This window comes from Betaproteobacteria bacterium, from assembly GCA_016194905.1.
GTDB lineage: Bacteria > Pseudomonadota > Gammaproteobacteria > Burkholderiales > JACQAP01 > JACQAP01.
In genome coordinates, this window is sequence record JACQAP010000009.1 from 57,672 (window position 1) to 115,342 (window position 57,671).

52 protein-coding genes (2 of these 52 cut by a window edge) are annotated in these 57,671 nt (G+C 60.4%); 29 read left to right on the top strand and 23 right to left on the bottom strand.

Translation table 11 applies throughout. The features are described 5' to 3' along the window. A protein-coding gene (gene metG / locus HY067_05645) for a methionine--tRNA ligase (GenBank protein ID MBI3527436.1) crosses the window boundary here: on the top strand, window positions 1–1,182 show its 3' portion. 912 nt of this gene lie to the left of the window's left edge; 1,182 of the gene's 2,094 nt are visible here — the last part of the coding sequence; the start codon falls outside the window, past its left edge; the stop codon is at window positions 1,180–1,182. Between the two features lie 145 nt (window positions 1,183–1,327). Continuing rightward, window positions 1,328–1,609, top strand: a complete 282-nt coding sequence (locus HY067_05650; GenBank protein MBI3527437.1) for an acylphosphatase — start codon at window positions 1,328–1,330, stop codon at window positions 1,607–1,609. 181 nt (window positions 1,610–1,790) lie between these two features. Here HY067_05650 and HY067_05655 read toward each other — a convergent pair whose 3' ends face one another. From HY067_05655 to dnaE, 3 genes are read right to left on the bottom strand one after another with little or no spacing between them, the layout of a single operon-like run. Next, entirely contained in the window at window positions 1,791–6,131 is a 4,341-nt protein-coding gene (locus HY067_05655) for a DEAD/DEAH box helicase (GenBank protein ID MBI3527438.1), read from the bottom strand. 33 nt (window positions 6,132–6,164) lie between these two features. Further along, window positions 6,165–6,692, bottom strand: coding sequence for a WbuC family cupin fold metalloprotein (locus HY067_05660; GenBank protein ID MBI3527439.1), 528 nt, complete (start codon window positions 6,690–6,692; stop codon window positions 6,165–6,167). Continuing rightward, complete coding sequence (gene dnaE / locus HY067_05665; GenBank protein ID MBI3527440.1) at window positions 6,653–10,108, bottom strand: DNA polymerase III subunit alpha; 3,456 nt, start codon at window positions 10,106–10,108, stop codon at window positions 6,653–6,655. Before dnaE ends, HY067_05660 begins: the two co-directional genes overlap by 40 nt. 124 nt (window positions 10,109–10,232) lie before the next feature. Here dnaE and HY067_05670 point away from each other — a divergent pair, with 124 nt between their 5' ends. From HY067_05670 to HY067_05715, 10 genes are all read left to right on the top strand, one after another. Next, on the top strand, window positions 10,233–10,961 hold the full coding sequence (locus HY067_05670) for a sulfurtransferase (GenBank protein MBI3527441.1): 729 nt from the start codon (window positions 10,233–10,235) through the stop codon (window positions 10,959–10,961). Next, on the top strand, window positions 10,958–11,869 hold the full coding sequence (locus tag HY067_05675) for an EamA family transporter (protein MBI3527442.1): 912 nt from the start codon (window positions 10,958–10,960) through the stop codon (window positions 11,867–11,869). The genes HY067_05670 and HY067_05675 overlap by 4 nt, the downstream gene beginning before the upstream one ends. A 68-nt stretch (window positions 11,870–11,937) precedes the next feature. Beyond that, entirely contained in the window at window positions 11,938–12,315 is a 378-nt protein-coding gene (locus HY067_05680) for a GxxExxY protein (GenBank protein MBI3527443.1), read from the top strand. Between the two features lie 92 nt (window positions 12,316–12,407). Next, window positions 12,408–13,271: an alpha/beta hydrolase gene (locus HY067_05685; GenBank protein ID MBI3527444.1), complete on the top strand. Its 864-nt coding sequence runs from the start codon at window positions 12,408–12,410 to the stop codon at window positions 13,269–13,271. A 162-nt stretch (window positions 13,272–13,433) separates the two neighbouring features. Next, entirely contained in the window at window positions 13,434–13,706 is a 273-nt protein-coding gene (locus HY067_05690) for a HigA family addiction module antidote protein (protein MBI3527445.1), read from the top strand. A gap of 160 nt (window positions 13,707–13,866) precedes the next feature. Then, a complete protein-coding gene (locus tag HY067_05695; GenBank protein ID MBI3527446.1) occupies window positions 13,867–14,442 on the top strand; it encodes an ATP-binding protein in 576 nt (191 codons plus the stop codon). A gap of 21 nt (window positions 14,443–14,463) precedes the next feature. Beyond that, window positions 14,464–15,174: a hypothetical protein gene (locus HY067_05700; GenBank protein ID MBI3527447.1), complete on the top strand. Its 711-nt coding sequence runs from the start codon at window positions 14,464–14,466 to the stop codon at window positions 15,172–15,174. 315 nt (window positions 15,175–15,489) lie between these two features. Beyond that, complete coding sequence (locus tag HY067_05705; GenBank protein MBI3527448.1) at window positions 15,490–17,043, top strand: site-specific DNA-methyltransferase; 1,554 nt, start codon at window positions 15,490–15,492, stop codon at window positions 17,041–17,043. Then, complete coding sequence (locus tag HY067_05710) at window positions 17,043–19,709, top strand: DEAD/DEAH box helicase family protein (GenBank protein MBI3527449.1); 2,667 nt, start codon at window positions 17,043–17,045, stop codon at window positions 19,707–19,709. Before HY067_05705 ends, HY067_05710 begins: the two co-directional genes overlap by 1 nt. A 104-nt stretch (window positions 19,710–19,813) precedes the next feature. Then, a complete protein-coding gene (locus HY067_05715) occupies window positions 19,814–20,260 on the top strand; it encodes a nuclear transport factor 2 family protein (GenBank protein MBI3527450.1) in 447 nt (148 codons plus the stop codon). Here HY067_05715 and HY067_05720 read toward each other — a convergent pair. From HY067_05720 to HY067_05745, 6 genes are all read right to left on the bottom strand, one after another. Next, a complete protein-coding gene (locus HY067_05720) occupies window positions 20,250–21,425 on the bottom strand; it encodes an MFS transporter (GenBank protein ID MBI3527451.1) in 1,176 nt (391 codons plus the stop codon). The two genes, HY067_05715 and HY067_05720, sit on opposite strands and share 11 nt — an antisense overlap. Before the next feature lie 290 nt (window positions 21,426–21,715). Beyond that, complete coding sequence (locus tag HY067_05725) at window positions 21,716–23,002, bottom strand: O-acetylhomoserine aminocarboxypropyltransferase/cysteine synthase (GenBank protein ID MBI3527452.1); 1,287 nt, start codon at window positions 23,000–23,002, stop codon at window positions 21,716–21,718. A gap of 111 nt (window positions 23,003–23,113) precedes the next feature. Next, entirely contained in the window at window positions 23,114–23,593 is a 480-nt protein-coding gene (locus HY067_05730) for a CoA-binding protein (protein ID MBI3527453.1), read from the bottom strand. A 66-nt stretch (window positions 23,594–23,659) separates the two neighbouring features. Then, window positions 23,660–24,694 carry an aminopeptidase gene (locus HY067_05735; protein ID MBI3527454.1) on the bottom strand — a complete coding sequence of 345 codons (1,035 nt, stop codon included), beginning with the start codon at window positions 24,692–24,694 and terminating at the stop codon, window positions 23,660–23,662. After that, window positions 24,691–25,323, bottom strand: coding sequence for an alpha/beta fold hydrolase (locus tag HY067_05740; protein ID MBI3527455.1), 633 nt, complete (start codon window positions 25,321–25,323; stop codon window positions 24,691–24,693). The genes HY067_05735 and HY067_05740 overlap by 4 nt, the downstream gene beginning before the upstream one ends. Then, window positions 25,310–26,191, bottom strand: coding sequence for a 3-hydroxyacyl-CoA dehydrogenase (locus HY067_05745; protein MBI3527456.1), 882 nt, complete (start codon window positions 26,189–26,191; stop codon window positions 25,310–25,312). Before HY067_05745 ends, HY067_05740 begins: the two co-directional genes overlap by 14 nt. A 127-nt stretch (window positions 26,192–26,318) precedes the next feature. Between HY067_05745 and HY067_05750 the strand changes: the two genes are divergently transcribed. Then, entirely contained in the window at window positions 26,319–27,056 is a 738-nt protein-coding gene (locus HY067_05750; GenBank protein MBI3527457.1) for a sulfite exporter TauE/SafE family protein, read from the top strand. Between the two features lie 17 nt (window positions 27,057–27,073). Here HY067_05750 and HY067_05755 read toward each other — a convergent pair whose 3' ends face one another. The 3 genes from HY067_05755 to HY067_05765 all read right to left on the bottom strand — a co-directional run bounded on the left by HY067_05755 (window position 27,074) and on the right by HY067_05765 (window position 31,133). Continuing rightward, on the bottom strand, window positions 27,074–27,271 hold the full coding sequence (locus tag HY067_05755; GenBank protein ID MBI3527458.1) for a hypothetical protein: 198 nt from the start codon (window positions 27,269–27,271) through the stop codon (window positions 27,074–27,076). 31 nt (window positions 27,272–27,302) lie between these two features. After that, complete coding sequence (locus tag HY067_05760) at window positions 27,303–27,785, bottom strand: hypothetical protein (GenBank protein ID MBI3527459.1); 483 nt, start codon at window positions 27,783–27,785, stop codon at window positions 27,303–27,305. Between the two features lie 192 nt (window positions 27,786–27,977). Continuing rightward, the gene (locus tag HY067_05765; protein ID MBI3527460.1) at window positions 27,978–31,133 is read right to left on the bottom strand and encodes a hypothetical protein; all 3,156 of its coding nucleotides are present in this window, start codon (window positions 31,131–31,133) and stop codon (window positions 27,978–27,980) included. 109 nt (window positions 31,134–31,242) lie between these two features. Between HY067_05765 and HY067_05770 the strand changes: the two genes are divergently transcribed. Beyond that, entirely contained in the window at window positions 31,243–31,446 is a 204-nt protein-coding gene (locus HY067_05770) for a hypothetical protein (GenBank protein MBI3527461.1), read from the top strand. Further along, a complete protein-coding gene (locus HY067_05775) occupies window positions 31,427–31,975 on the top strand; it encodes a nucleotidyltransferase (GenBank protein ID MBI3527462.1) in 549 nt (182 codons plus the stop codon). The genes HY067_05770 and HY067_05775 overlap by 20 nt, the downstream gene beginning before the upstream one ends. A gap of 186 nt (window positions 31,976–32,161) precedes the next feature. Here the strand turns inward: HY067_05775 and HY067_05780 are convergent, their stop codons facing one another. Next, a complete protein-coding gene (locus tag HY067_05780) occupies window positions 32,162–33,400 on the bottom strand; it encodes a branched-chain amino acid ABC transporter substrate-binding protein (GenBank protein MBI3527463.1) in 1,239 nt (412 codons plus the stop codon). A 190-nt stretch (window positions 33,401–33,590) separates the two neighbouring features. After that, window positions 33,591–34,832 carry a branched-chain amino acid ABC transporter substrate-binding protein gene (locus tag HY067_05785; protein ID MBI3527464.1) on the bottom strand — a complete coding sequence of 414 codons (1,242 nt, stop codon included), beginning with the start codon at window positions 34,830–34,832 and terminating at the stop codon, window positions 33,591–33,593. A 228-nt stretch (window positions 34,833–35,060) separates the two neighbouring features. On the opposite strand from HY067_05785, the gene HY067_05790 reads away from it, so the two are divergent. Further along, window positions 35,061–35,528, top strand: a complete 468-nt coding sequence (locus tag HY067_05790) for a hypothetical protein (GenBank protein MBI3527465.1) — start codon at window positions 35,061–35,063, stop codon at window positions 35,526–35,528. A 132-nt stretch (window positions 35,529–35,660) separates the two neighbouring features. Here the strand turns inward: HY067_05790 and HY067_05795 are convergent, their stop codons facing one another. The 9 genes from HY067_05795 to HY067_05835 form a co-directional block, all read right to left on the bottom strand. After that, on the bottom strand, window positions 35,661–36,155 hold the full coding sequence (locus HY067_05795) for a hypothetical protein (protein ID MBI3527466.1): 495 nt from the start codon (window positions 36,153–36,155) through the stop codon (window positions 35,661–35,663). Window positions 36,156–36,428: 273 nt separating this feature from the next. After that, window positions 36,429–39,608: a hypothetical protein gene (locus HY067_05800; protein MBI3527467.1), complete on the bottom strand. Its 3,180-nt coding sequence runs from the start codon at window positions 39,606–39,608 to the stop codon at window positions 36,429–36,431. A 182-nt stretch (window positions 39,609–39,790) separates the two neighbouring features. Next, window positions 39,791–40,147: a hypothetical protein gene (locus tag HY067_05805; GenBank protein ID MBI3527468.1), complete on the bottom strand. Its 357-nt coding sequence runs from the start codon at window positions 40,145–40,147 to the stop codon at window positions 39,791–39,793. A gap of 341 nt (window positions 40,148–40,488) precedes the next feature. After that, the gene (locus HY067_05810) at window positions 40,489–43,680 is read right to left on the bottom strand and encodes a hypothetical protein (GenBank protein MBI3527469.1); all 3,192 of its coding nucleotides are present in this window, start codon (window positions 43,678–43,680) and stop codon (window positions 40,489–40,491) included. Between the two features lie 272 nt (window positions 43,681–43,952). After that, a complete protein-coding gene (locus HY067_05815) occupies window positions 43,953–45,107 on the bottom strand; it encodes an epoxide hydrolase (GenBank protein ID MBI3527470.1) in 1,155 nt (384 codons plus the stop codon). A gap of 304 nt (window positions 45,108–45,411) precedes the next feature. Then, window positions 45,412–46,026 carry a hypothetical protein gene (locus HY067_05820; GenBank protein MBI3527471.1) on the bottom strand — a complete coding sequence of 205 codons (615 nt, stop codon included), beginning with the start codon at window positions 46,024–46,026 and terminating at the stop codon, window positions 45,412–45,414. After that, window positions 46,023–46,889: a sel1 repeat family protein gene (locus HY067_05825; protein MBI3527472.1), complete on the bottom strand. Its 867-nt coding sequence runs from the start codon at window positions 46,887–46,889 to the stop codon at window positions 46,023–46,025. Before HY067_05825 ends, HY067_05820 begins: the two co-directional genes overlap by 4 nt. 86 nt (window positions 46,890–46,975) lie before the next feature. Beyond that, complete coding sequence (locus HY067_05830) at window positions 46,976–47,833, bottom strand: alpha/beta hydrolase (protein ID MBI3527473.1); 858 nt, start codon at window positions 47,831–47,833, stop codon at window positions 46,976–46,978. A 218-nt stretch (window positions 47,834–48,051) separates the two neighbouring features. Then, entirely contained in the window at window positions 48,052–49,245 is a 1,194-nt protein-coding gene (locus HY067_05835) for a pyridoxal phosphate-dependent aminotransferase (GenBank protein ID MBI3527474.1), read from the bottom strand. A gap of 167 nt (window positions 49,246–49,412) precedes the next feature. Between HY067_05835 and HY067_05840 the strand changes: the two genes are divergently transcribed. The 13 genes from HY067_05840 to HY067_05900 form a co-directional block, all read left to right on the top strand. Then, window positions 49,413–50,348 (top strand): 2-dehydropantoate 2-reductase, encoded by a 936-nt coding sequence (locus tag HY067_05840; protein MBI3527475.1) that lies wholly within the window; start codon window positions 49,413–49,415, stop codon window positions 50,346–50,348. A gap of 206 nt (window positions 50,349–50,554) precedes the next feature. Then, window positions 50,555–51,652 (top strand): mandelate racemase, encoded by a 1,098-nt coding sequence (locus HY067_05845; GenBank protein ID MBI3527476.1) that lies wholly within the window; start codon window positions 50,555–50,557, stop codon window positions 51,650–51,652. A gap of 250 nt (window positions 51,653–51,902) precedes the next feature. Continuing rightward, window positions 51,903–53,288: an FAD-binding protein gene (locus tag HY067_05850; GenBank protein ID MBI3527477.1), complete on the top strand. Its 1,386-nt coding sequence runs from the start codon at window positions 51,903–51,905 to the stop codon at window positions 53,286–53,288. A gap of 175 nt (window positions 53,289–53,463) precedes the next feature. Then, on the top strand, window positions 53,464–53,775 hold the full coding sequence (locus tag HY067_05855) for an arsenate reductase (protein MBI3527478.1): 312 nt from the start codon (window positions 53,464–53,466) through the stop codon (window positions 53,773–53,775). Between the two features lie 137 nt (window positions 53,776–53,912). Then, window positions 53,913–54,215, top strand: coding sequence for a hypothetical protein (locus HY067_05860; GenBank protein ID MBI3527479.1), 303 nt, complete (start codon window positions 53,913–53,915; stop codon window positions 54,213–54,215). Between the two features lie 133 nt (window positions 54,216–54,348). Further along, a complete protein-coding gene (locus tag HY067_05865; GenBank protein MBI3527480.1) occupies window positions 54,349–54,789 on the top strand; it encodes a helix-turn-helix transcriptional regulator in 441 nt (146 codons plus the stop codon). Continuing rightward, complete coding sequence (locus tag HY067_05870) at window positions 54,687–55,139, top strand: SRPBCC domain-containing protein (protein ID MBI3527481.1); 453 nt, start codon at window positions 54,687–54,689, stop codon at window positions 55,137–55,139. Before HY067_05865 ends, HY067_05870 begins: the two co-directional genes overlap by 103 nt. A 33-nt stretch (window positions 55,140–55,172) precedes the next feature. After that, window positions 55,173–55,550, top strand: a complete 378-nt coding sequence (locus HY067_05875; protein ID MBI3527482.1) for a VOC family protein — start codon at window positions 55,173–55,175, stop codon at window positions 55,548–55,550. Between the two features lie 85 nt (window positions 55,551–55,635). Beyond that, window positions 55,636–56,004: a VOC family protein gene (locus tag HY067_05880; GenBank protein ID MBI3527483.1), complete on the top strand. Its 369-nt coding sequence runs from the start codon at window positions 55,636–55,638 to the stop codon at window positions 56,002–56,004. Window positions 56,005–56,199: 195 nt separating this feature from the next. Then, window positions 56,200–56,562: a winged helix-turn-helix transcriptional regulator gene (locus tag HY067_05885; protein ID MBI3527484.1), complete on the top strand. Its 363-nt coding sequence runs from the start codon at window positions 56,200–56,202 to the stop codon at window positions 56,560–56,562. Then, the gene (locus tag HY067_05890) at window positions 56,543–57,028 is read left to right on the top strand and encodes an SRPBCC domain-containing protein (GenBank protein MBI3527485.1); all 486 of its coding nucleotides are present in this window, start codon (window positions 56,543–56,545) and stop codon (window positions 57,026–57,028) included. Before HY067_05885 ends, HY067_05890 begins: the two co-directional genes overlap by 20 nt. Window positions 57,029–57,136: 108 nt before the next feature. Then, window positions 57,137–57,565: a YciI family protein gene (locus HY067_05895; protein MBI3527486.1), complete on the top strand. Its 429-nt coding sequence runs from the start codon at window positions 57,137–57,139 to the stop codon at window positions 57,563–57,565. A 38-nt stretch (window positions 57,566–57,603) separates the two neighbouring features. Next, a protein-coding gene (locus HY067_05900) for a VOC family protein (protein ID MBI3527487.1) crosses the window boundary here: on the top strand, window positions 57,604–57,671 show its start. 346 nt of this gene lie beyond the right edge of the window; only the first 68 of its 414 coding nucleotides appear in the window; it begins with the start codon at window positions 57,604–57,606; the stop codon falls past the right edge of the window.

The window sequence follows — 57,671 nt, forward strand, 5'->3', positions numbered from 1 at the left end:
CTCTACTTCCACGCCCTGTTCTGGCCGGCGATGCTGCAGTTCGCCGGCTATCGTGTGCCGACGAAAGTCTTTGCGCACGGATTTCTGACGGTGGACGGACAGAAGATGTCCAAGTCGCGCGGGACCTTCATCACGGCCGAAAGCTATCTCCAGCAAGGCCTGAACCCGGAGTGGCTGCGCTACTACTACGCGGCGAAGTTGAATTCGACGATGGAGGACATCGATCTTAACCTCGAAGATTTCGTCGCGCGGGTGAACAGCGATTTGGTCGGCAAGTACGTCAATATAGCCAGTCGATGTGCGGCCATTCTCTCAAAACAGTTCAACGGACAACTCGCACAGGAAGTCCTCGAGGGTAACAAAACCAACCGGCCCTATACGATCACTGCCTATGGCGCAGAGGAGGAAATCCGCGCCGCTTTCGAAGAGCGAGAGTTTGGAAAAGCCATCCGGGCGATCATGGGTGTTTGTGACATGATCAATAAACGGATCGATCAGGACAAGCCTTGGGAATTAGCAAAAGATGCTAGCCGCCGCGATTATCTTCACGACGTCGTATCAGACTGCATCAATGCGTTCAGAATCGTAACGTACTATCTTGCTCCCGTATTGCCGAATACCGCGGAGAATGCGGCGAAGTTTCTTGGCTTGCCGCTGCCCCTTAGTTGGAAAGATCTGTCATCCGGGCTCAACAAGATTGAGCCATACCAGCACCTGATGACCCGCATTGATCAGAAACAGATTGCGGCATTGCTCGAAGCCAACAAGGAAAGCCTGCAATCGGCGCCGCAGTCGCATTCGCCGCAGCGCCATGCCCAGCACCAGGAGAAAGCCGTGGAAGCCGTTACTGCCCCGAGTTTCATCACGATCGACGACTTCAACAAGGTCGAGCTTCGAGTGGCGCGCATCGTCAGCGCGGAGCACGTCGAAGGCGCGGAAAAGCTGCTCAAGCTGCAGCTCGACATCGGCACCGAGACCCGCCAGGTGTTCGCCGGCATCAAGTCGGCCTACGATCCGGCGAAGCTCGTGGGCCGGTTGACGGTCATGGTCGCGAACCTGCAACCACGCAAAATGCGCTTCGGCGAATCGCAAGGCATGGTGCTGGCCGCGAGCGGCGAAGGCCCGGGCATTTTCCTGCTGTCGCCCGACGACGGCGCCCAGCCAGGAATGAAAGTGAAGTGAAGCCGGAAGGGCCGCAGAAACCCGTGAATGTCGTGAATATCGCAAAGGCACGTCTGATCTGCGATCTTCGAATCTACGGCATTCACGACATTCACGATATTCACGTCATTTATGGGCGTAGCCCGGTATCCCGGGGACACGGCCCTTGAAGATCACCCGGCGCCTTCGAATCTTTGGTCGAGTACAAGGTGTGTACTTTCGCGAATCAATGCGAGAGCGTGCGGAGCAGCTCGAAGTGACCGGCTGGGTACGTAATTGCGCAGATGGAACCGTCGAAGCCATTGCGCAGGGAGATGCCTTCGCGGTCGGCCGACTGATCGAGTGGGCGCAACGCGGGCCGGATGCTGCACAGGTGGACAAGGTCGAAGTCGAATCCATGGAAGAAGACGTTCACTACGCGATCTTCGACAAGAAACCGAGTGCCTGAAAAAGCCAGACATTCACCACGGAGAACAGGGAGAGCACGGAGAAAACCGCAAAAACAGACAGAAGCTCGAAAAAACACGAGGGGATTGGTACGGGAGTTGGACGCCATAGTGGTACTTCTATTACGCTGTTTTTTGTTCTTCCTCCGTGTTCTCCGTGGTGAAAGATTTTCTGAGGTGCAGTTACATTAGCGCAGCCAATTCGGCCGGCGCCGGCGTGCGCAGCAGGATGTTCTTCATCTCCCAGGCCTTCTCCTGATCGACGTTCTCGAAGTACTGCACTTCTCCCGCGATCAGTGCCGCGACCGCGACACCATCGCGATACATCACGCGGTTGCTGTAGATGGCCGGCACGCGCGGGCCGGGCAGCACGATGCCCGCAAGATTGAGCGGATCGGCACCGCTCACCGTGACCAGCCGGCCGGACTTGTCGGCGTTACGTACTCCGCGTAGCACGCCCACTGCTTCGGGCAACGCGAACTGTTCGCCTGAAAAGCCGGCGACAAAGCGGCCGCCACGGATTTCGCCGCGGGTTTCCAGCCGGCGGCAGGCCATCAGCAACTCGCGCCAGGGCGGCAGCCAGTCAGCCTCCCGCGCCAGCATTCTCCAGAAAATCACGCCGTAACGTTTCAGCAACGTGCGCGCGATCTGTTCAGCGGTTTCCCGCTCAAGTGCAATGGCACTCCCGCCGCTCGCCGGCTTGCGCCGGATCAAAGCCCAGCGGCCCGCATCTTCGACGCCGAACACCGCAGTGCGCCGCCGGCGCCCGCCGCCGATCGGCTTGCGGCGATCAGCGGGCAGCAACAACGCCCGCAGGCCGCTGAAGCCGTCCGAGTTGATCAGCCCGGCCGCCGTCAGTTCGCGTAATGCGTCTTCAATGAAGGTGCGCGGCTGATCCAGGCCTTCGGCGATGTCGTCGAAGAAGGAAGCGCCGTGCTGCGCCAGATAATCGGCGACGGCCTGCGCCCGCGTGCTGATGCGCACCGACTGCGTATCGGTTGCTTTCGCGAGCGCCGTCCACACCGGAAGATTCTTCCGCGTCAGCAATGTGATCGGCGTGCTGCGCACCGGGCTCGCCCCCTGTGTGCGCTGCGCATCCATCTTTGGAGCTTCCAGCCGCGTCCATACCACCCGGCCCGCACGGCACAGATCGTCGAGCCAGTGCGGCTCGTAACCCGCAACCCGCGCCGGGATCAACTCGGTTTCCCACGAACCGGCGGCGGCTTCGAAACCCTCGAGCTGGGAAACCACCGCCGCAACCGCATCCGGACCCTCCATGCGCTCGCCGACGTGCTGCCAGTCGAACAGGAATTGCATGAAATCCGCCGCGGAAACCGGTTCGATCTCCTGCCGCAAGCGTTTGACGGTGTAACGGGTGATGCGCGCCAGCAGCCTGCGTTCGCACCATTCGGTGCCAGCTTCCGGCGTGAAGCTGCCGCGCATGACGAAACCTTCGCCTTCGAGAGCCAGCAATGCGATGTCGATATCGCCCGTCGGTACCGCAATCGACTCTGCAAGGCCCGCCGCGGTAATGGGGCCGAGACCTTCGAGACGACCTCGCACGATCTCCACCAACGCTTCCTCTCGTGTCCAGGTCTTCGCAAATTCCGCGGGGACAACTAGCGACGGCACGACGCGCGCATCGGGATGCACGGCATTGAACTCGGGCAGGCGCTCCGCGGCGACAACTAAGCCGGCGCTATCCGCCTCACCTGCGGGGATGACACGCGTGACACGCTTGTCGCGGACCAGTTCGTCAAGCAGCAGCGTCCATGCCGGTTGCCGCAGAATTTCCCGCGAGGTGAGCAAACCCAGCCAGCCAAGCGTATCGTGCAGTTCGTCCGCCGATTCAGCCTGCGGCCAGGCCTCTTCCCTGACGCGGGCAATCGCCTCCGGATCGAGCCGTCCGATATCCGCCGCGCTTTCCGGATCGAGCCAGCGGCGGCTGACCACCGCCTGCGTGCGCCGCTCTTCCAGCGGCGCATCGTCGAGGTAGGCGTAGGGGCGGGCCGACAGGATTTCGAGCGCCAGCGGCGAAGGCTCGACCAGATCGCGCGTTTCAATTTCCACTTCGCCCTGCTCGATCGCGCGCAGCACACTCTCGAAGCCCTCGATATCCATCGCTTCGAACAGGCAATCGTCGATGGTCTGCTTCACCAACGGGTGATCGGGGATCTCGCGATCGCCGACGATGTTTTCCTGGCAGGCAAGCTGGTCGGGAAACACCGCCGCAACCAGATCCTCCGCTTCCATGCGCTGCAGTTGCGGCGGCACCTTGTTGCCGCCGCGGAAGCGCGGCAGCGCCAGGGCGATCGAAGCGTCCCAACGCCAGCGCGTCAGGAACATCGGCGCATCGAGCAAGGCCTGAATCAACACCTGGCGCACGCTGTTGGAATGCAGGTAGCGCGCTGCTTCTTCCAGCGGAAAACTATGCGTGGCGGTCAGCGAAAGGATGATCGCATCCTCCGTCGCCGCGGCTTGAAGCTCGAAATTGAACTTGCGACAGAAGCGCTTGCGCAAGGCCAGGCCCCAGGCGCGATTGATGCGATTGCCGTAGGGCGAATGAATGACGAGTTGGGTACCGCCGCTTTCGTCGAAGAAACGCTCCATGACCAGCCGTTTCTGCGTCGGCAGCAGGCCGAGCACCGCTTTCGCGCTCCCGAGGTAGTCGACCACCTGCGTGGCGGCATCCACAGCGACGCCCACTTCTTCGACCAGATAGTCCAGCGTGGCCTGTGCGTTCGGCAGCCGTGCGTCGACATCGGCGCGCAATCTCGATACCGCGTAAGACACTTCGTCGCTGCGCGCCGGCGCCTCGCCGAGCCAGAAAGGAATCGAGGGCGGCATGCCTTCGGCGTCCTCGACGCGCACCCGGCCAGCCTCGACGCGCAGAATGCGATACGACGTATTGCCAAGCTGGAACACGTCGCCCGCCAGACTTTCGACGGCGAAATCTTCGTTGACCGTGCCGACCATGATGTCCTGCGGCGACAGCACGACGGCGTAATCAGCGGTGTCGGGAATCGTGCCGCCGGAGGTCACGGCCGTCAGCCGCAGGCCGTCGCGCGGCCTTAATTTGCGGTTGACTGCGTCGCGGTGGATCAGTGCGCGCTTGCGGCCGCGGCGCGTCGAGAAGCCTTCCGCCAGCATCTGCAGAACTTCGCCGTATTCCTCCCGCGTAAGCTCACGGTAAGGCCACGCCCGCCGCATCAGGTCGTAGAGCTCTTCCTCGTCCCATTCACCGGAGGCCACTTCGGCGGCAATCTGTTGCGCCAGCACGTCCAGAGGTTTCTTCGGTATCACTACCCTATCCAGTTCCTCGCGCCGCACTGCATCCAGCAATGCCGTGCATTCGACGAGGTCGTCGCGCGACACCGGGAACAACCTTCCTTTCGGCAATCCGCCGACCGCGTGTCCCGACCGGCCGACCCGTTGCAGCAGCGCGGAGATCCTGCGCGGCGTGGACAGTTGGCAGACAAGATCCACATGCCCGATATCGATGCCCAGTTCGAGGGACGCGGTGGCGATCAGCGCCTTGAGTTCGCCGCGCTTCAATCTTTGCTCCGCGTTCAGCCGCTGCTCGCGCGCCATGCTGCCGTGGTGGGAAGTAACCTGATCTTCGACCAGGCGCTCGGAAAGCGCGCGCGCAGCGCGTTCCGCGAGACGCCGCGTATTGACGAACACCAGGGTCGAGCGGTGCTCGCGAATCAACTCCGCGAGCCGGTCGTAGACCTGGGTCCAGACTTCGATCGACATGACGGCTTCGAGCGGCGATTCCGGCACTTCGAGGGCGAGATCGCGCTTGCGGACGTGGCCGGTGTCGACGATGGTGCAGGCGTTCGAATCGAACAGTCCGCCGGACTGGCCACCGCCCACCAGGAAGCGCGCGACCTCTTCGATCGGCTTTTGCGTCGCCGACAGGCCAACGCGGGTCAACTGTCCGCCGGCCAGATGCTGCAGACGCTCGAGGGAAAGCGACAGATGTGCGCCGCGCTTGTTCGGTGCCATGGCGTGGATTTCGTCGACGATGACGGTGCGTGTGCTCGACAGCATCTTGCGGCCGGACGCGCTGGTCAGCAGGATGTAAAGCGATTCCGGTGTAGTCACCAGGATGTGGGGCGGCTTGCGGCGCATGCGGCTGCGCTCCGACTGCGGCGTATCGCCGGTGCGCACGACGGTGCGGATGTCCACGTCCGGCAGACCGGCAGCGACCAACTCCTTGCGGATCCCGGCCAGCGGCTCGTCGAGGTTCTTCTGGATATCGTTCGACAACGCCTTCAGCGGCGAGACGTAGACGACATGGGTCTCGTCGCGCAGGTCGCCGCGCACGCCCAGCCGGATCAGCGCATCGATGGTCGCGAGAAAGGCCGCCAGCGTCTTGCCCGATCCCGTCGGCGCCGCGATCAGCGCGTTGTTTCCTGAGCTGATCGCCGGCCAGGCCCGGATCTGCGGCTCGGTCGGCGCCACGTAGGTACGGCGAAACCAGTTCGCTACTGCAGGATGAAATGAGTCGAGGACACTCACGGTTCCAGATGCTGTAGTGGATATTTTGCCCTGCTAGTCCGCCAGTTCCATGTGGAACAGGCTGATCAATCTTTCCAGGTAGACAACAGCCGCCGGATCGTCCTCCGCCGGCGCCCAAGAGGCCTTCTCTTCGCGGCCAAGTGGGATGTAGGGTCCGGCCTTGGCCTCGAATATGACCGATCCCGGCTCGAGCGCAACAAAGGTGTGCCAGGTCGCGTGCGGTATATCGACGCCTATCGCGCCGCTCCCCGCCCGTAATACGGTGTGCTGAAAAATCCCGCCGGCCTCATCGAAAACCACCAGGCCCACGGCACCACGCAGCACGACCAGCGTTTCGTCCTTGGCTGGATCGAGGTGCCGGTGCGGCTGGACATAGGAATCCGGCTCGATCGCGTTCAGCAGCCGGTTGGCGGGCGCCGATTCGTGCGGATGAAAGTTGAAATTCTTGCGGCGACGCGGGTTGGCGGCCGCCTGTGCGGAAAGAGAGTCGATCAAACGCGTATCGATGATTGTGGGCGGTTTCACTGATACACGACCTGAACGTTCTTTGGTTCCAGCCATTTGCCGAGTTCGGAGATGAGTGTGTCATCCGGCCTGATTTTCCAGTCCTCGCCCAAGTCGAATTCCGCCGCGGCATTTTCGTTGGTGTACGCGATCGTCACGCGCAGGCTGCCGTTGCGATAAGGTTCGAGCACTTTTTTCAGCTTCTTTGCGTCCGCTGCGCCGTTCATCGACACTCTGAGGTTTCGGCCGAAGCGGGCGCGCACACTCGCAAGGTCATGGATTTTCTCCGCTGCGATGCGCATAACCACGTTGTCTTCCCCGTCCTCGCCGCCGCGGCGGAATGAACGCACCTTCGCCTCGACGAGCACGACCGCATCTTCGCGCACCAGGTTGCGATGCCTGTCCAGGATTTCGTCGTATACCACCACTTCCACGCGCGCGGTGCCATCGGACAGCATCATGACCATCATCCGGCCGCCGGCGGTTTTCTGCATGCGGACGGATTCGATGACGCCGGCAATGTGCTGTTGCCGTGCCCCTTCTTCCGGCGCCGGCGGCAGCAGCTTGGAGAGCCGGGTGCGGACCACCGATGACAACTCATCCTCGTAAAACCGGAACGGATGCCCACTGTAGTAGAAACCAAGCGCGAGCTTCTCGTTCTGCAGGCGCTCGCTTTCGTCCCAGCGCGGCACCTCCAGCAGCTTCGGTCCTTCGACCGTTGCCGAAAATTCACCGAACAGGCTGACTTGCGAAGCCGAACGGCTTTCCTGCTCCGCCGCTTCCATCGCGATGCCGACCGAAGCGAGCAGGCTGGCGCGATGATCGTTGATCGAATCGAAAGCCCCGGCACGCACCAGCGATTCGATGACCCGGCGGTTGACGATGCGCCGGTCCACTCGACGGCAGAAATCGAACAAGTCCTTGAACGGACCTGCAGTGCGCGCTTCGATGATGTGTTCGATAGCCGACGCGCCGGTGCCCTTCACTCCCCCGAGGCCGTAGCGGATGCGCTTCTCGTCCACCGGCACGAACCGGTATTCGCTTGCATGAATATCCGGCGGCAGCATTTCCACCTTGTTGGCGATCGCGTCTTCGTGGAACTGCTGCACCTTGTCGGTATCGTCCATGATCGCCGATAGGTTGGCCGCCATAAAAGCGGCGGTGTGATGCGCTTTGAAGTACGCCGTCTGGAAGGCGACCAGCGCGTAAGCGGCGGCGTGCGATTTGTTGAAGCCGTAACCGGCGAACTTCTCCATCAGATCGAAGATCTCTTCCGCCTTGGCCGGGGTCAGGCCGTTCCTGCCCGCGCCTTCGCGGAAAATGCTGCGATGCTGCGCCATCTCCTCGGGTTTTTTCTTGCCCATCGCCCGGCGCAGCAGGTCGGCGCCACCGAGGCTGTAGCCGCCGATGATCTGCGCCATCTGCATGACCTGTTCCTGATACACCATGATGCCGTAGGTTTCGGCAAGAATCGTCTCGACGCGCGGGTCGGGATAGCCGAACTTCTTGCCATGCTTGCGCTGGGTGAAATCGGGGATCAGCTCCATCGGACCGGGACGATACAAAGCAACCAACGCGATGATGTCCTCGAAGCGGTCGGGGCGCGCCTGCTTGAGCAGGTCGCGCATGCCGCGCGATTCGAACTGGAACACAGCGGTCGTATTGGCGCTGGCGAAAATCTTGTAAGACGCCGCGTCGTCCAGCGGCAACTGCTCCAGCACGATCCTCGCGTCCGGATCGAGGCGCTTGATGAAACGCAGCGTCCAGTCGAGGATGGTCAGCGTCGTCAGTCCCAGAAAGTCGAATTTCACCAGGCCGATCGCCTCGACATCGTCCTTGTCGAGTTGGGATACCGCGCTATCGGACCCCGACGCGGTATACAGCGGGCAGAAATCGCTGAGCTTGCCGGGTGCGATCAGCACACCGCCGGCATGCATGCCGACGTTCCGGCTCAATCCTTCGAGTTGTCCGGCCAGCGCCAGCAGCTCGCGGGTTTCTTCCTCGGACTCTTCGCGCTCCTTGAGCCGCGGCTCCATTTCGCGTGCCATCTGCAGCGTGATCAGCTTGCCTGGCTGGAACGGAATCAGTTTCGCCAGTTCGTCGGTGCGGCTGTAGTTCCATTCCATGACGCGGCCGACATCGCGCACCACGGCCTTGGCTGCCATGGTGCCGAAGGTCACGATCTGCGACACCGAGTCGTCGCCGTACTTCTGGCGAACATAATCGATCACCCGATCGCGGCCGTCCTGGCAGAAGTCCACGTCGAAGTCCGGCATGGATACGCGCTCCGGATTCAGGAAGCGTTCGAACAGCAGGCCGTAGCGCAGTGGATCGAGATCGGTGATGCCGAGCGAGTAGGCCACCAGCGAGCCCGCGCCGGAACCGCGACCGGGACCGACCGGCACGCCGTTGGTCTTGGCCCAGTTGATGAAGTCGGCGACGATCAGGAAGTAACCGGGGAATCCCATCTGCACGATGGTGTTGATCTCGAACTCGAGACGCTCGCGGTAGCGCGGCATGTGTTCGGTGCGCGCAGCCGCACCCGGAAAAAGCGCCAGCATGCGTTCTTCGAGGCCTGCGACCGCCCGTTGGTGCAGGAAGGCTTCGAGCGTCATGCCGTCGGGCGTCGGGAACAACGGCAGCCGCGATTTGCCGAGTTCGAGCGCGAAGTTGCAGCGGCGCGCGATCTCGACCGCGTTTTCCAGCGCTTGCGGCAGATCGGCAAACAGCTCGGCCATCTCCGCCTGGCTCTTGAGGGTTTGCTCCTCGGTGAAATGGCGCGGCCGGCGCTGGTCGGACAGCACGTAACCCTCCGCGATGCAGACCCTGGCCTCGTGAGCGACAAAGTCCTCGCGCTTCAGGAATTGCACCGGGTGCGTGGCCACGACCGGCAGTTTCAGCGCGGATGCCAGGCGCACGGCACGCTTGACGTAATGCTCCGCGTTCGGCTGGCCGGGACGCTGCAACTCGATGTAGAAGCGCTGCGGAAACAACTCTGCCCAGAACTGAGAGTGCTTCTTTGCCTGCTCGGCGTTATCGGCCAGCAGGGCATGCCCGATGTCGCCGAGGTGGGCGCCGGACAAAGCGATCAGGCCGTCCGTGCCGTTTTCTCGCAGCCATTCCTTCCGGATCTCGGCTCGGCCGCGATGCTGGTTGGAGCGGTAGGCGCGCGTGAGCCAATCGCAGAGCCTGAGGTAGCCGGCGGGAGAAGCGCACAGGAACAGGGCGCGGTGGGGTTTGTCGCGATCGGTCTCGTTGCTGATCCAGACGTCACAGCCGATCACCGGCTTCAATCCCTTGCCACGCGCAGCCTGGTAGAACTTCACCATACCGAAGAGGTTGGACAGATCGGTCAGTGCGAGCGCCGGCATGCCGTCCGCCGCCGCGGCGGCGACCGCGTCGTCGATACGGGCAATGCCGTCGACGATCGAGTATTCGCTGTGCAGGCGCAGGTGGACGAACTTCGGTTGCATGAAAGTTATTTTACGCTGACGTTCCGGACCGCGAAGTTCTCTTTGAAGATTTGTACCGCGACAACCGCTTGCCGCGAAGCCGGCTTGGTAGAATGGCGTCTCCTCCAGGCAACACCGCGATCTCATGTGTGTCATCAATCTCGCCGGCTACAAATTCGTTTCGCTGGACGGACTGGACGACCTGAAAGCCCGGCTCGACCGGCGTTGCCACGAGCTGGAGCTCAAGGGCACCATCCTGCTGAGTTTCGAAGGCATCAACGTTGTCGTTGCCGGCAGCGAGGAAGCTGTCGTAAATTTCCAGGCTTCGATACACGCCGACCCCCGGCTGGCCGGCCTGCGCTTCAAACGCAGCGTATCCGCGTATCAGCCTTTCGACCGCATGCTGGTCAAGATCAAGAAGGAAATTATCACGATGCGCGTGCCGGGCGTTGACCCGGCGAAGGAGCGGGCGCCCGCTATCGCGCCGGCGGAACTCAAGCGCTGGCTGGACGAGGGCCGCGACATCGTGCTGCTCGATACGCGCAACGCCTTCGAGGTGGATGCGGGAACCTTCGACAAGGCCTTGGACTTGCGGCTCAGCTCCTTCGGCCAGTTCGCACAGGCTGTCGACGCACTTGATTCGTCGCTGAAGGACAAGACTGTCGTCACGTTCTGCACCGGTGGTATCCGTTGTGAAAAAGCGGCGCCGGTCCTGATCAGGAATGGCTTTCGCAGCGTTTTCCAGCTCGATGGAGGTATCCTGCAATACTTCGAGAAATGCGGCGATGCCCATTTCACCGGACGTTGCTTCGTCTTCGACCAGCGCGTCGCGCTCGACGGCAATCTGGAGCCCGAGGTCGCCAATACACAATGAGCGACGCCCGCGAAACACGACGGGCGGTGATCGTCATGATCCTCCTGGTGGTCCTGTGGGGTTACAGCTGGATCACCTCGAAGATCGGCCTGAATTACGCCAGCCCGATGGACGTCGTCGCGCTCCGTCTCGAGCTCGGCATCCTGACGCTGTTTGTCGGCTTGTTGTGGACGCGCCGGCCGCTCAAGCCGCAACACTGGCAGGCCTTGCTCATGATCGGCCTGATTCAGACTGGCGCGTTTCTGCTGCTCAATACCTGGGCCCTTTCTGAAGGCGGGCCCGGCAAGACTTCGGTGCTGGTGTTCACCATGCCCTTCTGGGTTCTGGTGTTTGCCTGGCCCCTGCTGCACGAACGCATCCACGGGCTGCAGTGGGTTTCGGTCCTACTGGCGATAGTCGGCCTGTTGTTCGTGCTCGAGCTGTGGCAGATGCATACGTCGCTGTTCAGCAAGACGCTGGCCGTCATGGCAGGCATGTGCTGGGCCATCGGCGTGGTCTATGCGAAGCGCCTGCACAACCAGGCGAAAGTCGAACCCTTGTCGTTCACGTTCTGGCAGATGATCGTCGGCCTGATCCCGGTACTGATTTGCCAGGCGCTTTTCGATCGCCAGCCGATCGTCTGGTCGAACACCTTCGTCGTCGTCACGCTGTTCAACGGCGTGATGGCCACCGGCGTCGGCTGGCTGGCATGGCTTTACGTACTGCACCGGCTTCCCGCCGGCACCACCAGCCTGGCGTCGCTCGGCATCCCGGTGATCGCGATCATTTCGTCGTGGATACAACTGGGCGAACAACCCGGCCGCTCGGAATTGCTGGGCATGCTCTTGATCGGCGTCGCGCTCGCGCTGCTTTCCTACCTGAGCATCCGCCGGCACGAGGAACCCGAACCCATGACCGGCCAGGAATGACGCCCTTTAAAGCTTGAGGCTCAAATCCTGAACCACGGAGAACACGGAGAGCACGGAGGAATGATGAAATGGAAGACAATGAACTCGGGACGAACCTGATCGGTTGTGCGATTCAGGTTCACCGTGCGCTGGGGCCCGGTCTGCTCGAAAGCGTGTATGAGACATGCTTGCATCATGAATTGAGCAAGGTAGGAATTGATTCAAAGAGACAGGTCTTTCTCCCATTCGAATATGACGGACTGCAATTCGACAATGCATTCCGGGCTGATTTAATCGTTGGGGACAGATTGATCGTGGAGATAAAAGCCGTGGAAAAGATCTTGCCGATTCACTCATCGCAACTAATGACCTACCTTAAGCTCTCGCGCCGACGGATCGGTTACATATTGAACTTCAATGTCACTCAATTGCGGCAAGGCGGAATCAAGCGCCTAGTGAATGGATAGCCATTCGCCGAATGCAATCGTGTGTGGCTCAACAATATTTTCCCGTATCTCGATATTGTTTCTCAGTGTTCTCCGTGCTTCAAGGTTGAGTCGTGAAACAAAGTCAGTCTGAATATCTGGACGTCCGTGGCCTGCGCTACCACGTGCGCACCTGGGGCGACGCATCCGCGCCGAATATTTTCCTGCTGCACGGCTGGATGGACGTATCGGCGTCGTTCCAGTTCGTCGTCGACGAGCTGAGGCACAACTGGCATGTCATCGCGCCGGACTGGCGCGGCTTCGGGCTGTCGGAGTGGACGCACGAGGGCTACTGGTTCCCGGACTACATCGCCGACCTCGATGCGCTGCTGGAGTATTTTCAGCCCGAGTCGCCGGCCCATGTCGTCGGCCACAGCATGGGTGGCAATGTCGCCAATCTCTATGCCGGCATTCGCCCGGAACGCATCGGCAAGCTGGTGCTGGCGGAAGGTTTCGGCCTGCCGCCGACGAAAGCGGACAAGGCGCCGGAGCGCTACGCGAAGTGGCTGGAAGAAAATCGCGATCCGCCGACGTTGCGTTCGTACGCGACGTTCGACGAGGTGGCCGAACGGCTCAAGAAAAACAATCCCCGCATCAGCGACGAACGCGCGCGATTCCTGGCGCCGCACTGGGCCGAGCAGAAGGCCGACGGCAGCATCCACCTGCGCGCCGATCCGCTGCACAAGTTGGTGAACCCCGCGCTCTACCGCGTAGAGGAAGCGATGGCCTGCTGGCGGCGCATCGTCGCGCCGGTGCTCTGGCTCTGGGGCGACGGTGCATGGATGATGAAATGGATGAAAGGCGACAAGGCTCTGCTCGACAGCTACCGCGCCAGCTATCGATCATTGCACGAGGAAACCATCGCGGACGCCGGGCACATGATGCATCACGACCAGCCGAAGGAATTCGGCAGGGCGATCGAGTCGTTTTTATATTAGGCCTTGAACCACGGAGGACACGGAGAGCACGGAGAAGATCCGGAAGCAAAGTCGATCAAGAAATCGACTATGGAACCGACCCTATGCGATCGGAATCCCGGATCGATAGCAAGAATTCGGCTCTCGACTACAATTAGACGGTACCCAGACCGAGCAGAGACCATGAAACAACCCAAGAATCCCTTTCATCCAGGCGAAATTCTGCTCGAAGAATTTCTGGAGCCCGCCGGAATCACGCAAACAGAGTTTGCCGGGAAACTCGGCTGGACGCGGGCGCGGTTGAATCGGTTAGTCAAAGGGAAGCGCGGAATCACGGCCGAAGCGGCGCTTGACCTCGCCGAGGCACTGGGTACTTCCGCGAGGTTATGGATGAATTCTCAGACAACCTATGATCTCGATAGAGCGCTAGCTCGGAGGCAGTCAGACGGTCACTAGCAAAAGTGCATCGCACTATCGATTTTCGATGAATCGTGTGCGAGTGCAAAAAGTCCTCTAGCAGGGCCTCCGGGCATGGCCCCGATGACCGTGAAACGCTTACTACACTTGAAACCGGAATGCCCAGCAACCACGATACTTTTCAGGGACTTGCTGCTTCATGAATGCGACGAAGCCATGGATAGATCGCGCCCTCGGTCTACTCTGGCAAAGCCTCGCCCCGTTGGCGACCGAACCCAACGAGCTTGACTGGAAAAGTGGACTGTCGCCCAACAAAGAGCGGTTGGTCGAGCACCTGTCGGCTTTTTCAAATTATCCGGGTGGGGGCTTTTTGATTTTCGGTATCGACAACGCAAACAGTCGATCCATCGGTGTAACGCAGGAGCAAGTCGGGAAAATCGTTGGTCAATTGTCGAATCTGGGACGAGAAGGAGTGGAGCCACCCATAGTTCTCGATCATGCTGTTGTCCCTTGGGAAACTGTCTCATTGCTGCTGGTACTGATACCGGAGCAGTCAATCAAGCCAGTGCATAAGCGCGGCAAGTCGATTGAACATGCGTGGGTCCGGTCTGGCGGCACGACAAGAACAGCGTCTCGTCAGGAAGTGGGCGCCCTGATGATGAACAGCCGCACTCCACGTTGGGAAGATCTGCGCGCGTCATCCCGGCTGTCCACTACAGAGATAGTCGCCCAGATAGACTCTACTGCCATAAGTAAACTTTTGGAGCGCCCATAGCCGGTAGAATTAGCTGACATATTGCGCTGGCTTGTTGAAGAAAAAATGGTCGAGCCCGCAGGTGACGGTGGCTATCTGACTAACTTTGGCGCAATCGCCGCCGCCCGTGATCTTCGGGTCTTTGACACTCTTCAGAGGAAACGCATACGTGTAATCCGCTATCGCGGACTCAACAAGGTCGAGACCATTGACGAAAATATCGGACAGAAGGGGTACGCCATTGGCTTCGAAGGTCTCATTGGCTATTTGAAACGCGTTCTTCCGCATAGCGAGGTTATTCGCGAGGCACTGCGCGCCGAAGTTTCTGTTTACCCTGAGATCGCGTTGCGCGAGTTAATCGCAAACGCCCTTATCCATCAGGATTTCACGATTTCTGGTGTCAGCCCGATGATCGAAATCTTCGACGATCGCATCGAATTCTCGAATCCAGGCGGATTGCTACCTGGAAAAACCGTTGATCGATTGATCGGTGCCACTCCCCAATCTCGCAACGAAACTCTGGCGGCTGCGTTCCGACGCTTTCGAATTTGCGAGGAGAGGGCACTGGATTCCAGAAAACAGTTACGTCTGTCGAACTGTTCGGCTTGCCGCCGTTGGCGTTTGCTCAAGCCGAGAATGTGTTCAAGGTTATTCTCTCTGCGCCCCGCAAATTCGCGGAAATGGCACAGGCAGAACGCATTGAGGCGTGCTACCAGCACGCCGTACTCAAATTCCTTTCAAGTGGAGCCATGACGAACACCAGTTTGCGTGAGCGCCTGAAGATGCATGAAAAACAGCGTACCCAGGTATCCAATTTAATTCGAGACGCAGTGAATGCGGGGCGCATCAAGCGGAAGGATCCAGACTCGGCATCATCCAAATTTGCCGAATACATCCCGTATTGGGCATGAATGCTCGTATTTTCTTTACTTCACTCGAAAACGGAAAGTCTAATATTAGTATTATAAATAAATTGTTTACTTCGTCTCCTTATGAGGAATCAAAGGGGAATCTGTACTCGCATCGTCCGCGCGCCCGCGCCGCTCAATCCGTCGCAGATGTAACTCCATGCCTCAACTGACCTGGCTCGGCGATCACGAAGCTAAGCGCACCGCGCGCAAAGTGCCTTACCGGCTTCTCGATCCCGTCGAACAGGTGGGCGATCCCTCTTCAAGCAATCTTCTGATCCAGGGTGACAACCTGGAAGCCCTCAAGGCACTGCTTCCCTTCTACGCCGGACGGGTGAAGTGCATCTACATCGACCCACCGTACAACACCAGAAGCGCGTTCGAGCACTACGATGACAACCTCCAGCATAGTCAATGGCTCTCGATGATGTATCCGAGGCTCGAGCTTTTGCGCGACCTGCTCGCGGAGGATGGCAGTATTTGGGTAAGCATTGATGACAACGAGGGGCAATATCTCAAGGTTCTGATGGACGAAGTCTTCGGCCGACTCAACTTCGCGACCACATTCGTGTGGCAGAAAGTCGATAGCCCCAACGACAATAAAGTTCCCATCACCCCTGACCATGAGTTTATTTTTTGTTACGAGCGTTCGAAGGATAGAGCTGGCTTCCACAAGAAAGGCGATCTTTCCCTGTTGGAGGCCTATGGAGGTCGTGACGATCAAGGAAGGCTTTATAGAGATCGACTGCTGAAGAAGAACGGAAAGAACAGTCTTCGTGAAGATCGTCCGACAATGTTTTATCCGATGGTTGCTCCTGATGGGAGCAATGTTCTCCCGATTCATGATGATGGTAGAGAGGCGAATTGGGCGCTGAGCAAGAATGGGGTGGCGAAAGCCGAAGCTGAGAGGCGTTTGATATGGAAGCAACGTGACAAAAACGGTGAGAACGTATGGGTACCCTACGTTCGTGAGTACGCATCAGAGAATCCTGAGCGGCCACATCCTACGATCCTGCTAGACGTGAAGACGAGCCGTCAGGCCAAAGCTCATCAACGCGACCTTCTACCAAATGCAGAGCTATTTGATACCGTGAAGCCGGAGCAACTGATTGAGCGCGTCCTCGAAATATCGACTTCCCCGGGCGATGTTGTGCTGGATTCCTTTCTCGGCTCAGGCACCACGGCCGCAGTCGCCCAGAAGATGGGTCGCCGTTGGATCGGCATCGAGATGGGCGAACACGCGGAAACGCACTGCCTGCCGCGGTTGCAGAAAGTGATCGAAGGCGAGCAGGGCGGCATATCCGAGTCGGTCGGCTGGCAGGGCGGCGGCGGTTTCCGTTACCTCAAGCTCGGCGAGCCAGCGTTTCTCGAAGACGGACGCATCAATCCGGCGATCCGCTTTGCGACGCTGGCCGCGTATCTCTGGTTCCTGGAAATCGGCGCGCCGCATCCCACGAGCCGCTTCGATTCGCCGCTGCTTGGCACGCATAACAACACTGCATACATCCTGTTGTACAACGACATCCTCGGCGACAGGAGACCGGAGGGCGGCAACGTGCTCACACAGCAGGTATGGCGGGCGATCCTCGATGTACTGCCGCCGCATCGCGGCCCGCGCGTAATCTATGGCGAGGCTTGTCGGCTGTCCGCCGCACGGCTCAAGCAACTCAACGTGAGATTCAGGCAGATTCCCTACGACATCCGGATGCGCTGATGGGACTTCCGCTCAAGGACTATCAGAAAAAAGCCCTCGGCGCATTGGAGGCGTTCTTCACCGCTGCGCGCGGCGCGGCCACCGACGCACAGGTCGGGATTGCCTTCGACTCTGCGCGGCGCGAGGCGCTGGGTGAAGCTGCGCCGCCATTACCTTATCGGCCGAAGGCGCACGAGAACTTCCTCTTGCCCGAGGTCTGCATCCGCATCCCCACCGGGGGCGGCAAGACACTGCTCGCCGCCCACGCAATCGAGCGGGCAGCACGCCTGTACGTGGGCTCGCGTACACCGCTGGCATTGTGGCTGGTGCCCTCTGAGGCGATTCGCTCGCAGACACTGGAAGCACTGAAGACCCCTGGACACCCGTACCGCGAGGCATTGCTGGATTATTACCCGGCCGACCGCCTGACGGTGCTCGACATCGCCGAGTGCGAGCAATTGCGGGCGCAGGATTTCGGCAGCCGTGCCATCGTCGCAGTCGGCACCATCCAGACACTTCGCGTCGAGCGCACCGCGAGCCGTGACGTGTACGCCTACAAGGAAGTGTTCGAGCCGCATTTCGCCAACCTGCCTGACGCAGAGTGGATGGAGCGCATCCGCGATGACGATCTCGCCGCGCAGCCTTACCTTTCGCGCAGCGATCTTGGCAAGGTGAAGCGCTCGTTCGCGAACCTGCTGGCGTACTGGCGGCCTGTGGTGATCCTCGACGAAGCTCACAACGCCCGCACCGATCTTTCCTTCGAGGTTTTCCGGCGCATCCGCCCCGCATGCGTGATCGAGTGGACAGCCACGCCAGCGCGCAATCAGAACGTCCTCTATCACGTTTCAGCGCAGGAACTGAAGGTCGAGCATATGGTGAAGCTGCCGATCGTGCTCTCACCGCACCCGAACTGGCAGGAGGCGGTGCGTGACGCCTTGCTCGCGCGCGAGCGCCTTGCAGTCGAAGCGGCGGGTGAGGCGGACTACGTGCGACCGATCGTGTTGTTCCAGGCGGACGCTATCAACGGCGAGGTGCCCGTCGAGAAGCTGAAGGCATGGCTCATGGAGAGCGGCCACATCCAGGAACGCCGCATCGCGGTGGCGACCGGCGCGCAGCGCGAACTGACGGGCGTGAACCTGTTCGATCGTAGTTGCCTGATCGATTTCATCATCACCGTGGAAGCGCTCAAAGAAGGTTGGGACTGCTCTTTCGCTTACGTCTTCTGCACGGTGCAGAACATCCGTTCGGCCAAAGATATGGAGCAATTGCTCGGGCGAGTTCTGCGCCTGCCCTACGCGCTTGCGCGCAAGAGCGAGGTACTCAACCGCGCCTACGCCCAAGTGTGCTCGCCTGACACCGCAGCTGTAGCCAACCAGCTTGCAGACCGACTGGTGGCGATGGGCTTCGAGGAAATGGAGGCGGCGCAGTTCGTCCAGCCGCAGCTCGGTGGCGATCTCTTCGGCGAACAGCCGCGCATCCCTCCTGAAGTCCAGTCCATCATCCCGGTACCAGCGGCGGCAGCACGGGCACTCGCGATGGTAGCGCCTACCGCGGTCACAGTGTCGAAAACGGCGGAAGGAACCCAGGTCACCGTACGTGGAGTGTTGCCGCGGGCTGCACTCGATGCGGCGGTCGCCGCAGTTCCGAAGCGCGAACGCGAAGAGCTCGAACGCAGGCTCGAACGCCACCAGACACAGGCGCATGCCGCAGCGGCGCCTTCCCAGCGCGGCGAACGCTTCACTCCAGTGCCACAGTTGTGCATCCCGGTGCAGGGAGAGATGACTTTCGTCGATCCCGATCTCGTCGGCGATCTGGCGGCTTTCTCGCTGGCCGGCGAGCCGGGCGCCCTGCCCGGCTTCGTGACGCAGGATGAGGAGCGGCCTTACCTGATCGATGTCGAGCGCGGTCAATTGAAGATCCGGCAGGGCGACAGCCAGCACGGGCTCGATCTCGACCTTGCTCAAGAGGGCGTGCGACGCGAAGACGTGATCCGCGAACTTGACCGTCGCGCGCGGCGAGACGATATTCTGCAAGTGGACATGATCGCCTGGCTCGGACGGGTGCTGGACAACCTGCAGGCCCACGATATCGAACTTACTTACGCCGCACGTCACGTCAGCCGTCTGGCCGATGCGGTGGCCGCAAGGCTTAAGGCCATCAGTGAGGCGCAGCGGGGTAAGGCGTTCCAGGCCGCGCTGTTCGGCTCACAGGCAAAACCGTCGTTGTCGGAACATTTTGCCTTCCGATACGAACCTGGCAACTATCCGGCCCGCTGGCTCTTCGAGGGACGCTACGTCTTCCGCAGGCACTTTTATCCATTGCCGGGCGAATTGAAGCCGGACCTGAATGGAGAGGAAACCGTCTGCGCCATCGCCATCGACGAGATGGAAGATGTGAAATGGTGGGTACGCAATCTGGAACGTCAACCCGAGGCCTCGTTCTGGCTGCCAACCTCGACGGACCGTTTTTATCCTGATTTCGTTGCCGAACTGACTGACGGGCGCATCCTGGTGGTCGAATACAAGGGCGCACATCTCTACGACGCCAGCGATGCCAGGGAAAAGCGTGACATAGGGCATGTCTGGGCGGCCGCAAGCGGCGGGCGATGCCTGTTTGCGATGGTGACGGATCCCGAAAAGGCCCGTAAGTCGGTCGCTACGCAGCTTTGGGAAGCCTTGCGAACCTGAAGGCCATTGGCAACAATCGTCACGCAAGTCGTTTGCGGCTGGATCTACAATCCGGTCCAGCCCGTCCAAGGGCCGGACAAAACACAACATCGGGAGGAACGAACATGAACGTCGCAACGTGGCACAGGAACATTGCAACTTTGATTTTTGTGGGAGCGAGCCTGCTCTCTCTACCGGCCTTCGCGGGCCCGGTCGAGGATATCCATGAAGTTGAGGAACGGCGTTACCAGGCCATGATCCAGATGGACGCAGATGCACTGGCCAACGCGCTGGCCGACGAGTTCTTCTACCATCAGCCCAACGGCAAGACCAACGACAAGCCGGGATACATCCAGCAGATGATGACCGGCACGGTGAAGATCTTCTCCGCTGAGCGCTACGACGTGAAGGTCAACGTCTACGGCGACGTCGCCACGGCAATGGGAGGCACGCGCCTGGACATCGAGATCGGCGGCGAACGCCGCAAGGTGGACCTGCGTTACCTGAACGTCTGGGTGCACCGTGACGACCGTTGGCAACTCGCCAAGCGCCAGTCCGCCTTCAAGCAGTAGGCCGCAGGAACAGCACGCCGCGCCAGAGCGTCAGCGAGCCGGCGGCAAGGAACGCCGCCGCATAGCTTCCGCTCAAATGGACGATCGCCCAGAAGATCGTCGGCAGGAAAACCACGCCCGCATAAGTCATCGCCAGCGATGCGCCGGTGGCCGATCCCGCCTTTCCCGGCGGTGCCATGCGCACCACTTCGGACAAGTACACGCCGTTCCAGCCGATCGCGCTTGCGCCATAGACGAAGCTGACAACCAGCATCACGACGTAAGGCCAGGAAGGCGCCATCGATGCCGTCACGAAGGCCGATAACGCCATGATTGCACCAAGCCACCCCAACACTGTGCGCGGCGATATCCAGTTGTCCGCGACGACCCCCCAGAGAATCCGCCCGACGCTGCCGGCCACCATCGCGATCGACAGCGCGGCCCCGGCGCCGCTGATCGTCAGGCCCATGCGATCGGTGAGGAACACGACCAGGAACGAGCCCATGCACATCTGCATTCCCGAGTAGGAAAAGGAGGCAAGCGCGAGTTCGCGCAGCCGCGGGTGCGACATGACGAGTTTGAACGGCTCGAGAAAATGCAAAGGCGCCGCCGGTCGCGGCGCGTGCGGGGCGAAATCCACGCCGGCACGATAAGGCTGCACGGCAATGGCCAGCGCAAGACATGACAGGCCGGCGATAAGCGCGGCTTCCTTCCAGCCGAAGCCCACGATCAGCAGCGGAATCAAGACACCCGCCAGCGCGCCGCCGATCGGAACGCCGGTCTGCTTCAGCGAGAAGATGAAAGCCCGCATGCCCTCCGGCGTGCGTTCGGCAAGGATTGCGGAACTGGAAGGCGTGACCACGCCGTAACCGGTACCGATGACCAGCGCACCGAGCGCGACCAGCCACGTATTTGCGTTCGCCATCAACGCCACGCCGGCGGAGCAGAGCACCAACGAGATCTGGCTCGCACGCATGGCGCCGAAGCGGTTGATGAGATTGCCCGCGGAAAATGCGGTGAAAGTGGCGGCCAGATAGATCAGCGCGGTAACGATGCCGACCGCGCTTGCTGGGAGTCCGATCTCCGTTTGCGCGACCGGCGCCAGTACCGGCGGCGTGTAGACCACCAGCGAGACCAGCGCCTGGATCGTCATCGTGACGATCAGCGGCCACACCACGCCTTTCATTTAAAAAGAGAATGAACCACGGAGAACACGGATACCCTCGCGATAGCGTGGAGTACCCTTTTAGAGCACGGAGAAAACCTGTGAACGAAATAGGTGTTGGAAAGTGAATGCGTTGGCAGCAGTGCCCCTGGACGTTGTGTGCACCGGTGAACTGACCGATACCCACGCAAATTCACTGCTCGCATCCCGCCTTGCCCCCCCCTTTTCCGTTTCTTTGCCTTTCCTCCGTGTCCTAAAAGGGTACTCCACGCTATCGCGAGGGTATCCGTGTTCTCCGTGGTTCACGCCTTCTAAGCTTTGGACTGGGCAAGAGCCTGGTCGAGGTCCCACAGGATGTCGTTGACGTCCTCGATGCCGATCGAAAGCCGGATCATGTCGGGTCCGACGCCGGCTTTGATCTGGTCTTCCTCGGAAAGCTGACGGTGCGTGGTCGATGCGGGATGGATCACCAGTGTCTTGGCATCGCCGACATTGGCCAGGTGCGAGAAGAACTGCAGCCCCTCGATGAATTTCACACCGGCTTCCATGCCGCCCTTGATGCCGAAGGTCATGATCGAGCCGCTGCCCTTAGGCAGGTATTTTTGCGCGAGCGCATGGTATTGGCTGCCCGGCAGGCCCGGATAGTTCACCCAGGAAACGCGCGGGTGCTCCTGCAAGAACGTTGCGACCGCCATCGCATTTTGGACATGGCGCTCGACGCGCACATGCAGCGTCTCCAGTCCCTGCAGCAGAATCCACGCGCTAAACGGCGACAGGACCGGACCTAGCGTGCGCATGGTTTCCATGCGGCATTTCATGGTGTAGCCGAAATCGCCGAAGGTCTCGTGGAAAATCACCCCGTGGTAGCCGCGCGAAGGCTCGGTCATCATCGGATACTTGCCGTTGCCCCACGGGAACTTGCCCGACTCGACCACGACACCGCCCATGGTGGTGCCGTGGCCGCCGATGAACTTGGTCGCGGAATGAATGACGATGTCGGCGCCGAATCTGATCGGCTGGCACAGGTAGGGCGACGCGAATGTATTATCGATGATCAGCGGCACGCCGGCCTCTTTGGCAATTTTTGCCACGGCCTCGATGTCGAGCACGTTGATCTGCGGGTTGCCCATGGTCTCGGCGTAGATCGCGCGCGTCTTCGGCGTGATCGCCTTGCGGAAGTTTTCCGGATCGTCCGCATTGACGAATATGGTGTGGATGCCGAACTGGCGGAAGGTCACGTCGAACTGCGAATACGTGCCGCCGTAGAGCGTACTGGACGAGACGATCTCGTCGCCTTCGCGCAGGATGGTCAGCAGAGCACACATCTGGGCGGCCTGGCCCGAAGACGCGGCCAGCGCCGCGCGCCCGCCTTCGAGCGCGGCCATGCGCTCCTCGAACACCGCGACGGTCGGATTCGAAATGCGCGAATAGACGTTGCCGAAAGTCTGAAGATTGAAGAGGCTCGCCGCATGCTCCGCGGAGTCGAACACGAAGGACGTGGTCTGGTAGATCGGTACCGCGCGCGCACCGGTGGCCGCGTCGGGAATCTGTCCCGCGTGGAGGCACAAGGTGCCGAATCCGAATTCTCTGTCTGCCATGGTAATTCAGTGAATAGTGAACGGTGATCAGTGAATGGTGAAAAGCAAATCGTGCCCGGGCATCGGTCCTGGTTCCTTCCGTTCACTGTTCACCATTTACCGTTCACTGCTTCAGTAAGGTAACCACTTCGGCCGCTTGGCGGAAATGACCTTGGTGTTCACGCCGACCCAGTTGAGCCCGCCGAACAGCCGGCCGTGTTCGATCTTCACGCAGCGGTCCTGCACCACTTCCAGCCCGGCCTTACGCGCCTTCGCCGCTGCTTTTTCGTTCATCACGCCGATCTGCATCCACAATACCTTGGCGCCGATGGCGATGGCCCCGTCCGCGATCGGTTCGATGTCTTCGCTTTTGCGGAAGCAATCCACGATGTCGACTTTATCGGGAATGTCCTTGAGCGAGGCGTAGCACGTCTCTCCCAGGACCTCCTTGTACATAGGGTTCACCGGGATGACGCGGTAGCCGTGCTCCTGCATGTATTTTGCGGCAAAGGAACTGGGCCGGTACCAATTGGCCGACAGTCCGACCACGGCAATGGTCTTGTACTGCTTGAGGATGCGGCGCAGGGTGTTGATGTCGGTGGAGTCGCTCATGCGTGATTTGTGCTGAAAGAAAGCGTTGCGCGGAAAGCCGGCAGTTTATCACCGGCGCCGGATACTTTAGCCCGCCTTCAGTTTCGCCTGCCGTTGCTCTTTCGGCAGCTTGCCGATCTCCTTGACCGCCGCATAGAAGCGCCTGAAGTCGCCGCCGTTCTCCGCCAGCACCCGGCGGAAGCCGGGTACCAGCTCGGAATAAGTCGCAACCGGTACGAGATGGGCGTTGTTCAGCTCCTCGGCAAAGAAACGGTCGTAGCCGGCATAGCCTCCCCAGGAAGATCTCAGGGTCAGGTACTCCGCTTTCATGGCGGCGAAGGTTTCGGCTTTCTTCTGGCGCTTGTCCGTGTCCGTCGCTGCACTCGCGTACAGCGTCCTGAGGCTGTCGCGGTACTTCATCACCAGGTCGATGAAGGCGCCTTTGCGTCGTTCGTATAATTCGAAGGCGGCACGTTTCGCGGGATCGCCATCGCGCGCCAGCCAGCGGTCGACGCCCTCCAGTTCCACGGCGACGGCAAACGACTCGTTGAACACGGTGTCTCCGGGAACGTAAACAACCTGATGCGCGAGCTCGTGAAAGATCAACCGCGCGAGTTCGCCATCGGGATAGCGCATGACGGTATTGAGCACGGGATCGTCGAACCAGCCCAGCGTGGAATAAGCCGGAATGCCGGTGACGAAGACGTCCAGGCCTTTGCGCCGCAATTCCTCACCGAACTGCTCGGCACGAGCCTGGCTGAAATAACCGCGGTAGCCGACGCAACCGGCAAACGGGAAGCACCACTCCTTCGGCGCAACCGAAAGCTCGCCGGCCGCAAATACATTCCAGACCACGAACGGACGTTCCAGGTCGGCGTATTTCCGGTAGCTGCCGTTATCCGGCAGTGCCAGTTCGCCGGAAGCGAAATTCCGCACGCGCAGCACCAGCGACAGGCGTTCGCGCACCTGCGGCGGCGTGTGCGTGTCGTCGATGACCTGCGCGATCGAACGGCTGCGATTCCAGATCTGCATCTGCCCTTCGACGGCCTGGTAGTAGTAGCCGATGTTTGTGCAACCGCAGAGTCCGCTGACCAGCGCGAGTATGAAAGCTAATCGGGTCATTGGCCGAACCTGCCGTTCTTCAGAAACGCGCAGGCGGCACGCGCGACCGCCGGCGAAACCAGCATCGCGCTATGGCTGGTATGCAGCACGATCGAATCGGCCGCTCCCGGCACATGGGTTTCGTCCAGAATCACGACTCCGTCGTTCGGCCTGGGCAGGTGCGCGAACAGCCTGCCGAGACCGATGGAGACATCTCCCGCGATCGCGCCGAGCTCGACGCCATCCGGGATTGGCGGCCGGGGCTGACGCAACCAGTCCTGGAGCGTGCGCCCGAGCAATCCGCGACTCGCCGCGAATCGCGCCATACCCTGCGCGGCGACGCTGTTTGCATACGGACTGCCGACCAGCACCACTCGATGCGCCTTGACCTGCGGATGATTGTGCAACATGGTCATGATCAGCAGACCGCCGAGGCTGTGACCCACCAGATTCAATGGCGCGCCGGACTTTTCGCAGACCGAGGCCAGTCGTCGCGCGTTCTCGCGCAGGCCCCGCCGCACGGATTGATAGCCATGCCTGGTCACGGCAAAGCCGCAGCGCTCCAGTCGCCGGGCGAGCGGCAGCATGGCCAGGCCGTTCATCCACAAACCGTGGACGAGCACGATGCGCTCGCCATCAGCCGGCATCATCCTCGGCTTTCAGGATCTCCAATCCGCGCTTGAGTGCAGTCTGGTATCTGGCTTTGGTCCTGGCGATTTTTTCCGCCGGCCAGTCGTAGAAGCCTTTGCCGGTTTTCATGCCGATCTCGCCGGCCTTCACCTTCGCCGCGAGTTTCGCGGCCGGTTTTGCGTCGTTGCACAGATCCGGAAAAACGGTACTGGAGGCCAGGTAGTTCACGTCGAGTCCCGACATCTCCTTCTGCAGGATCGGTCCGGCGGCGACATAACGAAAACCGAAGCCGTAACGCACCGCGATGTCGACATCCTCCGGCGTGGCGATGCCACGTTCGATCAGCGACCACGCTTCGCGCATCAGCGCATGCTGCATGCGGTTGGCGAGGAAGCCGGGAATGTCCTTCGCCACCATCACCGGCTTGCGACGCAGGCGTTGCATCAACTCGAACACCGATTGCGCCACGGCGGGATCGGTGGCGTCCGACCGCACCACTTCCACCAGCGGCACCATGTGCGCCGGCATGAAGAAATGCAGGCCGAGCATGCGGCGCGCGCTCTCAAGGCCGCCGGCAATCCGGCTGATCGGAAAGCTGGAGGAATTGCTGGTCAGCGCAATGTCGGCGGGCGCGAGCGCTTCGAGTTCGGCAAAGATGCGCTGCTTGAGCGGAAGGTCTTCGTTCACGGACTCGACCACGATGCCGGCGTGCTGCCACGGCACATCGCGCGGCGCATCGTGCAGCGAGACATCGGGTCGAACGCCGCCGAGTTCCGCCACCGATCTGGCAAAGCGTTCCCGCAGCGAATCTCGGGTCTTCCCCGGCCGCTGCACGATATCCACACCCATGCCGCCGGCCGCGAAAATCGCCGCCACGTCGGCGCCCATCGTTCCGCCGCCAATGATCACGGCTCGTTTTTGCGGCAACACGCTTTTTCTCCCGACTCAAGCCCCGGACGCCGCATTATAGAAGGTGTGGGAGTGCTAGACTTCGCGCCTTGTTCCGCAGACCGCCATGCCCTTTCCGCCAGAAACCCTGATTGCCGTGCCGCTGATCGGGCTGCTTGCCTACATCATCCTCGGCATTTCCGGGTTCGGTTCGGCCCTGGTCACCATTCCGCTGCTGGTGCACTTTCTGCCGCTGCAGTCCGTGGTACCGCTCGTCGTAATGGTGGATTTTCTGGCCACCGTCTCCAATGGCGTGAGGTTCCGCGAGCATGTCGAAGTGGCCGAATTGAAACTGGTTATCCCGGCGGTCATCGCCGGCATCCTGTCCGGCGTGACGCTGCTGGCCACGTTGCCGAAGCACGCGGCACTCCTGATGCTCGGCGGCTTCGTTACGGGTTACGGCGTCTACCGTCTGTTGATCAGGCCTTCGAACAAACCGGTGTCGCGCTGGTGGGGGATACCTACCGGCCTCGTCGGCGGGCTGATCGGTGGATTGTTCGGCGTGGGCGGGCCGATTTACGCGACTTACATGGCAGCGCGCATCCATGACCCGGCGAAAATGCGCGCCACGCTTTCGGCGGTGTTCTCTTTCAGCACCGGGCTGCGACTGACGGTCTATCTACTCTCCGGCCTGTTGTTGCAGTCCGAAGTCTGGTGGGCGTTCCTGTTGTTGCTGCCGTCGATGCCAGTCGGCCTCGCCATCGGCCACCGCCTGCACGCGAAACTCACTCGCGAGCAGGTCGGCGGTTTCATCAGCGTTCTTCTGGTAGTCAGCGGGCTTTCGCTGTTATTGAGGGCGATCTAAACTCCGAGCCTCTCCGGCTACACCGGGAGCCGTACTTTCCCTTTCTTAGTTATCCGAACGGGTGCCTTGCCGCCGGCCACGATTGCCCACAGTTCCGCCGCGCTGGTAAACGGGCGGCGGACGCCGGATTCGACGACCTCCACCACCCCGTTCACCCGCGTGCCTTTTTTTGCGGGACCGAGCACCCGAACGACGAAGCTTCGCAATTCGCGCACGGGAAGGCCTCGTGGAACGGATGAACTGGGACTAACGCAATTTCCAGCTTCCCCATTCGCGAGTACACACCGCGATCTGACCCGCGGGCGGCGGCGCGTCGGTGACGGGCATCCAGTTGCTGGCGACCGCGATGCCGTTGTACTTGCCGGTACCGCCGACAGCGCGAAAGCTACCGCTCTCCTGATTTTTGCGGTTGAACAGGCCGAATATCTTGTCGCCCGCCGGATCCGTGTATTCGCAGGACCCCATCTCGTTGTACTCGCCGTTGACCAGAGTCCAGGTACCGTTGCATACGGATGTCGTGTTGTGAAAGAGCCCGCTTGCGACGGGACTTACGCCATTGACGGTGTAGGACCCACCCATGGCATCTTTTGAATGCATGATCATGTGGTGCGCTCCCACGAAGCATTCGTTCTGATCGTACTTGCCTTCCTTCGCCAGATCGGCGCCGACGGCGCTTGCGCCGATGATGCAAAGCGATACTCCAATAAGCGATGCTAGTTTGCGGTTCATGATTTCCCTCTCCTGTTTCATTGACGGTTGAACGATCGCAGCCGGGGCTTTCCTCCGGCGCCCATGGCGGAAACCGGGGGCTTTCCGAAATACCCTTCTGTTCTCGGCCGCTGGAGAGGTTGCGGCGATACAGGGTACGGATAAGTTACCGAATCGAGATCCGGTTACGGTCTTGCAATCTGCCCGCCGCCGCTACACCTGCTGCACGGAGCGGAACAGGGCCTCGCTTTCGCGGGAGGGAGTAATGCCAAGCGTTACGGAGAGAATCTGGCGCAGGCGACGGTATACGGTCATGGCATCGGCATGGCGGCCGCGCTCGATGTGGCAGCGTATGAGGCCCTGGTAGAATTCCTCGGCCAGATCATCGGCGTCAATCCCGCGTTGGTACAACGAGGCCGCGGCGTCCAAGTCTCCCGCTCGTTCGAGCCTAACCCCTTCTCGTTCCGCATGACGGATGAACTTGCCACGCAGCCGCTCACGAGGGGACAACGCCCAGGACGACTCGCGCTCCTCGGGCAGAAACTGTCCTTGATAGAGCCTCTCGATCCGACTGGAGTCCACTCCCGCATCGGCGGCCTGCTCGAACGCGTTCGCGTCGATCCAGACCTCGTGGGGATTCACGCTGACCCGACCATTCTCCACCTGCACCGTATTCGGATTGCGGAGCAGCTTGCGCAAGCGATGCAGCGCAATCTTGCAGGCTTCCCGAGCAGCAGCACCTTCCTCGTCCGGCCAAAGCGCGTCCATGAGCTTCGTTTCCGGAACATCCACTCCTCCGAAGGCTATGATGGCCTTAAGGAGGGTAATCGGTTTTCTGGGTACCTTGTGAGAAAAGGACAGCACCTTGTCCTCCAAAAGAATCTTGAAGTGGCCAAGCGTGTAAATTCGGACCCGCCAAGGCCATTGGTCTGCTTGATTGGAGGGCGCCGGCAGCGAAAGGCGGCGTATCAGCACATTGACGTAGCCTGGCTCGAGCCCCAACTCCAGAGCCTCCGCACACAATCTTGGCGCCCACAATCTTATGAATCGCAAGGGCCAGTCACAGCCGGAGATGCGCTGCAACTCGAAGCCGCGCCGCAAATGTTCAGGCACAGATGTGCGATTGCCTTCTTCGAGTCCCAGGAATGCTTCGGAAAAATGAACCTCAGCCTTGAGCCAAAGCGAGCGTGACGTGTCAGCAAGATTCCTTGCCTCCGATATCCAGCGTCGCGCGTCGGCAAAGTCTCGCAGCACCGTCAAGCTCAATGCGAGCTGAATACGCGACACGCAACGCAGGAAATGCGTACCCGCCTCGTCGAAACTATTCACCGCGCGCTTGGCCGACACATATGCCCCCGCCGGGTCACCGTCGAACGCGGCAACCCACGCTTTGATCGATTCCGCGATGGCCTCGTTGTAAGGACGGCCTGACATCTCCGTTTCATTGAGACGATTCGACCAGCGACGTGCGGCCTCTGCATTTCCCACACCGAACTCGACATGAGCGCCAACAATCGCCGCAAAGCGCGATACTGCTGGCAGGCCGTCGTCCCGGCCGATGCGCTCGGCTTCCGAGACCGCCGCACGGCTTTTCTTTTCGTCGCCCGCCACCAGTTCGAAGAGGGAAATCATGAACCAACCCAAACCTGCACTCATTGGCGTGACTTCTGGATGTCCGAGGAGCTGCTCGAGCAAAGGCGCCGCTTTGCGTGCGATTTCGAGTGGTCCTGTGCGGGTGCCGTAGGCAACGAGGTACGCCGCCGCCAAGGTTCGCAGGTTGATGCTGCCGCCGATTTGTACCAGATCGAAGACTCGATCGGTGCAGGCATCCAGTGCGGGATCATCGGGTTTGCAGTACGACAACGCAATGAGGAGGGCAGAACGTGCGCGCAGTTCCGCTTCGGCATTCTCGAAGACCGTCACTTGTTCCAATAGCACCTTCAGCGCCCCGATCCACTGATCCATCGCACGGAAATTGGTGTATTCGAATATGTAGGTCTGAATCACTCCCGCTGCGGCCTGGACTTGACACATGAAGTCGGCCTGACGAGTCGCCGCTTCATGGCTCGCCTCCAGCGCTACCCTCGCCCCCCTAGCATCGACCGGCGTCTTCGCAGTGCCATACCAATGCAGCAACCAGCAATGGTTCTCGACCACTTCCTTCGGAAGAGCATCAATCCATTCCACGACGACCCGCCAGCGACCTTGCGCGATAAGTCTCGAGGCCTGGCGAAGAATGACCGCGATCGCGGCGGGTACATCGCCGCAGCGAAGGTAAAGCGGAAACGCCTCCTCGGAGTGGTCGTTCGCGTCGAGGATCTGCGCTGACCGTCGGGTAATGTCGGCATCCTGGTCTGGACTGAATGTCAGTTGTGCCCGATGCTGGAGGAATGCCTGAAAGAGTGCATGAAACTGATATACGCGCTGTTCGGTTGAACGCCGATCCGTGAACAGATGACGCCGGTGCAGATCTTCCAGTAGTAGCGAAGCCGTCGTGGTCCCGGTGAGATCCTCCGCCGTTCTTGCAGTCATTCCTGGCAGATAACTGAGGCGCAAAAGCTCGTCCTGACTTTGCGGGTGCATCTGATCGAAAAGCTGGCCGGCAAAATAGTTGAACACTTCGCGCAGAGAATCAGACACGGTAGTACTTGGGAGATCGCCGCCGCGACGCCATCGCGCAAGCAGCAGAACGAGTCCGGCTGTCCAGCCCCCGCTTTTCTCATGAAGTTCGGCGATCTGAGAGTCGCTAAGCTGGATCCGCCCGGCACCGACAGCGCGTGCCTCCTCAAAGGTGAGCTTCAGATCCTCCCAATCGACAAACGCGACGTTCTCGTTGGCAATTAGCCGCGCGTAGCAGTCCGGCGGATCGCGCCGACTGACGGCGATCAGCATGATGCCCGGCGACACCTCTTCCACCGCTTGCGCGATCAGTTGGTGGAACTTCTGCTCCGGCCCAACTTCCTGATAGTTGTCCAGAACCACTGCCGCACCTTCCGGCAGCCGGCCAAACAATTCGCGGAAAAACCTGCGTGAGAACCCCTCGGCGTCCTGAAGATATTCGGGTGTGAGCAACGGCAGTGGCCGCTGCCCTTTGCGGCCAAAAGGTTTCGCCGCTTCCCCGAGGTAGTAGAAGAAGGTGGGGAGGTCTGCATCGCCGGGATCGACCTGGTACCAAATGCCCTTGATAACACGAGCATCGAGCCAACTGGCTACCAGCGTGGTCTTGCCTGCTCCTGGCGGGCCGACCACGCAGATCGCGGATTTATGCTCGCGGGCTTCGTTGAGCAGCACAAACAACCGCTCGCGCGCCACTGCCTTGTAAAGGCGCGGACGAGTCAGTTTGGCAAGCTGTGGTGGCTTCTTCGGCATCCCTTGCTCCCGAAGCGAGATGACGATGCCATTCTATGCCCGTAAATCAGATCCAGCCGCATGATCGCTTCGGGTGGGTACAATGGTGCGAACAACCGAGGCAGAGTCCATGATCCGAAACGTTGAGCGATGGCAAAAGTGGGAAGCAGCGCAGATGCGGGGGGCCGTGGATTTTCCGCGTAACCAGCGAATGTTCGAGGCCCTGTACCGGCACGCCCGGCGGCTCAATCCCACAGCCCTGTTGCGGTTCCCCGAAGACCTGGAATTCAAGATCCGCCTGGCCGGGGCGCTGAATGTTCGAGCGCCTGCTTGAACGTCTCGCCGGCAGTCTCGACCGGCACAAGATTCCCTATATGGTCATCGGCGGGCAGGCCGTCCTGGTTTACGGCGAGCCGCGCCTGACCAGGGACATTGACGTGACTGTTGGCGTGGATGCGAATCGGACCGACGCAATGCTGGTAGTGGCGCGAGAACTGGGGCTGAACGTCCGCGTCGAGCACCCCGCTGAATTCGTCCGGGATACGATGGTTCTTCCGTGCGAGGATGTGACTACGGGCATTCCGATTGATTTTATTTTCTCGCGCTCGCCCTACGAGGTGGAAGCGCTGGCACGAGTGCGACGCGTGACTGTCGGAAGAGGTCAAGTCGCGTTTGCGAGCCTCGAAGACCTGATCATCCACAAACTCATTGCCGGCCGGCCGCGGGACATGGAAGACGTCCGGACCATCCTCCTGAAGAACCGGATATACGATCGAGCCTATGTGGCGAAATGGCTTGTCGAGTTCGACAAACTTCTGGATCGCCCTCTTGCACGGCAGCTAAAGGAACTCGACCCCGGTTGACGGCTCCGTTGAAGTGACGAAGTTGTTCTTACCGTTCACTGTTCACCTTTCGCCATTTATGGTCGAATACCCGTGCGAATACCCTACGTGCGTAGCACGTCGGAGTACTCTTCTAGTACCCTTTTAGACCGGTTATGGTCGCAGACCGGTATCCCCTTGTGGGAATCCCCTTGCGGGGCACCGCCCTTACGGCCGTTCCATCTTGCAGGTCGTGGGCAGGATGTTGTCCTTCGCTTCTATGCGGACATCGGATTTCCACCCATATCCAGTATCGTCGGCGTCGTACTTCACATCAGCGGTGCCGGCTTTGACGAAACTCGAAACATAGAGCGGCATGATCACCTGGTGATCATCGCCTCGCATCCACACCTCTCCCACGCCGCCGTCGTAGCGCAGGTCTTCCAGTGCCTTTGCGATTTGGATCGGATCCGCGGAGCCGGCCTTGTCGATCGCGCGGGCGAGCATCTCGACGAAGTACTTGTAAGGCATGAATCCCCAGTCCTCCCTGAAGCGCTTCTTGTAGTCCAGGGAGTAGCGTTCCAGGGGGTGGCCTGCAATGTTCGCGTTCCAGGCTGCCACCGTCTTGACGCGGTTGGCGCCGGCAGCGCCAAAGGCGCGCGGTGTACCGACAAGAAAGCCGTAGTTGGTATAGAAGGTCGCTTTCAGCCCGGAGTCTTCGGCTGATTTGATCAGCAGCGCAAGGTCGCTGCCCCAGTTGCCGGTCAGCACCGTATCCGCTCCGCTCGATTTTATCTTGGCGACATAGGGCGCGAAATCCTTGACTTTGCCCAGCGGAATCAGCTCGTCTCCCACGATCTCGATGTCGGGACGTTTCTTTGCGAGCATTTCCCTCGCCACCCGCTTGAAGGAATGTCCGTAGGCATAGTCGGGGTTGATCATGTAGAGCTTCTTCGCGGTCTTCTGCGTGGACAGGACGCCCGTCAAAGCGTCGATTTTCATGTCCAGGTTGGCCTCGAAGCGGAAGTGCCAGAAATTGCATTTCTCTTCGGTGAGCACGGTATCGGTCGCGCCATTGTTCAGGTACAGGATCTCGCGCCCGGGATTGCGCTGGTTGTACTTGAGTACCGCGTCGGTCATGGCGTGCGCGACATGCGAACCGACGCCCTGGGTAATCAGGCGGATGTTCTGATCGATCGCCTGCTTGAGGACCACCAGACTTTCCTGGGGGCTGGACTTGTTGTCGAGCAGCACCAGTTCCAGTTTGGTTCCACCCAGAACACCGCCGCGCGCGTTGATATCATCCACCGCCATCTGGATGTGACGGCTTCCCATCTCCCCCTGAAGCGCCGCCGGGCCGCTGAACGGATCGATCACCGCTATCCTGATGTTCTCGGCGGCTGCCATCGACATGCCGCCTAACACCGAGGCCAGCACGAACGCTGCCCTGCAGAATATCCGGATCATGCTTGTCCCTTCACGCATTTATGGTCGAATACCCGTGCGAATACCCTGGCGAAGCCCGGAGTACCCTTTTAGCTAGGAGTTATGGTCGAAGACCGGTATCCCCTGGGAATCCTTCGGAATCCCTTGGGAACCCTGTGGGCGCATTTCACACCTTTACCGTTCGCTGTTTACCGTTCACCATTCGCCGCCGTCACGGCCTTTCCATCTTGCATGTCGTCGGCAGAATATTGTCTTTCGCTTCTATGCGCGTATCGACGTGCCAGCCAAAGCCGGTTTCGTCCGCATCGTACTTCACGCCCTGCTTGCCGACCTTGGCGAAGGTCGCCACGAACAGCGGCTCCATGATCTGGTGATCATCCGCGCGCATCCACGCTTCGCCGACGCCGGCGTCGTAGCGCATGTCTTCCAGCGCCTTGGCGACCTTGACCGGATCGGCCGAGCCTGCCTTGTCGATCGCTTTCGTCCACATGTCGATCGTGTACTTGATCGGCAGGAATCCCCAGTCTTCACCGTATTTCTTTCTGTACTCCAGATAATCCTTTTCCAGCGGATTGCCCGGCAGATTCGGATACCAGCTCGCGACGGTCTTCACGCGTTCGGCGCCCGCAGGACCGAAAGACTTCGGTGTGCCGACAAGGTAGGCGTAGTTGGTATAAAAATTCGCCGGCAGTCCGGCTTCCTCCGCGGACTTGATCAGAAGCGCAAGGTCGCTGCCCCAGTTACCCGACAGCACGGTATCGGCGCCGCTCGCCTTGATCTTGGCGATGTAAGGCGAGAAGTCCTTCACCTTGCCGGTCGGATGCAGTTCGTCGCCGACGATCTGGATGTCCGGCCGCTTCCTTGCGATCATTTCCTTGGCCACGCGGCTGACCGACTGGCCGTAGGCGTAATCCTGGTTGATCAGGTAGATCTTCCTGATGTTTCTGTCCTTCGCGATCACGCCGGTGAGGGCGTCGATCTTCATGTCCACGTTCGCGTCGAAGCGGAAATGCCAGTAATTGCATTTCTCGTTGGTCAGCGCCGGATCGATCGCCGCGTGATTGAGGAAAAGAATCTCCTGACCGGGATTGCGCTGGTTGTACTTGAGCACGCCATCGGTCAGGGCATGGGCCACGTGCGAACCATTGCCCTGGGTGATGTAACGGATACCCTGGTCGGTAGCCTGCTTGAGGGCGATCAGACTTTCCTGCGGGCTGCTCTTGTTGTCCAGAGTGACTAACTCGAGTTTGATTCCCCCAAGTACGCCACCGCGCGAGTTGATCTCGTCGATCGCCGCCTGGATGTGCCGGTCGCCCTCCTTGCCTTGCAGCGCAAACGGCCCGCTTTGCGGGTCGATGTGGGCGATCTTGATGGTGTCGGCCGCTGCAGCGCAGCGAATTGCTGCAATGCCGAAAAGAAAAACTAGAGCCAGCCTGCCAGAAGCATGACACATGATCTCCCCCCGTCGATTTTTGTGTGTCCTCCAACTCGCGCCCAGTATATCCAGATGACGAGGCAGGCAAGAAGGTGGCGCATGGCACCCCGGTCCCCGATTGCCTCGCAATTCGTAATCCATCTGTAAGGAACCCGGTCATAGAGTAGCCAAGGTTGCACACCGCAATCCGTCGCCGCGTGCGGCGACGCGCGCAATAAATTCCAACACCTGTGAGGAGAAGAAAATATGGGAACAAAGAAACTGTTGTCCTGCTCGGCCGCGGCACTCCTGATTGCCGGCACTGCCGGACAGACACTCGCAGCCGAATGCTCGGGCTATGACATTCTCGTCAACCAGGTTGCCGATACGCTCGACGTCGGCAATGGGCACACGATGACCGTGATTCGTGCGTGGAGCATTCTCATCACCGACGATCCCAAGAGCGTTTACAACCTCGCCACCGGCGAGTGCCACGGAACGATCCTCGCGACACCGGACGGCAAGGGCCAGGCCTCCGGCTATTGCGCGCGTCGCGACAAGGATAAGGACACGCAAAGCATTCAGTGGACGCAGGCACCTGGCGCGGAAAAGGGCGAATGGCGCACAACCGGGGGCACTGGAAAATTTGCCGGGCGCACCGACTCAGGATGGTTTCAGGGTGTCAGTGCGGACGGAAAGATGTCGATTTCCAGATGGGGCGGCAAGTGTCGATAGAGTTTGCCAGGTTTGGATACGAGGCCTGACCGCTGCCGCTGCGATACATCTCGCAGCGGCGACGGCGGGTTGTTTCATTATTTCCCTCCCTATGGATGAGTTTGCGCGTCTGGAACTTATTCCGGCACGCCGTTACTTCAACCGGTAGGTCCCGGTTGCACGATTGCAGTTCTGCAAGGTGCCTGGCCCCTGGGTCGCAAACTGACCGACCGCCGCATACGAGCCGCCACCGGTCATGCCGGAATACTTGCCGGTACCGTTCATGACCTGCCACTTCCCGCCGCTACCCGTGTTCGCATACTTGCCGAACTGCTTGTCGCCGTCGGGGTCGGTCGTCTCGCAATAGCCGTTCTCCTGATAAACGCCGTCGATCACCGCCCACACCCCGGAACAGCGGATTCCGTTCAGGTGATAAAGCCCACCGTTGGGCAGATTGCTGACCATGGGTCCGTAAAGATCCAGAACCCCGGCGATCAGCTTGTCCGAATGGGCTATGGCAGGCAAAGGCCCGCCGAAGCAAAGATTGACGTCGTACTTGCCTTCCTTGGGCAAATCGGCATAAACAGGCGAAGCGCTGATTGCGATCAAGGCGAATGCGACAACGAAAGCGGATTTTCTGCCAAGCATGTGACTCCTCCTTATTCTGATTTTGATGGTGAGACTTTCCCTTTGGCGTTCCGGGGAAAACCTCCTGACACTGCACGCCACAACTCCTCGGCACTCGCAAAAGGTATGCGACGGCCGGACCTGACGTCTTCGACCACGCCGGCGAGCGGCCGCCGCGCCTGACGATAAAGGCGAACGATGAATGTAGATCCCGGATCCATGGTCCCTCCCCGGCGCAAAGTCAGGCTAGCCCGGCAGGGATTACGGATGGGTTACGGATTTCCGCCTTGACGGTCAGTTGCCCTGAATGGACTTGAACAGCCGCTCGCTTTGCGGGGAAGGTTGAATGCCGAGCGTGACGGAAAGGGTCTGACGCAGACGTCGGTATACCGCCATGGCCTCTGCGCGGCGGTCCTGCTGCATGTGGCAACGCATCAGGCCCTGGTAGAGCTCCTCGGCAAGGTCGTCGGAATCGATGCCCTTCTGGTAGAGCAGCACCGCAACCTCAAGTCGGCCTTCGCTCTCGTACTGTCGGCCGGTTCGCGATACATAGTGCAGGAACTGGCTGCGCAAGCGCTCGCGCATCGGGACGGCCCATGACGCATCGGTGTCTTCGCACAGAAAGTGGCCACGATAGAGCCGCCAGACGGGATCGATCATGTCCGGCACCTGCACAGCGTCAAGCGCGCGCTCGCGGCCGGAGATCATTCGTTCAAATGCCCGGGTGTCGACCCAGCATTTGCGCGGATCCAGCGATATCAGGCCTTCGGACAACTGCAGTACGTCGGCATGATCGAGCAGCTTGCGCAGCCGATGCAGGCTCACCGCAAGCGTTTCGTGAGCCGCATCTCCGCTCTCGTCGGGCCACAGCGCATCGATCAGCTTTTGTTCAGGCACGGCAGTGGCGCCGAAAGCTACAATTGCCTTGAGCAGAGCAAGCGTTTTCTTGGGCGCCTTGCGCGAAAACACCAACGGCTCGCCGTCGACTTCGATCCGGAATTCGCCGAGCGTATGAATTTTGACCGGCCAAGGCCAGTCCGGTACGTCGGACTCGCGCGGAGGCACCTCGAATTTTCGAATGTATTCCCGTATGTAGGGCACCTCGATACCCGCCTGTAAAGCTTCCGCGACCATCCAGTCGAACATTGGGACGCAACCGCGCGCATAAGGCCAGGCATTGAACTCCTTTCCCATCACGATCGATTCGGCCAGTTGTTGACGTGCGCGAACGCGGTCGCCACGCAGGTTCGAGATGAATGCACGGCACTGCAGGATTGACGGTCGATAGCGCTCCATGAAGGTGCCCTCCGAAGCAATCCATGCCTCATCCAGCCATTTTTCGGCAAGCTCGATTTCGCCGACCATAGCCGGTGCCGGTGCGCATTGAGCCCGCCACGCGACGTAGAAGAAAGGTGCGCCCAGTTTGGTCGCCGACTCCACGGCAACTTTTGCGTGATACGCGGCCCCAGAGGCATCTCCCGTGCTGATGGCTATGAAACACCTCGCGAGGTGGAATTGCGCCATGTTCATGGGCTGCCCCTGGCTGAAAGTGCCCTCCAGTCCGGCCACTGAAGCTTTTGCCGCCGAGAATTCCCGCCATGCGACCGCGTAATAAGTGCGGAAACAATGTGAAAAGAACTCCGTCTGCCTCAGTCCGTTCGCAGACGCAATCCGGTCAGAGTGCTCCAATGCCTGCACTGTCAGATCGCGATCTCCGGCCCGGTGATACTGATATCCGACAAACATCCACCACCACGCCTTGTTCAGCGGGGTAACCTCGGGACGTTCGACGAGTGGGCCGATGCGTACCACGATTGCGCGCGCCCGTGATGGCTCCATTGCAAGGGTGTGGTAAATCATGAGACCGGTTGCCGCCGCGACAATCTGGTTCCGGTCGCCGTCCCCTTGCAAGAGCTCGGTGAGCCGAGTGACGACGCTGCCCATCAGGGGGTGCCCAGTGTGGCGATAGGTAAACGCAATCATCAACGCACCCAGCACGTGGATCTCATCTGCGGCGCTGGCAAAGGCCGGTCTTTCGGCAAGAATGGACCCGATCTCTTCCACCCACCGGTCGAGGGGTTGGAAATTTGTGTACTCGAGGTAGTAGGTGCGGATAATCCAAGCCGCGGACACAAGTTGGCCGACACCGTCCGCGTTCGTCCTGAAGGCTTCAAAGGCTCGTTCAAACAGTCCTCGCGCATCGGGCACTCCTTCATAAACGCGGGCGCTGCCGGCCCAGTACAGCAACCAGGGGTTAAGCTGCACCAGATCGTTCGGCAGATCGCGTATCCAGTCGCGCAACGTCTGCCATCGCCCTTGTGCGAGCAACTGGGGCGCAAGCGAATGAACCACGCCCGCTGCATCCAGCCAAAGTTTCGCGTCTCTTAGTAGTGGAAAGGCTGCTTCCAGCGCGCCTTTATCGCGCATCATCAAGCCGGCGCACGCGAGCAGTTCGCGAATCTCTGTTTCCGAGATCGAGTCCTGCAATCGCCTGCCAAGAAAGTCCCGGAATAGATCGTGATATTGATACCGCTGTTCATTCGCGCCGCGCTTGTAAGTAAATAGGTGCCGCCTGCACAACGAGTCGAGCAGCACTTCCGCATGGGTGTTGCCGCTGAGCGCTACGGCGGCATCGACCGAAAATGAGGAGAAGACCGAAGTCCTGAGGAGAGTGTTTTTGTCGCTCACCGATGCCGCGTCGAAGATTTGAGTCGCAAAGTAATCGAATGTGGCATCTTTCGCGAGGCTATCGATCTCGGCATCGCCGGCAAGCCGCCCGCGAAAGCGCTCCACGGTGAGCGTCAATCCCGCCGCCCATCCGTCGGACTTCTCATACAGCTTTTCCAGTACGCGAGGGTCGATGTCCCCCCGGGCCTTTGCGATCGCATGCGCCTCGTCGGGAGTAAGCCTCAGATCCTCCCATCCAATTTGAGCGACGGCCTCGCTGGCGACATGTCGCGAAAACTCCGGCGGCGGTTCGGTGCGACTGATGCAGACAAGGTTGACATGCTCCGGCACTTCCGGGACCGCAGCGCTCAGTACCCGCGGGATCGCCCCTTGTTGTGGAACATCCTGAAAGTTATCGAAGACGAAAAAACTGTTCTCCGGCGCGCGCGCGAAGAGATCCCGGAAGTAGCGTCTGGCAAAGCCTTCGAGGTCGGGTAGGTACTCGGCAGTCAGCAGGGGGAGGGGCTGCGACTTGCGGGCGAACGACTGGGCCGATTCGGTGAGGTAATAAAAGAACGTCGACACGTCGGCATCTCCAAGGTCGACGTGATACCAGACGCCCGCCCGTTCGCGGGATTCCAGATAGCTCGCGATGAGCACGGTCTTGCCGGCACCGGGCGGTCCGGCAACCCAGATCGCAGGATGCTTGCGCTTCTCGTCGAGCAGCCTGAACAGCCGCTCGCGCGGCACCGCGTCATAAAGACGCGGGCGCGAAAGCTTGGCCAGTTGCTGCGGCTTCTTCGACACGCCCCCTCCTGCCGAATCCGAATCGATCTGCGGCAGATGATAGCGCGGGAGATTTGTAAAACGCTATGCCTTTATCATTTCCGTGGAGCGAAATAATCCGTTTGGCGATTACCGCGGCAGCCGAAAGAGGTCGTGGACTGTTTGCACCAGCAATTCCGGTTGCTCTCCGTGAACCCGAGGCCCTAACGGCAGGAAGCGGCCATGACCGGCCGCCATGCCGATTGCGTATCCTCAAGATACTGCCTCTGTACCGCCAGTGCCTCCTGCTCGCGGGTCATCCATTCTGCGCAGTCGCGCGCCTCGCCGCGCCTCGCGAACTGCCGGTGATGCTCCAGCTCATGCAGCACGATCGACAACCAGCGCGGGTCCGTCCAGTTGATATCGTTCCTGATATACAGTTGACCCTTGTCATACGCCGCCTCGCAAGGGCAGGGCATGGCCTCTCTTGGCACGATCAGCACCACAGGAAACTCTTCCGGGATGGGCTCCGTCGTGAGCGTCCGCAGTACTAGCAGCAATTCGACCAGAGTGCTTTTCATCGGCGCAATTTTTCCTGCCTCGTCAAGCACGCCGCCGAAGTGATGTGAGAAAGGCCTCGCCGCGGCTGTTGCTGGGCTTTACTCGGGAGAGAGTCATTGCCTAATTGCACCGCGCGAGGCCTGTAAACGTGCGTGTTCGTGGTCATCACTTGCCGCGCAACTATTGCGCAGGAAGGTGGCTACGCTATTGCACGCATACTTACAGATGGCTAACTAATTGCAGAATTGCCGTGTGGAAACTACCAACGAGCCTTATTTCCCCGTCGGAGATTGACCGTGGCGGCCGCCACGCGAGGCCAATATGGAATCGGGGAGGTGACTTTTCGCTTACATGAACGCGATCAGCGGCTGGAAAGTTTCCGGAACAGCTCCTCGGTCGCCGGAGATGGCTGGACGCCGTGGACCCGGGTAAGCAGTTCGCGCATCCGGCGATAGGCTTCGAGCGCCTCCGGCGTGCGACCCACCTGATGGTGGCAGCGCATCAGGCCCTGATGGAAGGTCTCCGCGAGTTCGTCAGCCTCAATGCCCCGAATGTATAGATCGAGCGCCTCTTCGTGGCGCCCCTCCTGCTCGAACCGGCGAGCGGCCGAACTGACTAGTTCGAGATAACGCGCGCGCAATTTGTCCCGGGTGGAGAAAGCCCAATGCGCGTCGTCATCGTCGGGGAGGAAGGATCCGCGGTAGAGTTTAATTGCCCGCATCGTCTGGGCGTGTATCGGTCCGGGTGCGCGCGTGCCTGCGCTTTCCGATTCGAACGCCAATGAATCGACCCATACGCGACCCGGATCGAGAGAGATGCGGCCTTCACGTTCCGTGATGAGATCATTCTTCCCGAGCAATCTGCGAAGCCGATGCAATGCGGTGGTAAAGGATTGGTGCGCGGTGTCGCCGTCCTCGTCCGGCCAGAGGGCATCGGCAAGTTTCCGCTCGGTAACTTCCTTGCCGCCGAAAGATATGATGGCCTTGAGCAACGAAAGCAGTTTTTTCGGCGTCTTGGCGGCAAACACCAGCGGCTCTCCATCGAGTTCGACGGAAAATTGTCCGAGGCTGCGGATTTTCACCGGCCACGGCCAGACCTCCAGATACGGCTCAGGCGCCTCAAGGCCGAATTCTCGGATGAAGGCAAGCGCTCTTTGAACATGAATCCCGCGTTCCATGGCAGCGGCCGCCAGCATCGCGGCCCATCCCCAGCACCAGGCCAGCATGTGCCCATACTGGTCCATGCCGTGGCGTTCGTGCGCGAAAATCCTGTTCAATCTGTCGTCCAGCACCGGCAAATCGCCTTGCCTCAGTGCCATGATTGCCTCGGCCGCATCGGGCGCAAAACGTGCCCATTCCATGTTTACGCGATCGGACGAGCGGCGATGCTCTTCGATCCATCTCCGGCCCGCGACATGATCACCCGACTCGACGGTTCCCCAGATCAGGCCGGTCAGCGCCATGAAAATATGAGGAATCGATCCGGCTTCGACATACAGTTCGTAGGCCCGCGCGCCATGGCTCAGCGGCGACGCTGGGTCACCCGTGTACACGCCAAACCAGGACTTCATGTTCACCAGGGACGCAACCTCATAGGGTTGCGCAGGGATCATGATCTCTTCGAAGCGCTCGATGCGGCGTCGGCCCGACTCGATGCGTCGCTGGTCCATGTCGAAGTAGAAACCGAGGATGCACGCGAAGCGCTCCGCAATATGCATCCCTTCATCGCTGGCGATCGACAGGTTTCTTGCCACGGCCTGCTCACCGAGCGAAACATCGCTGGCGTTGCAGGCATACCAGTTGATGACTGCCCAGGCGAAGATCCTCCGGAAGACGGTGACGGCAGGATCTGCGAGCAACGGCGTAAGCAGCACAGCGGCTCGTCGGCTAACCTGCAGATGTCCGGTAAAGCTTCCATACAAGGTAAGATAAGTCGCCGCCGTTACGCGAAGATTGACGTCCGCGCCGGTCCGAAGCAATTCATCGACTCGAACCACGCACTGGTCAATCCGCTTGTGGTCCGGCATCCGGTAAACAAGCGCGATCAGCATGGCCGATTGCGCGCGCAACTCCGCATTCGGCTCCATCGAGCGCATTTGCGGCTCGAACATCCTTTCCAGAACGGGAATCCAACGATCCAACGGTGTGAACACCGCGTACTCGAGAAAATAGGCTTCGACCATGCCGGCCGCCGTCTGTACCTGGCACAGCAGATCATCTTCTCTGATCGACTGTTGGCAGGCTCGTTCCAGAATTGAGCGGGCACGCGGCGGATCAACCCCGATCCACGCGGTGCCCAGCCAGTGCAGCAGCCAGCAGTTCTTCGCCACCAGTTCCTCGGGCAGTTCGCCGACCCAATCCACGACCATTCTCCAGCGCCCTTGCGAGATAAAGCGCATGGCCTCGTGCAGCACAAGCGCCTGCGCCCCAGCCCAGTCCCGCGCTTCGACATGAAGCGCCATGGCGGCTTCAACCTCTCCCACCTGCTCCAGTTGTTGTGCCGCCAGGCGGGCAATTGCGCCTTGCTGAGACGGACTCAGCTCCTGGCGCGCACGATGCCTCAGGAAGGCACGGAACAGCGCGTGGAACTGATAGACCGGTTCTGCGCTCCGGCGCCGGTCAGTGAACAAATGACGGCGATAGAGTTGTTCAAGCAACCGGGCCGCAGAGACATTTCCGGTCAGCGCTTCAGCCATGGATTCCGGAATGTTGGGCGGGTAACTCAACAGCAGGAGCATGCGGCGGGTTTCCGCGTCAGCGCGGTCGAACAACTGCCCGGCGAAATAGCCGAACACTTCCTGCAGGGAATCCGGCGCGGACAGATCTTCGATGCTTGCGCCGCGCTGCAGACGCTCCGCCAGCAGGATCAGACCTGCCGCCCAGCCGCCGGAGCGCTCATGCAATTCATCGAGCAGCCGATCATCCATTGGCGCATGTTGATGCACGATCTGCCTTGTTTCCTCGCGCGTGAGTTTCAACGGTTCCCATTCGATCAGTGCCAACGTCCGGTTCGCGCTCAGGAGGGCGAATTCTCCGTCGGGCACGACTCGGCTCACGATGACAACCGGGATGCCGTGCGGGGCATTCTCGATCGCAATCCGGACGACTTCATGGAAGACGGCTTCGCTGCCTGCCTCTTGGAAATTGTCCAGCACCAGAACCGCCGGCGCTGACAGACGACTGAACAGCTCCCGGAAGTAACGCCGGGCAAAACCGGGAACATCGGCCAGGTGTTCGGGAGTCAGCAGGGGCAGCGGCCGCAGCTTGCGCGGCCGGCCGGACCGGGCACGCTCCGCGATGCCGAGGTAATAGAAGAAGCTCGCCGGGTCGGCATCCCCGGCATCGACCTGATACCAGATGCCGGACTTGCCGCGGCTTTTCAGCCAGCCCGCCACCAATGTGGTTTTGCCTGCGCCGGGGGGTGCCGCGATCCACAGGGCAGGATGCTCGCTCGCCTCGTCGAGAAGGCTGAACAAACGCTCTCTTGGCAGCGCGTCATAGAGCCGCGGCCGGCTCAGTTTTGCAAGCTGGGCTTTGCGCGAACCTACCGCCATCGTCCCCTCCCAAGGTCGAGTCCGGCTTCAAAAGCAGTGCCCATCCGGCACCACTTGACACCCTATGCTTTCTGCATTTTAGGAAGCTTTGAGGGAACCGGCCAGCAATGAATGACTGGCCAACTACAGATGAATAACGCCGAGCTGGTAACTTTTGGCTTACTTTTTATGAGCTGACCGGGTTTGAAGTACCCCATGGAGAGTTGGCGATGCCGAGCCAGAGACCGGAACGAACCGGATTCAGGCACCGCAAGGTCATTCCCCGGTATTCGCTACCGCAACGGCCGAAAGAACTCACGGATTTCCTGCGCCAGAAGTTCCGGCTGTTCGAGCGCAGCGAAGTGGCCGCCCTTCGGTATCCGGGTCCAGCGGCGTATGTCGCTGTACATTTTCTCCGCGAGCGAGCGCGGTGGCCTGAGGATCTCTTTCGGAAATTCCGCGTAACCCATCGGCACACCGATGCGCGCGCCATCGGGTATCGGCCACGGCCCGTGCATGCGCGCGTAGTACGGCCAGAACGAGGAACCGATCGCGCCGGTGACCCAATAGAGCATGATGTTGGTCAGCATGTCGTCGCGGCCGAGATAGCCGTCGAGATCGCCGCGGTGATCGCTCCAGGTGTGGAATTTTTCGACGATCCAGGCCGCCAGGCCCACCGGCGAATCGGTCAGGCCATACGCCAGCGTCTGCGGCTTGGTGCCCTGGATCCACGTATAGCCGACTTCTTCTTTCATCCAGTGCGCCCGCTCCTCGAAGTAGCGCTTCTCCTCTTCGGTCGGATTTTCCGGCAGCGCGGTGTCGCGCCTGAGGCTAAGCAGGTTCAGGTGAATGCCGGCAAGCCGTTCTGGATATGCATAACCGAGCCGCGAGGTGACGAACCCGCCCCAGTCGCCGCCCTGCGCCGCAAAGCGCGTGAAGCCAAGCACATCCGTCATCAGTTCCGCAAACACGTCGGCAATCTGCTGGATGGAGAAGCGCTGCTGATGCGGTGTGAACGAAAACGTATAGCCCGGCAGCGACGGCGCGATCACGGTGAATGCATCCGCTGGGTCGCCGCCGAAGCGGCCCGGGTCGGTCAGCATCGGGATAATTTTGTGGAACTCGTGTATCGAGCCGGGCCACCCATGCGAGATCAGCAGCGGCATCGGTGCTGGGCCCTTGCTTTCTTCGCGGATGAAATGGACATCGATGCCGGCCAGCTTCACCTTGTACTGCTTGAAGCCGTTCAACTGCGCTTCGTGCTTGCGCCAGTCGTAACCATCGCGCCAGTATTCCACCAGCGATTTCAGGTAGGGCAAGTCGGTGCCGTACTGCCAATGGTTTTCGGGCACCTCGTCGGGCCAGCGTACGCGTGTCAACCGGGCCCTGAGATCGGCAAGCACGTCATCGCCGACGTGCAGGGAAAAGGGTGTCAGGTTTGCAGCCATGGCTATCTCCGCATTCGGAAGCCGCATTGTTCGCCACGCAAGGCAGCGCCGTCCAATACATTGCGCACGGCGGATTGATAGCTGCCGGGAATTGAACGGGTCAACCCGTTAACCGCAAAGGCGCAAAGGAAACGCGAAGGAAAGCAATGCGAGAAAAGGACTGAAGGGAATTGATCATCACTGCCAATTGCCAATGTTGACGCTACATGTGCAACCGACTTTTGGCCCCGACCCATTACCTGGATTTTCTTTGCGTTCCCTTTGCGCCTTCGCGTCTTTGCGGTGAAGACCTTTCGGCGCAGGTCTATTGAGGCTTGTCGTCGTCGCAGGTGGACTTGTGCGCGGAGTAACCGACGCGAGTCGGGCTGCCGGTCATGAACAGAAAGATCTTCTGGATTGCATAGGCTTCCTGCTCGCGCTGATACCAGCGCATGCAGGGCCTCATGTCCCCATGCTCGTCGCTCATGTCCTGCACGTAGTGCACGAGTTCGTGCAGCAGCACCGAGCGGTCGAACAGATTCGTTTCCGGCTTGAGCTGTTCGTCCAGATAGATACCCTCGCCGGGACGGTAGACGGCAAGCGCGGCGCATTTCGCGTTGCACACGATTGCTTCGATGCGTTCGTGGGGAACCCGGATGACCTCGGGCGTCGCCACCAGCCGGTGATACTTGGAAATTTGATAGAGCGCCGAGACCAGGGCGGGCATCAATTCGGCTTCGGTCAATACGTCGACGCCGGCATTGCCGAGATACTTGCGGGAAACCACGCTGCCGTCGTCGGCATAGTTGCTGTACATTCCCGCCGATTCGCCGCCACCGGCTTTCGACAAGATGCGCTTGTCGGCGTCCGCCGGATACGAGTCGAGCGAAATGGCCAGCGCGAACGCGAGACTCAGCGACGCCGCACGGCGAATGCTCAAGTGGATTTCTCGCCGGGCAGCAACGGCTTCGGCGGTTCCGGCTTTACCGGTTGGGTGATCGCATCGATCGCCGCGGCTCTTTCCTTCGCGCGAGCCACACTCTCCGCATCCAGTCGCGCGGTGAGTTCTTCGATGCCTTTGCGGTTGGACTTGGCCTCTCCGGCGTCCTCCGGCGGATAGCGCAATTCGGCAACGCTGTACCACGCCAGCGCTTCCACCGGATCGGTGCCAACCGCCCGACCCTCGGCATACATTTTCCCGATGCTATGCATCGCCGATGCGTAACCGCGTCCCGCCGACTTGCGAAACCAGGCGAGCGCCTCGGCGTCGTCGCGGGTAACGCCGCTGCCAACTTCGAAGAGTACGCCGATGTTGTACATCGCCATCGGCTCGCCCTGTTCCGCGGCACTTTGATACCACGTCATCGCCATCATGAGATTGCGCGGGGTGCCGAGACCGTTCTCATAGAGATCGCCGACGCTGTTCATCGCCCAGGCGTTGCCGAGGAAAGCCGACTGGTGCCACCAGTTGAAAGCTTGAGTGTAATCCTGCGGCACGCCGTGCCCATTGGCGTAAAGCAGGCCGATGTTGTTCATCGCCACCGTGTAGCCGCGCTTGGCCGCTTCCTGCCACCACTTCAACGCTTCTTCGAAGCTCTGCTTGCCGTCGTAACCCTTCGCCCACAGCAGCGCGATGTTGTTCATCGCACGGACGTCGTTCTGGCGCAGCAGTTCCGAAAGCCGGCCCGGATCGAGCATGTCCTTGCCCGGGGTCGGATCGGTAAAGGTTTCTTCCTGATCGAACGCAGGCGCGACGCTCGAGCAGAACAGGAAACCGGACAGGACAAGAAATCGGAGCTTCATGCTGGTGCCCTCAGTCGTTGGTTATCGCAAGCCAGCCGTCGATTCCTCGCCGGCCTGATCCATGGACCGCCGCGCCCGACGCCGGTTCAGCCGCCCTGACCCAGGAAGGGGATCAGCTCGCGCAACAATTCGTGCGGTGCCTCTTCCGGGATGAAATGACCGCACGGCAGCGAGTTGCCGTGTACATCGGTCGCCTTCTCTTTCCACGTGCCGAGCACGTCGAACAACGTGTGCATCTTGCCCTGCTCGCCCCAGATGGCCAGCACGGGGCACGACAGTTTCTTGCCCAGATCGCGCTCGTCGTCGGCAATGTCCACGGTCGCGGCAGCACGATAGTCTTCCAGTCCTGCACGTATCGTTCCCGGCAGCGTAAAGGCGCGCAGGTATTCCGCGAACACCGGCTCCTCGATTGCGTCCTGGCGGAAGCACAGCGCGCGAAACATGTTGCGCAGAAAAGGCTCGGCGCTGTTGGCAAGCATGATTTCCGGCAGATCGGGAACCTGAAAGAAAAACCAGTGCCAGTAGGCGGCCGCGAGATCCTTGCCGGCGTCGCGGAACACCGTGTGCGTCGGCACGATGTCGAGCACGGTCAGATTCTTCACCGCGTCCGGGTAATCCATCGCCAGCCGATGCGATACGCGCGCCCCGCGATCGTGGCCGACCAGCGCGAAACGTTCGAAGCCGAGGGCTTTCATCGTTTCCCTGATGTCCTTCGCCATGTTGCGCTTGTCGTAGCCGTCGCGCGGCTTGTCGGAATCGCCATAGCCGCGCAGATCCGGACAAACCACGGTGAAGCGGTTCAGCAGCGGCGGCGCCACCTTGCGCCACATCTGCGCGGTTTGCGGATAACCGTGCAGCAACACGACAGGATCGCCCTCGCCCCCGATCCACGCGTTGATGCGCACGCCATTCGCGCGGATGGTTTGTTGCTGCATTCCCGGCATGAAACTACTCATCGAGAACCTCTACAAAGATAAACGTTGAACCACGGAGGACACGGAGGGCACGGAGAAAAACAAGAATGGAAAAATGAATTTCGCGAAAGGCTCATGGCATATGGGAGAAAGTATATTTCGACGTTGCAGCCATTTTCTCCGGTCTTCATTTCCGCGCCTGTTCTTGCACTTCTCCGCGCCCTCCGTGTCCTCCGTGGTTCACGAATTCATTTCTTTAGATACTTGCGCAGGCGCTCGACGCCTTCGGCAAGTACGGGAATCGACTTCGGATACGAGAAGCGCACATGCTGCTTCGCGCGGTGGCCGCCGAAATCGAGTCCGGGCGCGATGGCAACGCCGGCTTTCTCCAGTATGTCCCAGCAAAAACCGTAGCTGTCGGACGTTAACCGCTCGCAGTTCGCATAGATATAGAAGGCGCCTTCCGGGGTGACCGGAATGTCGAAGCCGAGGCTGCGCAGTTCCGGCAACAGGAAATCGCGCTGTTCGCGGAATGCGTCGCGCCTTTTCTCGAGCAGCGCAATTGTGTCCGGATGAAAAGCGGCGAACGCGGCCTGCTGCGCCAGATCCGACGGAGAAATGAACAGGTTCTGCGCGAGTTTGTCGACCGGGGCGATGTATTGCCCGGGCGCAACCATCCAGCCCAGGCGCCATCCGGTCATACCGAAATACTTCGAGAAGCTGTTGATGATGAATACGTCGTCGGCAAACTCGAGCGCGCTGCGATCGCGCTTGCCGTAGGTGAGGCCGTGATAGATCTCGTCCACGATCAGCACGCCGCCGTGCGCCCTGACAACGGCGTGGATGCGTTGCAGTTCGTCGTGATCGATCAGCGTGCCGGTCGGATTCGACGGCGAGGCGATCAGCACCGCCGCGGTCTTTGCGGTCCAATGTTTTTCCACCAGCGCCGCGGTGAGTTGATACGCGGTATCCGCGCCGACGGGAATGCCGACGGCCTCGCCTTCCATGGTGCGCACGAAGTGGCGGTTGCACGGATAACCGGGATCGGCCATCAGCACCTGATCGCCGGGGGACAACAACGCGCCCATGGTCAGCAACAAGGCACCGGACGAACCTGTCGTCACGATTACGCGCGAGCGCGGCACCTCCACGCCGTAGCGCGTGTGGTACCAGGCGGCAATGCTGTCGCGCAATTCGGTGATGCCGAGAGACGATGTGTAGCCGATACGCCCGCCTTCGATGGCGCGGATTCCCGCTGCGGCGATCAAGGGCGGCGTCGGTGCATCAGGTTCGCCGACCACCATGTTGGCGATCGACCTCCCCTGCGCTTCCAGCTCCCTGGCGCGATTGATCAGTACCACGACGTGGAACGGCTCGATGCCTTCCATGCGCGACGCGACGTGCGGGCTGTTGGTGGACGGGAGTTTTTCGGGTCGGTTCATGCAAATCCTCGATTGGAACGCGGGCGACACCGGCGGTGCGGCCGTGCAACCGGACGAATTTTATGCCGCGCAACCGCTTTGCGGCAACGCGCCGATTCAAAAATCCGGCGCGACCGACTAACATGTCGGTCCTTTCATGCACTCCAACAAGACGGGAAAACCGACAAATGAAAATTGCAATCATCGGTAGCGGCGGCGTCGGCGGCTACTTCGGCGCAAGGCTGTCCGCGAGTGGAGAAGACGTGACTTTCATCGCGCGCGGCGCGCATCTGGACGCGATGAACACAAACGGTTTGAAGGTCTTGAGCGCGCTCGGCGACCTGCATCTTCCAAAAGTGAAGGCGGCCACTGACACCAAGACCATCGGCCAGGTGGATGTGGTCATGATCGCGGTGAAGCTATGGTCTACGGAAGAAGCCGCGCAGTCGGCCAGGCCGTTGATCGGCCCGCAAACCGTTGCCGTGTCATTCCAGAACGGCGTGGTCGCAGTGGATACGCTGGTGCCGATCCTGGGTAAAGCGCATGTGATGGGCGGAGTCGCCAATATTGCCGCGCTGATCGAAGCGCCTGGCGTGATCCGCCATAACGGCGCCATGGCGAATCTTTTCTTCGGCGAACTGGACGGCAGCCGCTCGGCGCGCTCGCAGGGGTTCTACGAGGCGTGCAAGAAAGCGAACATCAACACCGAACTGGTGGCGGATGTGCACAGAGCGATCTGGGAAAAGTTCGTGCGCCTGGTCACGCTCTCGGCCATGACTTCGCTTACGCGGATGCCGGCTGGACCGCTGCGCGCCGATCCCGACACTCGTGCGCTGATGCAGCAGGTGATGGAAGAAGTGATTGCGGTCGGCCGCGCCAAGGGCGTCAAGTTCGAAGCCGACATCGCCGCCAAGCAGATGTCCAATATCGACTCGATTCCGCCGACCATGGTGGCGTCGATGTGCGGCGATCTGCGCCGCGGCAACCGGCTGGAACTGCCTTGGTTGTCCGGCACGGTAGCCAAGCTCGGCAAGGAGCTTGGTATTCCGACGCCGGCCAACCAGTTCGTCTACGCCGCGCTCAAACTCTACGCCAACGGCCGCCCAGCAGAAGCGCAGATCTAGGGCAACACCCAACGCAGAGGCGCAGAGGACGCAAAGGACGCGGAGGAAAATCAAACTCGTGATCGAATAGGGGCTGCACCGAACATGTCTGCAAATAGTTGCAGTGTTTGGCAAGGGATACACAAGATTCACCTGAATTTAATTCCGCGTATTTCTCTGCGCCCTCTGCGCCTCTGCGTTGAGGTTTTGACTTTCGGAGATCCAATATGAGCACAACAAAACTGACAATAAGGACCATTCGCGCGCGAGCGGTGCTGGTGCCGCTGAAGCGCCCTCCGCAATCGGCGAGCGGCTCGATTCCCGAAGCAGCGCTGGTGCTGGTGGACATCGAAACCGGCGAAGGCATCACCGGACATTCCTATCTGTTCGCATTTTCCAAAGCAATGCTGAAGCCGCTGATCGTGACGATCGAGGCGGTGGCCGAAATGATCAAGGGCGATGCGCTGGTGCCGTATGAGATCGACGTGAAGCTGCGCAAACGGCTGACGCTGTTCGATACACCCGGATTGGTCGGCCTGGCGCTCGCGGGTATCGACATGGCGGCATGGGATGCGTATGCCAAAGGCCTCCGCCTGCCGCTGGTTCGCGCGCTCGGCGGCGAGGCCAAGCCGGTGCGAGCCTACAACAGTTGCGGATTGTGGATCAAGGATCCGGCGCTGCTCGCGGACGAGGCGTCGCAGCTTATCGCCGAGGGCGGCTACGGCGCGGTAAAGCTGCGCATCGGCCGCCCGAATTTCAAGGAAGACCTTGCCGCTGTGCGCAACGTGAAGAAGCGCATCGGCGACGACGTCTTCCTGATGTCCGACTTCAACCAGAGCCTGACGGTGAACGAAGCGATCCTGCGCGGGCGCGCGCTCGACGATGAAGGCCTGTACTGGATCGAGGAACCGATCCGGCACGACAACTATGCCGGTTGCGCCAGGATCGCCGCGGAAGTGAAGACGCCAATCCAGATCGGCGAGAACCTGCTGAACACGTTCGAGATGCAGAAGGCGATCGACGCCAGGGCCGCGGAGTACTACATGCCGGACGTGCAGCGCATCGGCGGCGTCACCGGGTGGCTGCGTGCGGCCGCGCTCGCGCATGCGCACAACCTCGACATGTCCAGCCACCTGTTCCCGGAATTCAGCGCCCACCTGCTGGCGGTGACGCCGACCTGCCACTGGCTGGAGTACATGGACTGGGCCAATGCCATCCTGCAGCAACCGTTCGAGGTCAAGAACGGCCATGTGCTCGTCCCTGATCGCCCCGGTGCCGGAATAAGCTGGAACGAAGACGCCGTAAGCCGTTACGCGATGCGATAGTCGCCAACTACCTTTTGCGCCAGCTTCGCCGCTGGCGCGTTGTGGTGTAAACGCGTGGATTACAGATTGCGCCCACAAATTGCGAAGCGCCGGGCGCCGGTCAACCTCGCAATAGGGTCCCGCAGATTCTGAACCACCCCGCCGCGCGGCCGCGTGGAATGAATATGCAGTCAGGAAATGCCCGTAGCGTAAAATGGTGGCTTCCCGAGCGCTCCCATGAGAGAAAGCGCCGTCAACCGAGGATACGGCAATGACCCTTGCAGCCAAAGAAATTCAAACCGCGATCGACGAGCTGAAAGCCGTCTTCGGCGACCGCCTTTCCACCAACACCGGCGTTCGCGACCACCACAGCAAAGACGAGTCCTGGCATCACCCGCATCGTCCCGACGCCGTGGTATTCCCGAATACCACTGAGGAGGTGTCGCAGATCGTGCGCATCTGCGCCAGGCACCAGACGCCTGTGGTGGCCTACGGTACCGGCACCTCGCTGGAAGGCAACGTGATTCCGCACCATGGCGGTGTGGTCGTCGACCTCGCCAACATGAACAAGGTCTTGCGAACCAGCGCGGAAGATCTCGACGTCACGGCGCAGGCGCGCGTGACCCGCAAGGAGTTGAACGCGTTCATCCGCGACCAGGGCCTGTTCTTCCCGATCGATCCGGGCGCGGACGCTTCCCTCGGCGGCATGGCCGCGACGCGCGCGTCGGGAACCAATGCCGTGCGCTACGGCACGATGCGCGAGAACGTACTTGCGCTGACCGTGGTGCTCGCCGACGGGCGCATCATCCGCACCTCGCGACGGGCGCGGAAATCGTCCGCGGGTTACGACCTCACCCGGCTTTTCGTCGGCTCGGAAGGCACGCTCGGCATCATCACCGAAGTCACGTTGCGCCTGTACGGCATACCTGAGGCAATGGCGGCCGCGGTGTGCTCATTCGACCGCATCGAAGGCGCGGTCAACACCGTAATCCAGACCATCCAACTCGGCATTCCGGTGGCACGCATCGAGCTGCTCGACGACGTGCAGATGGATTCGCTGAACAAGTTCTCGAAGCTGAACTATCCGGTCAAGGACACGCTGTTCCTCGAGTTCCACGGTACCGAGAACGGGGTCAAGGAACAGGCGGAGATGGTGCAATCCATCGCCGCTGAATACGGTGGCGGCGAATTCAAATGGGCGACCAAGACCGAAGACCGCAACGCGCTGTGGACGGCGCGCCACGACGTGACCTATGCCAACAAGGCGCTGCGTCCCGGCTGCGAAATCTGGGCCACCGATGTCTGCGTACCAATCTCGAAGCTGGCCGAGTGCATCATGGAAACCAAGAAGGACATGAAAAGCAGCTTTCTGATCGCGCCGCTGGTCGGCCATGTCGGCGACGGCAACTTCCACCTCGGCTTCCTGATCAACCGCGACGATCCGAAGGAACTCGAAGAAGCCGAGCGCCTGAACGATCGTCTGGTCATGCGCGCGCTGTCGATGGACGGCACCTGCACCGGCGAGCACGGCATTGGCCTGGGCAAGATGAAGTTCCTCATCGCGGAGCATGGCGACGCCGTCAGCGTAATGCGTCAGATCAAGAAGGCGCTCGATCCGCAGAATATTCTCAATCCAGGGAAAATCTTCACTCTCTAGGTGAGGCGAGAGGCATGAGGGGTGAGGGGAAAAGGCTTAAAGATTAACCTCTCGCCCTGATCCCTGGCTCTTAAGCTCTTGCGAATCGTCAATCCGCCCTGCTCTTCCGCCAATCGCCTCACGCCTCTCGCCTCGCCCAGTGACAACGATCTACGGCATCAAAACCTGCGACACCATGAAGAAGGCATTCGCCTGGCTGGACGATCATGGCGTTCATTACAACTTCCACGACTACAAGGCGGCGGGCATCGACGTCGCGCGCCTGAAAGCTTGGTCGAAGCAGGCCGGTTGGGAAGTTCTTCTGAATACGCGCGGCACCACCTGGCGCAAGCTCTCGCCGACACAACAGGCGAATCTCGACGAGAACAAGGCGCTGAAGCTGATGAGCGAGAACCCGAGCTTGATCAAGCGTCCGGTGATGGAAAACGGCGAGGCTTTGCTGGTAGGTTTCACTCCCGAGCGCTATACCGAAGCATTCAAGCGCTAAAGGCAGCCGCCCCCCGTCTTTCCCCATTTACCTTTGACCTTCCACCTTCTCTCTTTTATCTGGTTCTCAGTCCTTGAGAACCTTTGCGCGATCCCCCATATCAAACTGACCACCCATCTTCACCGCAGCGATAACGAATGCCTACGAACGATAACCAATTCAGACTCCCCGGGAATGACCCGCGCTTTCGCGCGCCTGTCTCCGGTTTTCTGGGCAAGATTCTGACGACGGCGGCGAGTGCCGCGGTGCTTGTCATGGCATTCATGCTCTCGCTACTTGTATTTGCGGTGGTAGCGGCAATCGGGCTGATCCTCGGCGGCTACCTGTGGTGGAAAACTCGTGCGCTGCGCCGGCGGATGCGCGAACGGCCGCCCGGCGGACGTGTCATAGATGGCGAAGTGATTCGCGACGTCGAACCGCGGGATATGAATCCACGCTGAGCCGGCACCCCTTCGCCCGCGCGCCAGCGTGTCGTGCGCGCCAGGGCGAAGATTTCTGAAGCAACTACTGCCAAGGCAAGAATCACAGCACAGGGCTTGACAAGGTTGCCCGCGAAGGCTGATACTAAACCATATGGTTAAGTATTCAGAAGACTCGCTCGATACCGTCTTCGCTGCCCTGGCCGATCCGACGCGCCGCGGTGTTATCGAATTGCTGGACGGCGGCAGCCTGCCCGTGAGCGAACTTGCTGCGCCGCACAGCATGTCGCTGCCCGGCTTCATGAAGCACCTGCGCGTGCTCGAGGACGCCGGTCTCATCACCCGCTCCAAGGAAGGACGGGTGGTGAACTGCACGCTTTCGGCCGAGTCAATGAAGGACGCTGCGGCGTGGATGGCGCGCTATGAGAAATTCTGGACGGAACGTCTCGACGCGCTCGGCCGCTATCTGTATCACCAGAAGGAGTTGACACCATGGCAAACAAAATCAACGAGCGGCCGTCGCTCTCCCTCACTCGCACCTACCCCGTCGCCCCCGAAAAAGTCTGGCGGGCGTGGACGGACCCGGAAGCGTTGAAACACTGGTTCGGGCCGGACGAGGAGAAAGTCTCGTTTGCGCAAACCGATGTGCGGGTGGGCGGTCGCTTTCACGTCATCTTCAGCACTCTCGATGGCGAGCAGCACGACGTCAGCGGCGTGTACCGGGAAGTGCAGCCGCACCGCAAACTGGTGTTCACCTGGGCGTGGAAGAGCACGCCTGAGCGTGAATCGCTGGTGACTCTCAGCTTCCGGCCCTCGGGCAGTGGCACCGAATTCAACATGCTGCACGAGCAGTTCTTCGATGTTGCGGCGCGCGACCGACATGAGTACGGCTGGACCGGCAGTCTCGCCAAACTCGAACGCTTTCTGCGGGAGAGTCAGCGATAAGACGGACAGACAACGACAGCCGAGGAGGTAACTATGCTGGGAAATAACGATGCAGCCGCAACCATCGCGGTCAGCAACATGGAAACAGCGAGGAAATTTTACGAAGGCACGCTCGGTCTGAAAAAAGTGCGCGAGGAAGGCAAGGAAATGATCGCCTACCGGAGCGGGAACTCCACCATCAACGTATATCGATCGAAGTACGCCGGCACCAACCAGGCGACGGCCTTGACATGGATGGTCGGCGATGACGTCGAGGGTGTTGTCCGCGAGCTGAAAGCCAAGGGCGTGACCTTCGAACATTACGACATGCCGGACACAAAGCGGGAGGGCGACGTCCATATCGGCGGGCACATGAAGCTCGCCTGGTTCAAGGATCCGGACGGCAACATCCTCAACATCGTCAGCGGATAGCAGTCAGCCTGCGTTACACACTGTTCGACTGTGCCGGGCTCTCATTGACCGGCGTTCTTCCACGCGTTAATGAAAGGAGATCACCATGGGCAATCCTGTCGTTCACTGGGAATTGATGTCGAAGGATCCGGCGAAAGTGTCGGCGTTCTACGAAAAGATCTTCGATTGGAAGATCCAGCACATCCCCGAAATGAATTACCGCATGGTCGAAACCGGCGGCGAGGGCGGCATCAACGGCGGCATCCTGAAGCCGGAGCGCGAGGGACCGTGGCCGGGCAACATGCTTTTCTATGTCAACGTCGACGACCTTGCGGCCTATCGCAAGAAAGTGGTTGCGGCAGGAGGCAAGATCCACGTCGAGGAACAGGCGGTGCCAGGCATGGGTGCATTCTCCCTGTTCACGGATCCAGAGGGGCGCATGATGGGATTGTGGAAGGCAGCCAAAAAGCAATGAACACCGACGGGCGCCACGCGGCACTACACGCCGGTCAAGGACAATCCGCCGCATCTCAAGGACTTCTCCCAAGAGGTTCGGCGGATCACATCATCGACTGGTGGCGGCAATTCGCGCTCGGGCGCTTGACAAGATTTTTTTATTGCTGGTATATTTAACTCTTAGGTTAATTAACCGGAGAGTGAAATTCAAAGCATGTCCCCCGACCGCCTCAGCAGCACGTTCGCGGCCCTTGCCGATCCCACCCGGCGCGCAATCCTTGCCCGGCTCGCTTCGGGGGAAAAATCCGTGAACGATCTGGCGGAGCCCTTCGAGATGAGCCTTCCGGCGGTATCCAAGCATCTCAAGGTGCTGGAGTCCGCGGGTCTCATCACACGCGGCCGCGAGGCACAGTGGCGCCCCTGCCGGCTCGAGGCGGGGCCGCTCAAGGACATCTCCAACTGGGTCGAACGCTACCGGCAGTTTTGGGAGAAAAGTTTCGATCGACTGGACGCCTATCTGCGCGAAATCCAATCGAAGGAAAAGAAAGGAAAAACCAGTGGTCGCAAAAAGAAGTAGTGCCGCCGAGGCAACGTCGGATCGGGAGATCGTCCTGACTCGCGCTTTCGAAGCGTCGCGCGAACTCGTCTGGAAAGCGTGGACGGATCCGAAACACATCAACGAGTGGTGGGGCCCGCGAGGTTTCACGACCACCACTCACGAGATCGACGTGCGGCCGGGCGGCGTCTGGCGGTTCATGATGCACGGCCCGGATGGCGTCGACTATCCGAACAGGATCGTCTATCTCGAGATCGTGAAACCCGAGCGCCTGGTTTATAACCATAGCGGGGACGGAGAGGCCGAGGACGTGCAGTTTCAAGTAACGGTGACCTTCGCGGAGGAAGGCGGCAAGACCAGGCTCACCCTCCGGATGCTCTTCGCGACGGCTGCGGAACGGGACAAGACCGTGGAGCAGTATGGGGCCATCGAGGGCGGGAACCAGACTCTGGATCGCCTCGGCGAATATTTGGCGCAGATGGTTTAGACCTGGCGCCCATGCGGGACAGAAGCAGGCGACATGAGTTCGGGAGTCGTCATCCTCTGCTACCGGCCCTCAACACAGGGCTGCAAACAACCTGAAGGAGACAAGACAATGCGATTCATGGTGATAGTCAAAGCAGACAAGAACTCCGAGGCAGGCGTCCTTCCGGACGAGAAGCTTCTGGCCGAGATGGGAAAGTACAACGAGGAGCTGGCGAAGGCCGGCGTGCTGCTCGCAGGCGAAGGGCTCCACCCGAGTTCGAAGGGCGCACGCGTCAGGTTTTCCGGCACGAAACGGATCGTAATCGACGGACCCTTCCCCGAGACGAAGGATCTGGTCGCGGGCTTCTGGCTGTTCCAGGTGAAGTCGAAGGAAGAAGCGATCGAATGGGTCAAGCGCTGTCCCAATCCCTTCCCGGGCACGGACTCCGAGATCGAGATTCGCCAGGTATTCGAGGCGGATGATTTCGGCGCCGAGTTCACGCCCGAGCTCAGGGAACAAGAGGAGCGCATACGGGCCCAGGCGGCCGCGAAACGATAGCAGCCTCTCCCATTTCAATACCGCGAAAAGGAAATGCAATGCTAGTCCAATCCTATCTGTTTTTCGATGGCCGCTGCGAGGAGGCGGTCGAGTTCTACCGCAGCAA

Bases quoted from the DNA above. Each gene is read 5' to 3' on its own strand.
- HY067_05810 (MBI3527469.1), bottom strand. From the start codon at position 43,680: ATGGCGGTAGGTTCGCGCAAAGCCCAGCTTGCAAAACTGAGCCGGCCG.
- HY067_05730 (MBI3527453.1), bottom strand. From the start codon at position 23,593: ATGAGCGACTCCACCGACATCAACACCCTGCGCCGCATCCTCAAGCAG.
- HY067_05795 (MBI3527466.1), bottom strand. From the start codon at position 36,155: ATGCTTGGCAGAAAATCCGCTTTCGTTGTCGCATTCGCCTTGATCGCA.
- HY067_05705 (MBI3527448.1), top strand. From the start codon at position 15,490: ATGCCTCAACTGACCTGGCTCGGCGATCACGAAGCTAAGCGCACCGCG.
- HY067_05805 (MBI3527468.1), bottom strand. From the start codon at position 40,147: ATGAAAAGCACTCTGGTCGAATTGCTGCTAGTACTGCGGACGCTCACG.
- HY067_05870 (MBI3527481.1), top strand. From the start codon at position 54,687: ATGGCAAACAAAATCAACGAGCGGCCGTCGCTCTCCCTCACTCGCACC.
- HY067_05860 (MBI3527479.1), top strand. From the start codon at position 53,913: ATGCCTACGAACGATAACCAATTCAGACTCCCCGGGAATGACCCGCGC.
- HY067_05670 (MBI3527441.1), top strand. From the start codon at position 10,233: ATGTGTGTCATCAATCTCGCCGGCTACAAATTCGTTTCGCTGGACGGA.
- HY067_05740 (MBI3527455.1), bottom strand. From the start codon at position 25,323: ATGATGCCGGCTGATGGCGAGCGCATCGTGCTCGTCCACGGTTTGTGG.
- HY067_05680 (MBI3527443.1), top strand. From the start codon at position 11,938: ATGGAAGACAATGAACTCGGGACGAACCTGATCGGTTGTGCGATTCAG.
- HY067_05815 (MBI3527470.1), bottom strand. From the start codon at position 45,107: ATGGCTGCAAACCTGACACCCTTTTCCCTGCACGTCGGCGATGACGTG.
- HY067_05790 (MBI3527465.1), top strand. From the start codon at position 35,061: ATGGGAACAAAGAAACTGTTGTCCTGCTCGGCCGCGGCACTCCTGATT.
- HY067_05660 (MBI3527439.1), bottom strand. From the start codon at position 6,692: ATGGCTGGAACCAAAGAACGTTCAGGTCGTGTATCAGTGAAACCGCCC.
- HY067_05725 (MBI3527452.1), bottom strand. From the start codon at position 23,002: ATGGCAGACAGAGAATTCGGATTCGGCACCTTGTGCCTCCACGCGGGA.
- HY067_05720 (MBI3527451.1), bottom strand. From the start codon at position 21,425: ATGAAAGGCGTGGTGTGGCCGCTGATCGTCACGATGACGATCCAGGCG.
- HY067_05825 (MBI3527472.1), bottom strand. From the start codon at position 46,889: ATGAAGCTCCGATTTCTTGTCCTGTCCGGTTTCCTGTTCTGCTCGAGC.
- HY067_05895 (MBI3527486.1), top strand. From the start codon at position 57,137: ATGCGATTCATGGTGATAGTCAAAGCAGACAAGAACTCCGAGGCAGGC.
- HY067_05770 (MBI3527461.1), top strand. From the start codon at position 31,243: ATGATCCGAAACGTTGAGCGATGGCAAAAGTGGGAAGCAGCGCAGATG.
- HY067_05690 (MBI3527445.1), top strand. From the start codon at position 13,434: ATGAAACAACCCAAGAATCCCTTTCATCCAGGCGAAATTCTGCTCGAA.
- dnaE (MBI3527440.1), bottom strand. From the start codon at position 10,108: ATGCAACCGAAGTTCGTCCACCTGCGCCTGCACAGCGAATACTCGATC.
- HY067_05865 (MBI3527480.1), top strand. From the start codon at position 54,349: ATGGTTAAGTATTCAGAAGACTCGCTCGATACCGTCTTCGCTGCCCTG.
- HY067_05750 (MBI3527457.1), top strand. From the start codon at position 26,319: ATGCCCTTTCCGCCAGAAACCCTGATTGCCGTGCCGCTGATCGGGCTG.
- HY067_05735 (MBI3527454.1), bottom strand. From the start codon at position 24,694: ATGACCCGATTAGCTTTCATACTCGCGCTGGTCAGCGGACTCTGCGGT.
- HY067_05745 (MBI3527456.1), bottom strand. From the start codon at position 26,191: ATGGGCGCCGACGTGGCGGCGATTTTCGCGGCCGGCGGCATGGGTGTG.
- HY067_05780 (MBI3527463.1), bottom strand. From the start codon at position 33,400: ATGATCCGGATATTCTGCAGGGCAGCGTTCGTGCTGGCCTCGGTGTTA.
- HY067_05835 (MBI3527474.1), bottom strand. From the start codon at position 49,245: ATGAACCGACCCGAAAAACTCCCGTCCACCAACAGCCCGCACGTCGCG.
- HY067_05880 (MBI3527483.1), top strand. From the start codon at position 55,636: ATGGGCAATCCTGTCGTTCACTGGGAATTGATGTCGAAGGATCCGGCG.
- HY067_05775 (MBI3527462.1), top strand. From the start codon at position 31,427: ATGTTCGAGCGCCTGCTTGAACGTCTCGCCGGCAGTCTCGACCGGCAC.
- HY067_05840 (MBI3527475.1), top strand. From the start codon at position 49,413: ATGAAAATTGCAATCATCGGTAGCGGCGGCGTCGGCGGCTACTTCGGC.
- HY067_05715 (MBI3527450.1), top strand. From the start codon at position 19,814: ATGAACGTCGCAACGTGGCACAGGAACATTGCAACTTTGATTTTTGTG.
- HY067_05885 (MBI3527484.1), top strand. From the start codon at position 56,200: ATGTCCCCCGACCGCCTCAGCAGCACGTTCGCGGCCCTTGCCGATCCC.
- HY067_05875 (MBI3527482.1), top strand. From the start codon at position 55,173: ATGCTGGGAAATAACGATGCAGCCGCAACCATCGCGGTCAGCAACATG.
- HY067_05850 (MBI3527477.1), top strand. From the start codon at position 51,903: ATGACCCTTGCAGCCAAAGAAATTCAAACCGCGATCGACGAGCTGAAA.
- HY067_05830 (MBI3527473.1), bottom strand. From the start codon at position 47,833: ATGCCGGGAATGCAGCAACAAACCATCCGCGCGAATGGCGTGCGCATC.
- HY067_05845 (MBI3527476.1), top strand. From the start codon at position 50,555: ATGAGCACAACAAAACTGACAATAAGGACCATTCGCGCGCGAGCGGTG.
- HY067_05710 (MBI3527449.1), top strand. From the start codon at position 17,043: ATGGGACTTCCGCTCAAGGACTATCAGAAAAAAGCCCTCGGCGCATTG.
- HY067_05695 (MBI3527446.1), top strand. From the start codon at position 13,867: ATGAATGCGACGAAGCCATGGATAGATCGCGCCCTCGGTCTACTCTGG.
- HY067_05765 (MBI3527460.1), bottom strand. From the start codon at position 31,133: ATGCCGAAGAAGCCACCACAGCTTGCCAAACTGACTCGTCCGCGCCTT.
- HY067_05675 (MBI3527442.1), top strand. From the start codon at position 10,958: ATGAGCGACGCCCGCGAAACACGACGGGCGGTGATCGTCATGATCCTC.
- HY067_05855 (MBI3527478.1), top strand. From the start codon at position 53,464: ATGAAGAAGGCATTCGCCTGGCTGGACGATCATGGCGTTCATTACAAC.
- HY067_05785 (MBI3527464.1), bottom strand. From the start codon at position 34,832: ATGTGTCATGCTTCTGGCAGGCTGGCTCTAGTTTTTCTTTTCGGCATT.
- HY067_05760 (MBI3527459.1), bottom strand. From the start codon at position 27,785: ATGAACCGCAAACTAGCATCGCTTATTGGAGTATCGCTTTGCATCATC.